The organism is Serratia sp. PF-27 (assembly GCF_030053255.1).
Lineage (GTDB): Bacteria > Pseudomonadota > Gammaproteobacteria > Enterobacterales > Enterobacteriaceae > Serratia > Serratia bockelmannii.
On the sequence record NZ_JASGBT010000015.1, the window covers coordinates 53,795 to 110,064 of the forward strand.

The window sequence follows — 56,270 nt, forward strand, 5'->3', positions numbered from 1 at the left end:
AGCGTGCTGCCGCAGCGCGGGCAAAAGGCGCGGCTGGAATAGGGGGAAGAGCGGTAGAGCGTGGGCATGCCGCCCGGGCCGTTCCACTCGACGGCCTGACGCGGAAATTCGACCCAGCAGAGCGTCGGTGCACCGGAGTGGCGCCGGCAAAATTCGCAGGAACAGCTGTGTGGGTTACCGGGCAGGCCGTGCACCTGAAAGCGAATATGTCCGCACAGGCAGCCGCCGCTATAGCCTGGATTTTCCATGAGTTCTCCGTCATAAACGCGGGAATGGCGATGAAAATCACTATAGCGGCATCGCGAAAAAATAACAGGCCCGCCGGTGGCTTACCAGAGTAACGGCGCCGGCTCGCGGCCGTTTTCGGCGTAGTACAGCGACGGCAGGAACTGTGCCAGATAGCTGAACTCGTTGTAGCAGTGGCGCATCAGGTTAAACCCGATGTCGTCCGAGAGTTCGTCGTGGGCGTTGGCGCAGGCTTTACCCAACAGAAAACGGCTGCGCAGTACGCACCCGTAGGGCGTATCGCGCGCCAGATGCAGCATCTCGCCGTCGCAGGGATCGCCGTTGTCATCCAACGCCACCTGGTCGCCGAAGCCGATGCGCGCGCACACGGCGGCGGAGAGCGCCTGCGCGTCACGCGCCTGGCGCAGCGGCTGCGGCGCGAAGAAGTCCTCGGCGGCGTGGAATTTGAGGCGCGCCGCGACCGGCGGCAGCTCCGCCAGCCATTCGACCGCTTCGATGCTGGCGCCGACGTAGCTTTCCCCTTTTTTCCAATGGCGGTCCCAGCCGCGATGTTCGACGTGATCGTGTGGGTGCCACCAGTTGATGTGCTGCGTGTTCTCAAAGAAGGTGAACCACCAGTCCAGCATGCGCCCCTTGCAGCCGTGCAGATCGGTACGGACCGCGACGGTAAGCAGGCCGTCGGCGCTGCGGCTCAGCCCCATCTCCAGCCGCAGTGGTTCAGGCTTGAGCAACTCGTTGATATCGTTAACGCCCCAGGGCGCCAGCAGGGAAGGATGTGTCATAATGGGTTCCTGTTTTATTTTGGAAACGAATTGTGTTTCCAAAATAAAACTATGCCGGTATGCTGAGTCTGTCAATGCTTGTGAGGAATAAATATGGCGAACCCGAATGAAGAACCGCCGCGCGCTCGCGGCCGGCCGGCCACGCCGGAAACGGCGCTGCGCGCCGCGCTGGCGCAAGCGACGCTGGCGTTGCTGCTCGACGGCGGCTATGCCGCAGCAACGGTGGACGCGGTGGCGAAACGCGCCGGGGTGGCTAAAAAAACCCTGTATCGCTTTGCGGCCAATCGCGACGAACTGGTCGCGCAGGCGGTGAGCGGCTGGACCGAGGCGTTTCAGCCGGCCTTCGCCCAGGATGCCGGGCGGTGGGAGGCGGTGGCGCCGCTGTTGGAAAAGGGGCTGAAGGCCATCGCGCAGCAGGTATTGAGCGCCGAGGCGGTAGGGATGTTTCGGCTGCTGCAAAGCGAGTTTCCGGGGCGCGAGGCGCTGCTGGACAGCTATCAGCGCAACGGCATTCAGCGCGGCCGGGCTACGGTGGCGGACTGGCTGCAGCGCCAGCAGCAGTGCGGCTGGCTGCGTGCGCGCGACTGGGCGCAAACCAGCGACCTGCTGTTGGCGATGACCATCGCCGAACCGCTACGGCAGATGACGCTGGGACTGTTGCCGCCGGGCAGCGCGATCGACGAGCGCATCGCGGCGGCGGTGGCGCTGGTGATGCCGGGTTTGCTGGCGGAAGCGTGAATACAAAAAAGGGCCGACGAATCGGCCCTTGAACAACAGGATGCAAAACGTCTGCGTTACAGCTTCGGCCCAGCGTTCACCAGCTTTTCGCCCGCCGGGGTGACGGTATATTTGGCGAAGTTATCGATAAAGCGCTGCGCCAGATCCTGCGCTTTCTCCTGCCACAGCGATTCGTCGGCGTAGGTTTTGCGCGGATCGAGGATCGACGGATCGACGCCCGGCAGCGCTGTCGGCACTGCCAGCCCGAAGATCGGCAGCGTGAAGGTGTCGGCCTGTTCAATGTCGCCATTCAAAATGGCGTCGATGATGCCGCGCGTATCTTTGATCGAGATACGCTTGCCGCTGCCGTTCCAGCCGGTGTTGACCAGGTAAGCCTGGGCGCCGGCGGCCTCCATGCGTTTCACCAGCACTTCGGCGTACTGCGTCGGGTGCAGCGTCAGGAACGCGGCGCCGAAGCAGGCGGAGAAGGTCGGCGTCGGGGCGGTGATGCCGCGCTCGGTGCCGGCCAGCTTGGCGGTGAAGCCGGACAGGAAGTGGTACTGGGTTTGCTCAGGCGTCAGGCGCGATACCGGCGGCAGTACGCCGAAGGCGTCGGCGGTCAGGAAGATGATCTTGCGCGCATGGCCGGCTTTGGACACCGGTTTGACGATGTTCTCGATGTGATAAATCGGATAGGAGACGCGGGTGTTCTCGGTTTTGCTGGCATCGTCGAAGTCGATGCTGCCGTCGGCCAGCACGGTGACGTTTTCCAGCAGCGCATCGCGGCGGATCGCCTGATAGATTTCCGGCTCCGCCTGCGGCGACAGCTTGATGGTCTTGGCGTAGCAGCCGCCTTCGAAGTTGAACACGCCGTCGTCGTCCCAGCCGTGCTCGTCATCGCCGATAAGCTGGCGTTTCGGATCGGTGGAGAGGGTGGTTTTGCCGGTGCCGGACAGCCCGAAGAACACCGCCACGTCGCCTTGCTCGCCGACGTTGGCCGAGCAGTGCATCGAGGCGATGCCCTTCAGCGGCAGCAGGTAGTTCATGATCGAGAACAGGCCTTTTTTCATTTCGCCGCCGTACCAGGTGCCGCCGATCAGCTGCATGCGCTCGGTCAGGTTGAAAGCGACGAAGTTTTCCGAGTGCAGCCCTTGCTGCTGCCAGTCCGGGTTGGTGCATTTGGCGCCGTTCATTACCACGAAGTCCGGCTCAAAGTCCGCCAGCTCGGCGTCGCTTGGGCGGATAAACATGTTTTTCACGAAATGCGCCTGCCAGGCCACCTCGGTGATGAAGCGCACCTTCAGGCGCGTATCGGCGTTGGCGCCGCAGAACGCGTCCACCACGAACAGACGCTTGCCGGAGAGCTGGTTGCCCACCAGCGTCTTCAGATGCTGCCAGACTTCCGGCGACAGCGGCTGGTTGTCGTTCTTGCCGGTGCCGTTGTCGGACCACCAGACGGTGTCGCGCGTGGTGGTGTCGCGCACGATGTATTTGTCCTTCGGCGAACGGCCGGTAAATTCGCCGGTCGCGACGTTGACCGCACCCAGTTGGGTGAGGGTGCCGCGTTCCAGCGGCGGCAGGTCGGCGCGGGTCTCTTCGGCGAACAGCAATTCGTAGCTGGGGTTATAGACGATATCGGCGGCCTGATGGATGCCGTAGCGAGCGAGAGTTTGTGGGGTAACAGCGCGTGAAGACATATTCTACTTCCTTATGAGTCATATTATGCCTCTTTCCCGAGCGGTGCCGCGCGCAGGATTAAGGTTCGGATCAAGCTGACCGGATTCAGCTACTGCGTTTCCGGTTCTTTATTAATAAAACAGGGGGATTTTTCGCCCTCCTATAGCATAGCAGCGAATTTAAACCTGCTTACTTTAATTACAAAATGCTGACGATAATTAATTAAAACCAACCTTGGCGGAGGGTCACAATATTGAATTCCGTCGGTGTAATTTAGTTTTGCATTTTTATTTTTTATCATATCTTCAGGGCTGTCTACTGTTTTATTTCTTATTAGAAAAAGCGAAATCCACAATAGGATTTTTCGTAATCATTTGTTTTTGCTTGGCAATGGCGGGATGTTGCGCCAGGTGAATCTAACCGTACTGTACGCTTGTCAGCAGGGTGAATAATGAAACAGATAAATGCAGAACTGGCCTGTGATAAAAATACGGCATCGTCCGAATCCTCAGGATTAATTAATCAACTTCGTCAAATAGATATCGGCGCGGTACCGATCGCGTTGTTTATCACGATTTGCGCCATCGTGGCGATTTCCGCCTATGCCAACTTCCTGCCGAAAAATATGATCGGCGGCCTGGCAGTGATAATGACGCTGGGCTTTGCGCTGGCTCAGTTGGGAAAAAGCATTCCCGTGCTGCGCGATATCGGCGGGCCGGCCATTCTGTGTTTGATGGTGCCTTCGGTGCTGGTCTATTTCAATGTCTTCCAGCCCAACGTTATGGGCACCGTCCATCTGCTGATGAAAGACGCCAACCTGCTTTATTTCGTCATCGCCAGTCTGGTGGTCGGCAGCATTCTCGGCATGAACCGGGTGATCCTGATCCAGGGGATGATTCGCATGTTCGTGCCGCTGGTGGTGGGTACGATCACGGCGGTGATCACCGGGCTGCTGGTGGGCAAGCTGTTCGGCTTTACCTTCTATCACACCTTCTTCTTCATCATCGTGCCAATCATCGGTGGCGGCATCGGCGAGGGGATTTTACCGCTGTCGCTGGCCTATTCGGCGATCCTGGGCTCGACGCCGGACGTCTACGTCGCGCAGCTGGCGCCGGCGGCGGTGCTGGGTAACATCTTCGCCATCGTGACCGCCGGGGTGTTGGCGCGTATCGGCATGCAGCGCAAGGCGCTGAGCGGCGACGGCATGCTGATCCGTTCGGCGCAGGAGAACGCGATGTTCGCCATCAAGGAGCAAAGCGGCAACGTCGATTTCCAACTGATGGGCGGCGGGCTGCTGGTGATCTGCGCCTTCTTTATCGTCGGCGGTCTGTTCGAACACATCGTGCATATTCCCGGCCCGGTGCTGATGATCCTGTTCGCGGTGCTGTGCAAGTACTGCCGGGTGATCCCGGCCTCGATGGAAACCGGCGCGCACAGTTTCTACAAGTTCGTCTCCACGGCGCTGGTGTGGCCGCTGATGATCGGTCTGGGCATGCTGTACGTGCCGCTGGAAAGCGTGGTGGCAGTGTTCTCGGTCGGTTATGTGGTGGTCTGCGGCTCGGTGGTGCTGTCGATGGGGCTGGTCAGTTTCCTGATTGCGCCTTACCTGAAGATGTTCCCGGTGGAGGCGGCAATCGTCACCTGTTGTCACAGTGGCCTGGGCGGCACCGGCGATGTGGCGATCCTGTCGGCGTCGAACCGTATGGGGCTGATGCCATTCGCCCAAATCGCCACGCGCATTGGCGGCGCTTCCACGGTCATTGGCGCGACGCTGCTGCTCGGTTGGTTAGTCTGAGTCCAGAGTTTCTTATGGATAACCGGGGTTGGATTGCCCCGGTTTTTTTATGCGTTTTTTCCGCTCATCGTGATAATGCGGATGATTATCTTGAAAATCATTCGTATGGCGCAAATGCATAGTCGGACTTTATCTGAGAAAATTCTGTACTCGACGAAAATGTGTCTATTCTTTTCTCTTAAGGGATTATCGTTCTCATTCAGAGTGCCGAGGGAAGGCGCCACCGCATTACCGATATCCCCGTATTGATTCAACACCGGGCCGCTGCCGTTCAGGCAATCCGCCAGTTGGGGCATCCCCCCGATTGAATTGACGAATATGGAGATAAGGTTATGTCATCAAGCAATGCTTCCGTTAAGGCCGAAGGCGTATTAGCCCTGTTGGGCGCTTATAAACCCGATGAAGACGACACCATTACCGTGCTTCATCCGTCGAAAACGTTCGAAAACGCCGGCCTGGAGCTGGTGCGCGGCGATCGCAGTTGGCACGACAAGGGCGTGACCGACACGCCGGTCTCTCTGACCTACAGCTTCTGGGAAAAGGCGCCGGGCAACATGTCGAGCATGGGCATCAGCGGCTTCAGCAGCTTTAACGCCGAACAGCGCGAGCAGGCTAAACTGTCGCTGCAGTCATGGTCAGACGTGGCTAACATCACCTTCACCGAAACCAGCAACACCGCCGCTGCCAACATCAAATTCGGCCTGTTCGACTACAGCTCGCGCGGCTCCTATGCCTTTGCGTATAACCCGGATTCATCGCCTTCGGTTGCCGGGCAAACCTGGTATAACGCCAAGAACCACACCTTCGTCAACAACCAGATCCATGAAAACGAGTACGGCCGCCAGACCTTCACCCATGAAATCGGCCATGCGCTGGGGTTGCAGCACCCGGGCGACTATAACGCCGCGCCGGGCGTCAGCATCACCTACGCTAAAGACGCGACCTACTTCGAAGACAGCCGTGCCCACAGCCTAATGAGCTATTTCAGCGAAAGCAACACCGGGCAGGACTTTAAAGGCGCGTACTCTTCTGGGCCGTTGCTCAACGACATCACGGCGATCCAGCATTTCTACGGCGCCAACATGAACACCCGCACCGGCGACACGGTTTACGGATTCAATTCCAACACCGATCGCGACTTCCTCACCGCCACCGGCGCGCAGGACAAGATAATTTTCACCGCCTGGGATGCCGGCGGCAACGACACCTTCGACTTCTCCGGCTTCGGTCAAAATCAGCGCATCAACCTGAATGAAAAGGCGTTCTCGGACGTTGGTGGCCTGAAAGGCAATGTGTCTATCGCCGCAGGCGTGACGATTGAAAATGCCATCGGCGGGTCGGGTAACGATGTGCTGGTCGGGAACGCCGCCGATAACGTGCTCAAGGGCGGCGCGGGCGATGACGTGCTGTACGGCGGCAAAGGGGCGGATCAGCTGTGGGGCGGTGCCGGCAAGGACACCTTCGTCTACTTTGCGGCGGATGAGTCGACGGCGGCGGCGCCGGATTGGATCCGCGACTTCGTGCGCGGCGAGGACAAGATCGATCTGACGTTGTTCAACACCGGCAGCGCCGACGGCATCCGCTTCGTCGATCAGTTCAGCGGCAAGGCGGGCGAGGCGAAGCTGAGCTACGATGAGCAAAATCACGTCAGCGATGTGGCGATCAACCTGGGCGGCGCCTTTGACGGCAACGACTTCCTGGTGAAAGTGGTGGGGCAGCCGCTGGATGCCGGCGATTTCGTGTTGGCGTAATGCAGGCAACAAAAATAGGGCGTTTTGGGCAAAAACCCGACAATTCCTATTAATTACGTCATATTAGCGTGACATAGTAGCGCGCAGAAGGCCGGGCTTGCATACCTCGGGCTTCTGTCGAATCGCCAACCTTTTCGGTTGGCGATTCATTTTCCGCCTTTCAGCATGTTGATGGCGGCACCGAGTAGGATGCGCCGTTCGATATCGTTGCTGTCCGCCAACTGCCGCGCCAGATGTTTTTCCAGCGTTTCCACCGACAGCGCTTCACCGCGATGGCGCAGCTGCATCACGCCGTCGCCGATCAGGCGTGCGACCTCATCCCATACGGGTTTAATCTCCTGTTCCGAGAACGTCATGGTCTACACCTCGGTGGGTTGATTTTTGCCCAATGTAACAGCTGAACTGCGGCTTCGCTACCCGCCGCCTAAAACAGGAAGCATAAAAAACAAGCCATCAGTATTTCTTCTGGTTTTTACGCTCAATACTGACGGTGTCGAAAAGCAGGAGAAAACATCATGAACTGGGTCGAAACCTTGGCGGAGTACTACCGCCTGAGCCGCACGGGTGAAACGCAGCATTGGCTGTGTCGCCGCTGGTTGCTTCAGGGGGAGGCGCGTTTGGCCTATTTGCAGGAGTTGCTGGAGCCGACCGCGCCACGGCGGCGATGAACAGGGCGCCGGCGTTCGGCCGGTGTCGTCTCGCGGCATTAACCGAAGGCGATCGCCGCCCAACGCAACAGCAGCAACGCCAGGCAGATCAGCAGCAGCACCACGACCATTTTACTGAGCTTGTTGCCCATGCGTTTTGTTGCCACGTTGCGCCCCTTTTAGCTGAAATACCACCCGCCGGCGAGGGTGATGAGGACAAGCGTCACTAACGCGACGCCGTTGAGTAAATCGCTGAAGGTATCGTCAGCATCGATGTCATTTTGCTGCATGTTACCGCCTGGCGGTCGCCATTGGGTGAATAATGTTCACAGTATGCGCCCGGCAGCGCGGCAGGCACAGCGAAGAAAGGTAAAAACGCGTAAAAGTGGCGCTGGCAAAACGCGCAGTCGCGCTTGGGACGGATGCAGACGGCCGGCAATACGTTGTACTATCCTGTCTGCATTGATGCATTTTTCCTAAAGGTATAATCATGGCGACGGCAATTCCACAGAAATACGAGCACCTTGAGCGCTGGGCGTTCGGCGATACCGAGCAGCAGGCCGATGAAGTCGTGCAATTGATCCTCAATGGCACCAAAACGGCCACCTGTTCTAACCTGGACGGCGAAGGGATCCCACAGGCCGGCGATCTGTTCCTGGTGGTGGACGGCAAGGGTGAGCCGGTTTGCGCAGTCGAGTTGACCGCGGTGGAAATGAAAACTTACGATCAGGTTGATGAAGCGCACGCCTTTGCCGAAGGCGAGGGCGATCGCTCGCTGGCGCACTGGCGCAAAGAGCTGCAGCGCTTCTTCGAAGAGTATGACCTGTTCTCGCCGGACATGACGCTGGTGCTGATGAATTTCAAAGTCGTCGACAAATTTTAATCTTATGCGCGCCGTTCCCTACGAGTGCCAGTGGGCGAGCCCGGAGCTGGCCGCCGATCTGATCGCCGGCCGCGCGACGCTGGCGCAAGACGAAAATTGGGCGCGCAGCGGCGCCCGCGATCGGGCAGAGTACGTCGAGTGGGCCAACCACGTGTGCGGCATGGCCTGCCTGAAAATGGTGCTGGGCCACCGCGACGGCGAAGCGCCGCCGCTGCTGGAGCTGGCGCGCCGCAGCCTGCCCTACGGCGCCTATGTACGCGAAGGTGAGCGGATAAAGGGGCTGATTTATGCGCCGTTCGTCGAGTATGTGCGCGAGCAGTTCGCGCTGCAAGCGGAGGTGAAGGTGGGGCTAGAGGCCGCCGAGGTGCCGGCGCTGCTTCATGAATGCCGCTACTTTATCGCCTCGGTGCATCCCTCCATTCGCCGGCCGGAGAGTACGCCGCCGCAGCGGGGCGGGCATCTGGTGCTGATCACCGCCGCCGATGCGCAAAGCGTGATCTTCCACAATCCTTCGGGCGACAGCCCGGCGACGCGCGAGCGGGTGCACCTGCCGCTCAGCCGCTTCGCCCCTTTCTTTGCCGGCCGCGGCATCGCCATCGCATAAAAAAACGCGCTGTTTCCGATGAAAACAGCGCGTCGTCAGCAGTTCTGATGCATTTTCATGCCAGCCGCATCACCCAGGCGTCCGCTTGCCGATCGTAGTGTTGCTTGTACAGCAGCGACTGTTTGCCGTCGAGGATGGCCGGGATGCTGGTATGTTCATCCCAGCCGTCCAGCTGCATGCACAGATCCGGATCGGACTTGCAGGGAATGCTCAGGGTGCCGGTGCGGTCGGCGCCGGCGTGAAGATGCGCGTCATCGACCTCGAAGCTGCCAATTTTTACGACGGTTTTGCTCATGGGAACTCCTTGCTCAATGGTGTGGTAGGAGGTTAGACCAGTTTGGCCATTGGTAAGAGCATAGCCAAATGAGCAAAAAATGCCACATAAAAATTACATTTTGGAAACAATTTCCACGCCGGCAAAACACAACGCCTAGTACTCCACCACAAAACTGAGCGTGTCCTGATAGCTGCCGACCGCCACTTCCGTCTGCGCCGCATTGACCGCCGCCTTATACGGGATGCTTTGCGCCAGGCCGGTGCCGGCGCCGCTCTGTTTGTTGGTGCTATCCCAAACGGTCGTCGTATTAGGCAAGTAAATCTGGTACTGCATGAAATTGCTGGTACCGCTTTTCATGCGTCGCCAACCGGAGACCGGGTTATTGCCGTTGGTGAAATAGGTGTTGTATCCCTCGGTTTTGGTGCAGGTCAGGGTGATGCTCTGATTGACAGGATTGAACTGCCCGACCAACGCCATGCTGCCGAAGTTGACGTTGGGCGCGGTGCCGATCAGGCAGTCTTTGGTGATGGTGACGCTGACGCTGACCGTGCTGGGTTTGTCGACGCCGTCCCACCAAACGCACAGGCCGAGCACGCCCAGGCCGCAAATATGGTAATTCCAGATCAGGTTGATGCTGTCGGTATAGGTGCCTGCGCGCACGTTGGCGCCGGCGGTGGTTTTGATATACAGCGGAAAGTTGACGTTGGAGGAAATCAGGATCAGCGACAGCAGGTTTAGCGAGCTGTAGTCGATGGTTTGGCCGATGCTGTAAGGATATTGGTAGTTGGCGTCGGGGTAGATCAGATAAGCGATTTTATCGCCGGAACCGTCGGTGTTGGCAACCGCCATATTGTTGGTGGTGGAGGCGATCTTGACCGTGACGGTGTTTTGCGTGAGCAAATTGAGGCCGAGGCCGGTGCAGTTGAGGCCGGCGGTGCCCTGGGCGTTGATCTGCCCATTGTAGACCACGAAAGAGCTGCTCCCCGGTAAGGTGACGGTGCCGTTGGTGGTGGCGCAGTCGGCGAATGCGCGCTGACAGAGCAGCAGCGAAAGGGTTAACAATAAGGCTTTCAATCCCCGAAACATAGTGACTCTCCGTCGTTGAATTAGCGGCAGACAACCGGGCCGACGCGCTGGATGCCCTGAGGCTTCGCCAGGCTGAATTCCGCCTGGCACGGCGGGCCGCCGTCGGCCGGGATCACGCTCAGGCGATTGTGTTGTTGCACCGGGTCGATATAGGTCATGCCATCCCAACCGACATAGCTTTGCTGATGGCCGCCAACCACCGCCACCTGGCTGCCGTTGGCCAGCGGTTTGCCTTGCTCGTCAACCAGTTCGACGTCGGCGGCGGAGATGGGTTGGATGGGGAACTCGACCAGAAAACCGCTGTGATCGCGAATGGCGACGGTTTTTTCCACCGTCGGCAGCGCGACGTCGGCGGGCAGGCTGAGCGGATCAATCTGGAATTTCGCATGGTAGTAAGAGGTGACGGTCGGCACCAGTAAATAGCCCTGGGCATCGGTCTTGCCGATCGGCTGGTTCTCATAGCTCACCGGAATGTCGGCGTATCCTTGCGTGGACACCAGCGCAAAGGCATCGTTGATGGTGTTGGTGGCGTACACGCCGCCGTTCATCGCCACCAGCGAACCGCTGATTTCTCCCCAGTGGTTGGTTTCATCACGGGTACCGTATACGCCCGCTCGGGCTTCGAGCCTGCGGGTGCGCCAGGTCAGAACCGCCTGGCGGTAATCGCCGCCGCTCGGGTTATTGGCGTAGGCCAGATTCCAACCGAAACCGCCATCAGTCGGCGCGGCGCGGCTGTAGCTGACGCGTTCGCTCCAGCGGTTGTTGTTGTCGCGCGCGGCGCTGAAGCTGGCGGTACCCCAACTGTCGAACGGAATGGAGAGCTGCAGTTGGGCACTGTAACCGCTGCTGCCGATTTCCCGGTTCAGCGAGGCGTACAGGCTGCTGTTGCGCCAAAGTGACACACTGTAGGACAGGTTCATCAGGCGAGTTCGTTGGGCGATGGCGTCGCGTACGTCAAAATAACCGGCGCCGAGGCTGCCGAGCCGGCCCAGGCTGACGCTGCCGGTCAATTGATCGGTGCGGCGGCTCAGACGGTAGTCGCTTTTATACACGGAAATGTCGCCAAAATCGGCGCTGCGCAGGATACGTTGCGCGTTGAGGCTGAAGCGTGAGTTGCTGTAGGTGTAGCCAAAACTGCTCTGATCGCCGTGGTTGCCGGTGTAGCGATAGACGGGCTGGGGATCCGGCTGTTGCAACGGCCTGCCGGTCAGCGGGTCATAATACGTGGGGGATTGTATCGGCCGGCCACCGTTAAACGCTTCGTCGCCGGCCTGGCTGACGCTGTAGGACGCGTTGAAAACCCCCCATTGTCCGACGCGAATGTCGGCGCCGCCGCCGCCGACCGCCAATTCGGCTGCGCCTTCGGCGCGTCCTTCCAGGGTTAACCAATCAGTGACGCCGTAACGTAAACTGGCGCTGCCTACCCATTGCCCGTAATCGGCAGAATTCAACCCGTAGTTGCGCCGCAGCAAACCGGTGGAAACGCTGAAATCGCTCATGCCGGTCTGCAGCAGGTTGCTGGCCACGTAGAACGGCACCGTGGTGCTGACCTGACGGCCGAGGGCGTCGGTGGTGACGACCGTGGCCTGACCCGCGCCGTTAATGTAGGGCACGCTGTTGAGGGTAAACGGCCCGGGATTGATGTTGGTGGTGCTGTTTTTATAGCTGTTGATGTATAAATCGACGCTGCTGGGCAATGCCGCCTGGCCGGAAAACTGCGGTAGCGGATAGGTGATAAGATCCGGGCGTACCGCGAAATTGCGCGCCAATTGCAAGCCGCCGATGCGCACGGCGCTGCTCCAGGGGAGCGAGCCGGTGGTTAAGTCACCGGCGATCACACTCAGCATCCGCTGGTCATCGTTGAAGCGCCAGTAGCTGTCGTATCGAATATAGCGGCCGCCATCGTCGTTTGGCCCGCCGTTAAACCCGCTGCGGTAGATGCCGGTGTTGGCGATGACGCCGAAACCGTCGAACAGCCGCTGTTCGCTCCACGCCGACAGGTAGCCTGGTCGGCCATTGCCGTTGCTTTGGCTGGCATAGATGTCGTAGTTAAACAGCAAACCCAGGCTGCTTTGCGCCGGCAAGCGTTGCAGCGGTGAATGGGCGCCGATGGTTTGCTGCGGCAACCAGTCGTTGGGCACGTTGATCAGCAACTGCTGGCTCTCGCCGCTGTAGCTGACATCCACCTTCTCCAGCCGATCGACGGCGATGTCTTTCGCCTGTTTATCCGCTACCGGCAGCCCGGCGTCGAGCAGTTGCTGGGGCGTCATGTAGTAATGACCGCCGCGATAGTTGACTGGCACGACGTTGCCGGTTTGGCGCCCGTTGACGACCGGCTCCAGATACAGCGTGGTGTCCGGCATGCTGATGGCGCTGGGCGGTGGGGGCAGATCGTCGCCGAACGCAAACGGCAGCCAGCCGCCGGCCGCCATGCTCAGCATGGCAAACGCCAGCGGCTTGAGGTTGAAACGCCGCGTCGATAGCCTCTCTATCGGCTGCACCTGGGCCTCAATAAGACGGAATGGCTACGGGCTGTTTGTTGTCATTGACCGTGGCCATCAGCTTGCCGCTGCTGAAACCGCCGGCGGGCGGCAAAGCGAAGCGCATCTGTGAACCGGGCAGCACGTATCCCATCAGGCCGGGATTTAGGCTGCGCCCTTGCAGCGTCACTTTCGAGATTCGGGCATGCACTGCGCCTTGATTTCGCACCTCCAGCCAGCGTTCGCTGCTTTGCTGCTGTAAACGATAGCTGAGCTTGGGTTGGCTGGCGGTCGCGTAATCGCGCGGTTTTTCACTGTCCTGTTTGGTCCAAATCCCCTTGCCGCTGACGAACAGCGGCACCGAGTAGCGCATCTGGAATTTCAGCCCCATCTCTGCACCGCCGGGGGCGGCATCCGATGATTGTTCTTTCACCGGCACTTCATCGACCAAAATGCGATAGGCGCGCTCCTGTCCCGCCGCCGGCGCCGACTGTTTGATCAGGCGTATCAGCTGGCGTTTGCCTGGCGCGATCGACGCCACCGGCGGACTGGCGATCACGTCGCTTTGGTTGCTGTAATCGTCTTTGCCGGCGGTTTGCTTCCAACCCAACACGCGAATTTGCATATAGACCGGTTTGCTGTCGCGATTTTCAAGCCACAGCGCGGTGGCCTGTTGTTGATCTTCAATCACCGGATCGATCGGCCAAATGAGAATGGAAGCCGCGGCCAGGGCGTGCTGTTGGCTTGCCAGGAGCAAGGCTGCCGTTAACGGCAGACGGAAGGGTATGCGCATAACTCAATCCTTATTGCAAAAAAACTTAATAAGTGACCGTCAACAAGACCGTATCGCTGTAAACGCCACTGGTGGGCAGGGTACTGGTCGAAAACAGACGGGCGTAAACCTTGATTTCTTGCGTGCTACCGGTGGCGGCGACGGTCTGCGCCGCGCCGCCGTTAGCGCCATCGCCCCAAAGGGTGGCGTAGTTGCTGTCTTGATAAAGTTGATACAGCAGCGTTTCCGACGTGACGGCGTTTTGTAATTTTCTGCCGCCGGCGATGGATCCGGTCACGTGATTGCCGACGCCGAGGGCCAGCGTGACGCTCAGCCCCGGGTTGCAGCGAAACAGCACCGAACCGGCGCCGCTGCTGGAGACGACGCTGACTGCGTTGCTCAGTGAGGACAACTGGCCGAAGTTCAGGGTGCCGAAGGTGGTCACGTCACTGACGCCGCTGCCCAATACGCAGCCTTTAACCACGGTTGCATTGACGGTGAACGGCTGGCTTTTGGTCAAGTCGTTGACGCCGGTATCGCTTTGGGCCGGGGAAAGCGGCAGGCAGAACAGCAAACCGCAAATTGAAGCGCGCATCGTCATTACCAATTGATCGTGACCTGTACCGTATCGGTGTAGCTGCCTGTCGGAGGTGTGGATTGCGCCGGAATCATGCCATAGACCGGCAGCCAGTTGTCCGAACCGTTGGCGGTTTGTGACACGCCCGTCAGATTATCCCAAATGGTGCTGTGGGCGGCGTTGGTATACAGGTTGTAATTCACCCGTTGGCCGGCCGCGCTTTGCAGGTAGCGGGCAGCGGTATTGCCGCTTTGCCCGCCGCCAAGCAGAACGCTGTAGCTGGTGCCGTTGGTGCATTTCACCCGAATGGCGCCGGCGTTTTGTTGCCCGGCGACGCTGGTTGCGGTGCTGAGAAAATACAGCGTGCCGAAATTCAGCGTGCCGAAGCTGACATTGCCGCCTGAGCTGCTGCCGGCCTCACAGGCGCTGAGCAAGGTCGCGCTGACGCCGAGGGTCGCGGTTTTACTGTCGGCCTGCGCCAACAGGCTGCACGCCCATAATCCGCAGCAGCAAAGCGCGCGCCGCACCGTTACCAGGTGACCGTCATCGTGACGGTGTCGTTATAGGTGTCTGCCGCCGGGGTAGAACCGGCCGCCGGGACGCGGCCATACACGATCAGCGGAACGGCGGCGCCGGTGCCGGTGCCGGTCCGCGCGTTGGCGCCGCTGCCCCAGGCGGTGGTGCGTGCGGCATCCTGGTACAGGTTATAGCTGATGAAGGCACCTGCCGTGCTGGCCATGCGGCGTTGGGTGCCTGAAGTGACATGGAGCCCGTTGTCCAGCGCCACCGTGTAGTCTGTGCCGGTAGTGCAGGTCAATGACAGCGTACCGGCCCCCCCTGCGCCGGTGGCGCTGGCGTCGATGATGTTGGCCAGTGAAGAGTAAGTACCGAAGCTGATGGAGCCGAAGTCGTTGACGGAACCGCTGCTGCTGCCGCCCCCCACGACGCAACCGGCGCCGATGGTCAGCGTCACGCCTAACGTGCCTTGAATGGTGCCTGCTGCGTTAGCCGCGCCGTTGGCGCACAGCAGGGTTGCTACCGAGGTCAATGCCATCAGAGTTTTTTTCATCTTATATTCCTTGCCGTATGAGAGAAAGCCCGCAAAGACGCCACCCAGAGGTGAGTTGAACGTATTCATTTAGCTGCACTTTAATTAATAGAATAAGAATCGGGAATTGTCTTGATGAAAACGAGAAACTTTTTATTCTCATTCCCCCGGTTGACGGGGCTTGTAGGCGAGGTATACCGATAAAGTGAAATGATTAGAATAATAACGAACGGCGATGGGAATATTATTAGCGTTATTTTATTGCCGGGGAATTTCATTCCCCGGCGCGGTATCGTTTACAGGTGGAAATCCAGCGCGCCGTCGCGCACCAGTTCGCGCGGCAGGTTATTCTTTATGCGGCTGCCGATGCGTTTGGCGATGCCCAGCGGTTGCCCCTGATAGGTGACGATGCACTCGTCGCCCGCCGGCGGCTGCTCAGGGTAGAGATCGCGGCCGTGATACCACTCCTGGGCCAGCGCGGCGTCCAGCTCGAAATGCTGTTTGCCGCCGGCACCCGCGAGGGCGATCGCCGCTTCGTGCTGCCAACGGAAACCTTTCGGGAAGCGCTCCGCCAGCTTGAGGCCGATACGCGAGAAGCGCACTTTGCCAAACAGCGGCTCCAGCTCGGCCGGGAAGAGCCAGATTTCCTTGTCGCGCTCCCACAGTCGGCTGTCATCGCCCCAGGTTAAGCCGGATGCGGCGGCGGCTTGGGCGACCAGCGCCGCCTCTTTGCCGGATAGCGGGCTGAACGGGAATTTACCGACTTTATAGGTCGGCTTCGCCAACGGCGCCACGGCGTGTTTTTTACGCAGGCGGGCGACGAAAAACCCTTCGCTGTCGTAAATCTGCGGGAAGACGTGCAGGAAGCCTTCGGCGGTCAACGCCTTGTCGGCGCCGGGGAACAGCTCACCCAGCGGCTCGACGCTGACTGCGTCGCCATAGGTATCCAGCAGCCAGCGCACCACCTGCTGATTTTCCTGCGCATTGAGCGTGCAGGTGGAATAAACCATCACGCCGCTCGGTGCCAGCGCATGAAACGCGCTGTCGATCAGCTCGCGCTGGGTGGCGGCGATCTCGGCGACGCTGTCCGGCGACCAGTTGCTCATGGCGTCCGGATCCTTGCGCACCACACCTTCGCCGGAACAGGGGGCGTCGAGCAGAATGGCGTCGAAACTCTCCGGCAATGCAGCGCCGAACACCCGGCCATCGAAGTGGGTCAGCGCGGTGTTCTTCACGCCGCAGCGGCTGATATTGGCGTGCAGCACTTTCACCCGGCTGGCGGAGTATTCGTTGGCGACGATGCCGCCCTGGTTGCCCATCAACGCGGCGATCTGGGTGGTTTTGGAGCCCGGCGCCGCCGCCACGTCCAGCACTCGAGTAGGCGCCGCGTCGCCCGAGAACAGCGCGCTGACCGGCAACATCGAGCTGGCCTCCTGAATATAGAACAGACCGCTCAGGTGTTCGGCGGCGCTGCCTAATCGCAGCTCTTCATCGTCGCGCTCGATCCAGAACCCTTCCGCGCACCAGGGAATGGGCTCCAAACGCCAGTCGTAATCCTGCACCAGCGCCAGGAAGTCGGCGACGCTGATTTTCAGCGTGTTGACGCGCAGACTGCGGCGCAGGGGGCGCTGGCAAGCGGCGATAAAATCGTCCATCGCCAGCTCGGCGGGCATGATGGCGCGGGTGGCGTCGAGGAAAGCGGGGGGCAGAAAAAGGGCGGTGGATTTGGCCACGGGGCGAACTCTCAGGGTGCAATAAAGACAAGGGCGAGAGTTTATCACAAAGCGGAAAAAAACAGGGCCCGGCATTGCCGGGCCCTGAGGAAAACGCGAAAGTTAATCGCGCGGAATGGCGGTGCCCCAGGTTTTCCAGTCCTTCGGCTCTTCCGGATTCAGCAGGAAGTGCTTGTTCGGCGTGGCTTTCGGCGCCAGCGGAATAGTCGGCGGGGTGGCGAAGGCGATACCGCCGCGAATGAACTGCTGGAAGGTGCCGCTCTTGATCACGCCGCCGGTCAGGCCGAACTGCAGGTTGTAACCCGACGCCAACCAGAACACGCTGTTGTTGCGCACCAGATGCTGGTACTTCTTGCTGATGCGCAGCGCAACGTGCACCCGGTCGGACATGGCGCCAAGGTAGAAACCGGTGATGGTGCCGACCTCTACGCCGCGGAACAGCACCGGCGTGCCGATCTGCAGCGAGCCGGTTTCGGCGGCGTCGAGCACGACGCTCAGGCCGTCGAGATAGCGCGAGTCGGTGATGCTGGCCTGCTGCAGTTCGAAAGTGCGCAGCTCGCGGCCGCGCCCCGGCTCCACGTTGATATAAGGCTGGAGCAGGGTATCGAGGTTGCTGACGCCGGCGGCGGAGATCTCCGGCGACACGATCGAGAAGCGGCTGCCGAGGCGCGCGAAGGTCTGCACGTATTCCGGATACAGCACCGCTTTAGCCAACACTTCGTTGCGCTCCGGCGCCAGCTGCAGCGACTCCACCTGGCCGACGTCGATGCCGAGGTAACGCAGCGGCATGCCCGCCGACAGCTTGCTGGCGTCGTAGGTTTTCAGCGTGATTTGGCTGCCCACCGCGCGAGCGGCGGTTTCGCTGGCGTAGAGCACGCGGTTGGCGCCTTTGTTCAGCGTCACGCCCTGCAGGTTGTCGAAGCTGATGGCGCCTTTCAGCGCGCGGTTGAGCGGGGAGGCCTGCACCGTCAGGCCGCTGCCGTTGAGCTGCACTTTGGCGCCGCCTTCGGCCCAGAAGATGCTTTCGCGAGTCAGCAACTTGCGGTATTCCGGGCTGATGTAGACGTCCACCTCAAACTCGTTGGCCTTCGGCCGGACGTTGACGATCTCGCCCACCTGGAATTTGCGGTACAGCACCACCGAGCCGGCCTGCACGTCCGGCAGGCTGGTGGCGCTGAGGGTCAGGGTGGTAGAAGGGGCGTTGCCGACGATGCCTTCCTCGGCTTTTTCGCTGTTGGCGTACAGCGGGTACTGGCCGCCTGGTTCCCCTTTGCTGCCGGGGATAATGCGCACGCCGCCGTCCACCCATTCCTGGGCGCTGGCGCCGAGCACTTCCATACCGTCAATGCCCAGCTTGACGTCGAGACGGCTGTTGACCACGAATTTGCTGTCTTTATGCAGCAGGCCGCGGTACTGCGCGTCGATGGCGGCGGTGAACACCACGCCGCCGGCGGTCAAGGTGCGGCTCAGGATTTGGCCGACTTTCACGCCGTGCACCACCAGCGGCTGCCCGACGTCAATGCCGTAGCTTTGCGGCGCATTCAGCGTGACGGTCAGCACACCCGGCTGTTGCAACAGCGTTTCGCTGCTGTCCAGCACGTTGAAGCGCTGCTGCGGTTCGCCTTCACCCGGCACCAGTTCCAGCGTGGTGCCGGTCAGCAGTTGGCTGAGCTTGGCGTCGTTGAGGCTGATGCGCGGGCTGCGCATCACGATGCGGGTGCCGCTGCGCATCAGATCGACCACCGAAGGATCGATGGTCAGTTCACCGATGACTTTGCTGTCCTGTTGCAACGTCAGCTTGGTCAGGGTGCCGACCTGCAGTCCCTGGTACATCAGCGGCGTGCGGTTTTCACTCAGGCTGTTGCCGCTCGGCAGATCCAGCAAAATATTGACGCCGCGCTGGCTGTGGGCCAGATCCGGATACAGGGTATAGCTTTGATCGCCCTTGGCCTGCTGGCCATCGGCCGGCGAATCGAAGGCGATGGCGCCGTTGACCAGCGCCGCCAGGCTCTCCATTTGCACCGTGGCGCCGGACAGGCTGAAATCGCCCTTGAAGCCGGAGACATTCCAGAAGCGGCTGTTGCTCTTCACCAGGTTGGCGAAGCGGCGGTCGATCAGCACGTCGATGGTCACGCCCTTGTTGCCTTCGCTGATGGTGTAGTCATACACCTTGCCGACCGGGATTTTACGGTAATAGACCAGCGAGCCGCTGTTGAGCGAACCCAGGTCCTCGGCATGCAGGTGAATCATCAGTTCGCCGGTGTTCAGGCGGTACTTCGGCTGGGTATCGAGCGCGGTGAAGTGGGTTTGCTCCTTGCCGCTGCCGGGCATCATGCCGATATAGTTACCGCCGACCAGCGCATCGAGCCCGGATACCCCGGCCAGCGAGGCCTTGGGCGTCACTAGCCAGAACTGGGTGCCTTCGCGCAGCGAGTCTTCCAGATCGCTTTTGATGCTGGCTTCCACCACGATGCTGCGTAAATCTTTGCTCAGGCTGATTTTTTGCACCGTGCCGACATCAACGCCCTGGTAGCGCACCGGCGTGCGGCCGGCGACGATGCCTGCCGCTGATTGGAAATCGATGGTGACGGTGGTGCCGCGCTCCTGGAAATTGTTATAGACCAGCCACCCGGCGATCAGCAGGGCGATGAACGGCAGTAACCAGAACGGTGAAATGCGGCGTTTGTTCTTGACCCGCGCTTCAGTCGGTGTAGTCGGCGTTTCCTGTTGCATGTGCATCCCAAATCAATCGGCTATCGAGCCATTCAACGGCAAGAATAGTCAAAATGACCGCCGAGCCAAAGTAAAACGCGGCCGGTCCCATAGTAAAAGATAACAGTTGATCGCGATTTACCAGCGACATCATCAAGGCGATAACGAACAGATCGAGCATCGACCAACGGCCGATCCAGGTGACCAGGCGCAGCAGACGAATGCGCGTTTTCAGGCTGTGCGAGGTTTTGAAGTGGATGCTCAGCAACAGCATGATCAGCACGATCACCTTGGTGAAGGGCACTAGCACGCTGGCGATGAACACGATAGCGGCGATCGGCACGTTGCCGGAGGTGGCCAATGAGACCACGCCGGAGAAAATGGTGTCTTCCAGCCGCGTGCCGTTGGCGTAAATGATGGAAATCGGCAGCAGGTTGGCCGGTATCAGCAGGATCATCGCGGCGATCAGCGCCGCCCAGGTTTTCTGCAGGCTGTAGGGCTGGCGATGGCACATCGGCACATGGCAACGCGGGCAGCGGCCGCGCGCGTCGGGATAGCCGGTATAGTGGCAGGACAGACAAATGTGCAGCGCCGTCGGCGGGCCTTCCGGCTGTTCCTGCGGATAGTAGCGCTCCCACAGCTGCTCCAGGTTGACGTGGATCAGCGTCAGGATGCTCAGCACCGTGAGCGACAGGTAAGCGATCAGCGCGCTGCCGGGCTGGATGTCGGCGTAATCCTGCACTTTGATCGCCGCCACCGCCATGCCGATCAGATAAATGTCCAGCATTACCCACTCTTTGAGCCGCTCCAGCATCAGCAGCACCGGGCGCAGGTTCATGCCGAGCGCATGGCCGACGCGCAGGTACAGCAGCGACAGCACCAGCGTCAGCGGGGCGCCGAGGGTGCAAAACGCTACCATGCTGGCGGTGAGCGGATCGCCCTGGCGGCTCATCTGCCAGATGCCCTCCAGCAAACTGGCGTCGATGCGCGTGCCGAGCAGACGAATGCTGATCAGCGGTTCGGTGAAGGCGAACGGCATCAGCAGCAGCATGGCGATCGCCATGGCGGTCAGACGCGTCATCGACCAGTCGCGGCCGTTCACCACCTTGGCGTTGCAGCGCGGGCAATAGGCGGCCTGATTGCCGCTGAGCGGCGGCAGCACGAACAGCAGGTCGCACTCGCAGCAGCGCTGGTGACGCGCTTTGGAAAGGGGAGCGGTGATCGCGTGTATTTTCATTTTTGACAAGTAGCTGCCCTTGAGCCCGCCGGAAGTGTCAGCGTAGCTGAAAAATAAACCGGCCGCGTCACCGGCGATCGGGCGCCGGACGGTAAAACGAGGTAAACCGGGATTCTGAGCGGCAAACATACCCCGAGCGACGGGGTTTTGTGAAGCAACAGATGATTAACCTTGTGGCTATACGCATTTAATGCTTATTTTATAGGGCCTAAGCTTTGGGCTTCTGGCCATCTTCACTGTTTCAATGGTTAACACATGACAAAAGAACAATTCTACGCGGAATTAAAACGTGACCTGAGCGCGTTGCTCGGCGGGGAAACCAACTTTATCGCGGCGCTGTCCAACGCCAGCGCGTTGCTCAATGAGCGTCTGGATGACGTGAACTGGGTCGGTTTCTATCTGATGGAGGGCGACCAGCTGGTGCTGGGGCCGTTCCAGGGCAAGATTGCCTGCGTGCGCATTCCGGTGGGCAAGGGCGTGTGCGGCACGGCGGTGGCGGAAAATCGCGTGCAGTGCGTCGGTGACGTGCATGCGTTTCCGGGCCATATCGCCTGCGATGCGGCCAGCAACGCGGAAATCGTGCTGCCGCTGGCGGTTGGCGGCCGAGCGATCGGCGTTTTGGATATCGACAGCACGGTTTATCAACGCTTCGACGAACAGGATGAAGTGGGCCTGAAAGCAGTGGTGGCGGGGCTTTGTGAGCAACTGGAACAGTGTGACAGTGCGAAATATGTGACTGTAGCGGCAAGTTGATCGACGGTTAACGTGGCAATTACCGATGGCGTCATTATAATGACGCCTGTTCATGCCTGTGGCTTGTTGGCAATACCGTTGTAATCAGGAAATTTCATGGAAAATCAACCTAAGTTGAACTCTAGTAAAGAAGTCATTGCTTTTCTTGCCGAGCGTTTTCCGCTCTGCTTTAGCGCCGAAGGCGAAGCTCGTCCGCTGAAAATCGGTATTTTTCAGGATTTGGTAGAGCGCGTGCAGGGGGAAGAAAATCTCAGCAAAACGCAATTGCGTTCTGCCCTGCGCCTATATACCTCAAGCTGGCGTTATCTGTACGGTGTCAAGGTTGGCGCACAGCGCGTCGATCTGGACGGCAATCCGTGCGGTGAACTTGAGCAGCAGCATGTCGATCATGCTCGCCAGCAGCTTGAAGAAGCCAAAGCGCGCGTTCAGGCACAGCGTGCCGAACAAAACGCCAAAAAACGTGAAGCCGCCGGCGAATCCGCCGATGCCGCTCCGCGCCGTCCGCGTCCAGCCGGTAAAAAGCCCGCTGCGCGTCGCGAAGGCGGAGCCGCGCCGGAAAACCGCAAGCCGCGCCCACAAACTCGCCCACAGCCCGCTCGCCAACCTCGTGCAGCCAAAGAGGAAAGCCAGCCGCGTTATGCGCCAGTCACGGATATCTCTAAACTGCAAATTGGCCAGGAAATCAAAGTCAGAGCAGGCAAGAGCGCGATGGATGCTACCGTACTCGAAATCGCTAAAGATGGCGTACGTGTGCAGCTCTCTTCCGGTCTGGCGATGATTGTGCGCGCAGAACACTTGCAGTTCTGATACGGAGGCCAACCCAGGCATGAACAAATTCGTCAGATTAACAGCGATTGCAGGGCTGCTGTGGGCGGGTGTCAGTTACGGCGCGGAAACAGCCAACATCCGCATCGACCAACTGCCCCAACTGCAACAGGAACCCCAGCACGCTACGGTGAGTGAGCGCGTCACCTCGCGCTTCACTCGCTCTCATTACCGCCAGTTCGCCCTCGATGCGGAGTTTTCAGGCAAGATCTTCGATCGCTACCTGAACATGCTGGACTACAACCATAACGTGCTGCTGGCCTCCGACGTGGCGCAGTTCGCCGGCAAACGCAATCAGGTTGGCGAAGAGCTGAAAACCGGCAAGCTGGACACCTTCTACGCGCTGTTCAATCTGGCGCAGAAACGCCGCTTTGAGCGTTACACCTATGCGTTGTCGTTGCTGGACAAGCCGATGAACTTCACCGGCAACGGCACTATCGATCTCGACCGCAGCAAAGCGCCGTGGCCGAAAGACAAGGCCGAGCTGGATAGCCTGTGGGATGCGAAAGTCACGTATGACGAGCTGAACCTCAAGCTGACCGGCAAGACCGACAAAGAAATCCGCGACACGCTGACCAAGCGTTATCAGTTCGCCATCAAGCGCCTGACGCAAAGCAACAGCGAAGACGTCTTCCAGCTGGCGATGAATGCCTTTGCGCATGAAATCGACCCGCACACCAACTATCTGTCTCCGCGCAACACCGAGCAGTTCAACACCGAGATGAGCCTGTCGCTGGAAGGCATCGGCGCGGTGCTGCAGATGGATGACGACTACACCCTGATCAACTCGATGGTGCCGGGCGGACCGGCGGCGAAGAGCAAGGCGATCACCGTAGGCGATCGCATCGTCGGCGTCGGCCAGGCCGGCAAACCGATGGTGGACGTGATCGGTTGGCGTCTGGACGACGTGGTGTCGTTGATCAAAGGGCCGAAGGGCAGCAAGGTGCGCCTGGAAGTCCTGCCGGCCGGCAAGGGCACCAAAACCCGCGTGGTCACCTTGACCCGCGAGCGTATTCGCCTGGAAGACCGCGCGGTGAAAATGACCATCAAGACCGTCGGCAAAGAGAAGGTGGCGGTGTTCGACATCCCTGGCTTCTACGTCGGTCTGACCGATGACGTGAAAGTGCAGCTGCAGAAGATGGCCAAGCAGAACGTCAAGAGCGTGATCATCGATCTGCGCACCAACGGCGGCGGCGCGCTGACTGAAGCGGTGTCGCTGTCCGGCCTGTTCATTCCGAGCGGCCCGGTGGTGCAGGTGCGCGACAACAACGGCAAAGTGCGTGAAGACGCCGACACCGACGGCGTGACCTACTACAAAGGCCCGCTGGTGGTGCTGGTCGATCGCTTCAGCGCCTCCGCCTCCGAGATCTTCGCGGCGGCAATGCAGGATTACGGCCGTGCGCTGATCGTCGGCGAACCGACCTTCGGTAAAGGCACCGTGCAGCAGTACCGTTCGCTGAACCGCATCTACGACCAGATGCTGCGCCCTGAGTGGCCAGCGCTTGGCTCGGTGCAGTACACCATTCAGAAGTTCTACCGCGTCAATGGCGGCAGTACCCAGCGCAAGGGCGTGACGCCGGACATTCTGATGCCGACCGGCGTCGATCCGGCGGAAACCGGCGAAGCGTTTGAAGACAACGCTATGCCGTGGGACAGCATCAACGCGGCGACCTACAGCAAGACAGGCGATATGGCGCCGTTCGAGCCGGAGCTGCTGAAAGATCACCAGCAGCGCATTGCGCAAAATCCAGAGTTCCAGTACATCGCGCAGGATATCGCGCATTACAAGGCGCTGAAGGATAAACGCAACATCGTGTCCCTCAATCTGGCGGTGCGCGAGAAAGAGAACCACGATGACGACGCGACCCGTCTGAAACGCATCAACGAGCGTCTGGAACGTGCGGGCAAGAAGCCGCTGAAATCGCTCGACGATCTGCCGAAGGATTACCAGGAGCCGGATCCGTACCTGGATGAATCCGTGCATATCGCGCTGGACCTGGCTCATCTGGAAAAAGATCAGCCCGCTCAGCAGCCAACGCCGGCCAAATAAGGCCGCGTACGGCAGGATGAAAAACGCACCCTCGGGTGCGTTTTTTTATGGCGACGCGAAAGCCGGCTTCCCAGCAGGGTGAAGGGAGGTGGGCTGATGCATCGCCTGACAAATTTAGGGTAAAAAACCCTACGCCTTACGCAACAATCGTTTACAATTTGCCAAATCCCGGTCGCGTGCCGTTTTTGTAAAGTTTCGTATTTTTAGTAGGTTAATGACGCGCGACTCTTGAAACTGTGACGAATGCCCATACGATCTAGGGTATCTTAGACAGCGTTTTGTTAACATTTATGAGGAAGTAAACAATTTATGATGCGTATAGCTCTGTTCCTGCTCACCAACCTGGCGGTGATGTTGGTTTTCGGGCTGGTGCTCAGCCTGACAGGAATCCAATCCAGTAGCGTTCAGGGCCTGATGATCATGGCCGGTCTGTTCGGCTTCGGCGGCGCTTTCGTGTCGTTGCTGATGTCCAAGTGGATGGCGCTGCGCTCCGTCGGCGGGGAAGTGATTGAACAACCGCGTAACGAAACAGAAAACTGGCTGCTGGAAACGGTACGCCGTCAGTCGCAGCAGGCGGGCATCGCCATGCCGCAGGTCGCTATCTACCACGCGCCGGACATCAACGCCTTCGCTACCGGTGCACGCCGCGACGCCTCGCTGGTCGCCGTCAGCACCGGCCTGCTGCAGAGCATGAGCCGCGACGAAGCGGAAGCAGTCATCGCGCACGAAATCAGCCACGTCGCCAACGGCGATATGGTGACCATGACCCTGATTCAGGGCATTGTGAACACCTTTGTCATCTTCATTTCACGCCTGATCGCGCAGGTCGCCGCCGGTTTCCTCGGCAACCGCGACGGTGATGGCGAAGGGGAAGGCAACGGCAACCCGATGATTTACTTCGCCGTGTCGATGGTGCTGGAACTGGTGTTCGGCATCCTGGCGAGCATCATCACCATGTGGTTCTCGCGTCACCGCGAGTTCTATGCCGACGCAGGCTCTGCCAAACTGGTAGGCCGCGAGAAGATGATCGCCGCCTTGCAGCGCCTGAAAACCAGCTACGAACCGCAGGAAGCGGGCAGCATGATGGCGTTCTGCATCAACGGCAAATCCAAGTCGTTCAGCGAGCTGTTCATGTCGCACCCGCCGCTCGACAAGCGTATCGAAGCGCTGCGTTCCGGCCAGTACCTGAAGTAATCGGCTGAATGAAAGGAAAAACCCCGGCTTGCCGGGGTTTTTTTATGGCATGCCTGAACCGCTTTTTCAGCGGCGGCGGATTCAGCAATGAAATTCGGCGATGAATGGGGTAAAGCGCTTTACCAAAGTTTGCGGGCGTAAATGCCCTGCAGCAGCGCCCGAAGTCCCTGAATCCCACCTGCAAACAGCGTCTTTCGGCCTCTCAGCCTGGGCTGGCGCGGTGCCAGATCACCCGGTGAGAGGGCAAGCCGCATCGGGCCCGGTCACGACCGCCTGTTTGGCTTTGGAAGCGCATGTTATATGCTTTGGCACAATGACATTTGTCCCTGAGGCCCTATGAAAATCAACCACCTTCCCTTACTCAACGGTGATGAGGTGTCGGCGCGCCTGGCCGCATTGGCTGGCGGTGTCGCCGATGCGGTTGCGGAATTGTTGAACCGGCATGATGACGATGATGAACCGCCGGCTATTCGCTGGCATTCAGGCGATCTGCGCCAGCCGGCGTTTTTCCCCGACGAGCACGACGGCCACGATTACGATTACCTGATCGTGGACGGCGATGTGCTCGTGGAGGGATGCCTGGCGGTGTCACCGCAGCGAGAGGACGGCGGCATTGTCGTGCTGGGGCGGCTGCAGGCGGATACGCTGATTTGCTGGGGCGGACTGGTCGTGCGTGACGATGTCCGCATACGCCATGCCTATTGCAGCTCAGGAAACGACGGCGCGTTCGTGGTAGGGGGAGACCTGACCGCGCTCACCCTGGTAGAAACGGGGGAGTTTATCCATGTCCATGGCGACCTCGACGCGCGATGTCTCGCTTCGTTGCAGAACTTCGTTCAGGTTGACGGAGAGACGCGCTGTGACTGTCGAATCGACAGCGCGCAGTCCGAAGATCTGATAAAGCGCATGTTCACCCCCGGCCTACTGAAAGCCTTCGAGGGGATGGATCACGACGGCCAACGCATTGTTGGCTGGTATCCGGATGACGACGCCTATTTAGCCTGTTTACGACAAGGCCGAAGCCCCTTGAGGCACGGAGACTGACGCCTGGCCTGCAATGCTCACGGCATTGCATCCGACGCGGCCCGGCTCAGGCCGGCCGTCAGTGCTGGCCCCGTCGGTTTTACAATCGATGGGAGCCCGGCTCGTTTATGCCCGCTATTTCACCTCGCGGCTCGGCTGCGCCGCTTGCGCCGTCGATTGGGTGATGCGCAGGCTGCTGACGGCCGCCGCCAGGGTGGCGAACACCCCAGCCAGGATCAGTGAAGCGTGGGTGCCGGATGTGGGGAACAGGTTGAACATCAGCGCCACCAGCGCAGCCCCCGAGGTTTGCCCCAGCAGGCGCGCGGTGCCCAGCATGCCGCTGGCGCCGCCGCTGCGGTTGCGCGGCGCGGCGGAGATGATGGTGTGGTTGTTGGGCGACTGGAACAGGCCGAAACCGGCGCCGCACAGTATCATGCGCCAGATGATGTCCATATTCGACGGCGCCGCCGGCAGCAGCGCCAGAGAGAACAGTCCGAGCGCGAACACCGCCAGCCCAATGCAGCCCAGCAGGCCGGCGTGCACGCGCTCCACCAGCCGGCCGGCGATCGGCGCCATCACCACGATCGCCAGCGGCCACGGCGTCAGCAGTAGCCCGGTCGCCACCTCGTCGCGGCCCAATGCACTTTGCAGGAAGAACGGCAACGACACCATCGCCAGCATTTGCGCGGCGAACGAACAGATTGAGGTGCCCATCGACAGGGCGAAGATCGGGATGCGCAGCAGGTCGACGGGCAGCAGAGGGAATTCCTGGCGTAACTGACGGCGCACGAACACCGCGCCAATCGCCAGCAGCGCGGCGATCTCGCTGAAGATCAGCGTCAGGCTCTGGCCCTGGGCGAAGCCGCTGATGGCGGTGATCAGCAGGCCGAAGGTCAGCGCGTTCAGCACGGCGCTGGTGGGATCGAAACGGCGGTTATCGCTTTTTTGGCCGTTGGCCGGCAGGAATTTCATCCCCAGCAGCAGCGCGACGATGCCGATCGGCAGGTTGATGGCGAACAGCCATTGCCAGGATGCGACCGACAGGATCGCCGCCGCCACCGTCGGCCCGGCCGCCGAGGAGCAGGCGACGATCAGCGAGTTGATGCCCATGCCGCGGCCGAGAAAACGCTGCGGGTAGATGATGCGGATCAGCGCGGTGTTGACGCTCATGATAGCGGCGGCGCCAAAGCCTTGCAGCACGCGGGCGATGGTCAGCGTGAGCAGCGAGTCGGACAGGGCGCAGAACAGTGAGGTGATGCTGAACACCAGCAACCCGGCCTGGTAGATACGGCGGTAGCCGACCAGATCGCCGAGCGACGCCAGCGACAGCAGAGAGACGGTGATCGCCAACTGATAGGCGTTGACCACCCAAATGGAACTGGCCGGGCTGGCGTTGAGATCGCGAGCGATGGTGGGCAGCGCCACGTTGGCTATCGCGCCGTCGAGCACGGATACGGTAATGCCGAGGGCGATGGCGAGGATCGCCCCATAGCGTTGCGGGACGGGGAGGCCGTCGGAACAAGGACGCATGTTGGTCTCAGCGGTATTTATTCAGGGGAGTATTATCATGCTAATCATATTCGCCTGTGATTGCATGCCCCTTGTCCGCTTAATTGTAAACGGCGGTGAGCGGGCCAACGGTTATCCATTTGGCTTCAATTGCTTAGCGCTCAGCTGCGTTGCGCGCTGCGATCTGTTCCGATTATACTGAAACCCTTGTTTAAATTTCCTGAAACAAAACCGTTAAGTAGGGTATGCACCATGGCTAACGCAGATTCAGACAAGCAACCGGATGCCGTCTCATCCGTGATGAAAGTGTTCGGCATTTTGCAGGCGCTCGGCGATGAGCGCGAGATTGGCATTACCGAACTGTCCCAGCGGGTGATGATGTCTAAAAGCACTGTCTACCGTTTTCTGCAGACCATGAAAGCGCTGGGCTACGTTTCACAGGAGGGCGAGACGGAAAAGTATGCGCTGACGCTCAAGCTGTTCGAGCTGGGCGCCAAATCGTTGCAGAACGTCGATCTGATCCGCAGCGCCGACGTGCAGATGCGCGAATTGTCGAATCTTACCCGCGAGACCATCCACCTCGGCGCTCTGGACGAAGATGGCATCGTCTACATCCACAAGATCGACGCGATGTATAACCTGCGTATGTATTCGCGCATCGGTCGCCGCAACCCGCTGCACAGCACCGCCATCGGTAAAGTGCTGCTGGCCTGGCGCGAGCGGGATGAGGTGGCGCAGATCCTGTCGCAGATTGAGTTTACCCGCAGCACCGAACATACGTTGGCCAGCGCCGCCGAACTGTTGCCGGTGCTGGATCGGGTTCGAGCGCAGGGATACGGCGAAGATGCCGAAGAGCAAGAAGCGGGGATCCGCTGCATCGCGGTACCGGTCTTTGACAGGTTCGGGGTAGCGATCGCCGGGCTGAGCATCTCTTTCCCGACGCTGCGCTTTTCCGAAGCGGCGCGGGAGGAGTATGTGGCGTTGCTGCACGTCGCCGCCCGACGCATTTCCGAACAGCAGGGCTATCACGACTACCCGTTCTGACCCTTCGCTTCGAAGAACAAGGCGCCGCCATGGCAGCGCCTTGTTGCTATTTTGCGCCCGGCGTCAGCCGCTGAGCAATCCGCTCCAGTACTAACATCAGCAACAGCGTGGCCGCCACCAGGATCATGGTCAGCGTCGCGCCGTTGGCGATGCTGCCGCGATCGGTCAGGCTAAAAACGGTGACCGGCAGCGTCGCCCAACTCGGCGGGTAGATCATCATGGTCGCGCCCAGCTCCCCCATCGACAGCGACAGGCTGAGCGCGAAGGCGGAGATCATATAGGGGGCGATCATCGGCAGGGTGACGTGGCGCAGGCGAAACAGCGGCGACGCGCCCAGGCTGGCGGCGACGTTCTCGTAGTCGCCAGGTAGCCGGATCAACCCGGCCATCACGTTGCCGAAGGTAAAGGCGGAAATCAGCACGAAGTGAGCGGCGGGCACGATCAGGAAGGTGCCGTTCATCTGCAGCGGCCCCTGGCTGAACGCCACCAGCATCCCCAAACCGATAGAGACCGAAGGCACCGCGCTGGGAATGAAAAACAGCGTGCCCAGCAGCTGTCGGCCGCGTTCAGGCACGTGGCGCAGCGCCAACGCCGCCCAGGTACCGCACAGCAGCGCGAACAGGCTGGCGCTGAAACCGATAGCCAGGCTGGCGACCAGCGCGTCCCAGGAGGCGCCGCTGAACGCTTGGCGGAAGTGGTTGAGGGTGAAACCGCTCGGCAGCACGCCGTTCCACTGCTCACTGAGGCTGGACATCAGGATCACCGCCAGCGGCAGGCAGAAGAACAGGGCGAACAGCGTGATCGTCAACGTGCAGGTCAGGGTGCGTCCGGTGCGGGACCAAATCAACATTGTCAGTTCCTCAGCCCGGCGCGCGCCGCGGCGTAGCGGTAAAGGGAGAACAGCCCGAGCGATAGCGCGATATTCACGACGGCGATCGTGCAGGCGACGGCGTAATCCGACTCCAGAATCGCTTTGGAGTAGACCATCATCGGCAGCGTGGTGACGCCCTTGGCGCCGATAAACAGCACGATGCCGAACTCATTGGTGGTCAACAACAGGCACAGGCTGCCGCCGGCCAGCAAGGCCGGCAGCGCGGCCGGCAAAATCACCTGGCGCACCACGCGCCCCGGCCGGGCGCCGAGAATGCTGGCGGCCTCGAGCTGGCTGCGATCGATCTGCGACAATGCCGCCATCAGCGGGCGCATCACCAGCGGCGTAAACACGGTGATTTCCGCCAGGATCACCCCCCAGATGGAGTAAAGAAAGTCTACCGGCGGCAGGGTGAAACCGAAGGTCGCCATCAGCGTGCCGTTCAGCAGGCCGGCGGAGCCGTAGATAAAGGTGAAGGCCAGCGTGATCAGGAAGGTCGGCATGGCGATAAAGGTATCGATCACCCGGGCGATCGGTCGGCTGCCGGGGAACGGCGTGAACACCAGCAGCAGCGACAGCAGGGTGCCGAGCACCAGGCAGCCCAGCGTCGCCAGTAGCGCAATCTGCAGCGTGTTGAGCAGGGCGCCGACAAAGCGTCGGGATTCGAACACCTGCTGCAGCGCGGCGGCGCTGAACAGCCCCTGCTCGTCGGTAAATGCCTGTTTGACGATCAGCGCCAACGGGTAGAAAAACAGCGTCGCCAGCACCAGCAGCGGCAGCAGGATCCACAGGCGGCGTGGGAAACGCAGCCGCAGGGCCGGGCGAATAAGCGTAGAGTCGATCATGTCAGTCCTCGATCAGTACCGCATCGTCGGGGGCGAAATAGAGCGGCACGCGTTCGCCGATCTGCGGCATCCGGCTGCGATGGGTGGTGACCACGCGCAGAGGATGGCCTTGAACGTCGAACTGCAGGTGCGTCAGTTCCCCCTGCCAGTGAATATCGCGCAGCGTGCCGATGAGGCTGTTGCTGCGCTGGGCGTCGGCATCGAGCGCAATATGCTGCGGCCGGATGCACAGCAGCTTGTCGAAGCCGCGTTGTGCGCCGTAGGTGAAACAGCCGATCACTTTGCCGGCGCAGCTGACGGTGGTCATGCCTTGCCCGGTAGTGGTCTCCAGCGCGGTGGCTGGCAGCAGGTTGGCGCGGCCGAGGAACTCGGCGGCGAAGCGGTTCGTGGGATGATGGTAAAGCGCGCGGGTCTCGCCGTGGGCGATCAGGTGGCCGTCGCGCATGATGCCGATCTTGTCCGCCAGCGTCAGCGCTTCGCCCTGATCGTGGGTGACGTACAGGATGGTCAGCTCTGGGAGCTCGCGGTGCAGGCGGGCGATCTCTTCCACCATGCTGTGGCGAATTTGCGCGTCCAACGCCGACAGCGGCTCATCCAGTAACAGCACTTTGGGGCGCACCGCGATGGCGCGAGCGATTGCCACCCGCTGCTGCTGGCCGCCGGAAAGCTGGCTGGGATAGCGCTTGGCGTAGGCGGACATGCCGACGATGGCCAGCGCTTCTTCGACGCGCTCGGCGGTGAGGCCGCGCGGCTTGCCTTGCGCGCGCAGGCCGAACGCCACATTGTCTTCGACGCGCATATGCGGAAACAGCGCGTAGTTCTGTACCACCATGCCCAGGCCGCGCTCATAAGGCGGCACGTCGGTGACATCGACGTCACCGATGGCAATACGCCCGGCGGACGGCTGCACGAATCCGGCAATGGCCCGCAGCACGGTGGTTTTGCCCGAGCCTGAGGGGCCGATCAGCGCCAGCACTTCGCCGGGGGCGATGGTGAGCGTCAGGGGTTTCAGCACCTCGGTGCCGCGATACGACACGCTGACGCGGTCGAGCTGAATGCCCGACGGCCCGGCGATGTCCTGGCTGCGATCCCGCGCCTCGGCGCGGGAAGAGAGGGTAGAAGGCATCGTCAGCGTCATTCGGTCACCTGGTGCCAGCGGGAGATATCGGCGGACAGGCTGCTTACCACCTGATTCCAGTCCGGCGCCCAGATGTCCACGCCTTTCAGCGCCGCCTGCGACTGCTTGAAGTTATCGTCGGTCGGGGTGACGTCCTTACGCACCGGCATACCGTAGGAAATGGCGCTGACGCTGCTTTGCGCTTCTTTGCTCAGCAGGAAGTCGATCAGCTTTTTGCCGTTGGCGCTTTGCGGCGCGCCTTGCACCAGGCCGACATAGTAAGGCAGCACCAGCGTGCTGCGCTTGCCGTCCGGCCCGGCCGGCCAGAACACCTTCACGTTCGGGTTGCTGCGCATCTGCGCTAGGTTCATCTGCAGATCGCCGTTGGCCACCAGCAGCTCCCCTTTATTGACCAGCGCGGTCAGCTTGCCGGTGGAGGCCGAAGGGCCGACGTTGTTGCTTTGCAGCTTGCCGAGGTAGTCGAAACCGGCGTCTTTGCTGCCGAAGCTGTGGAACGCCTGCAGCATCACCGCGGTACCGTCACCCGCCTGGCCCGGCGTGGAGTACTGCAGCTTGTTGCGGAACTGCGCGTCCAACAGCTGTTGGTAGCTGGCGGGCGCCTGCGGCAGCAGTTTGGCGTTATAGATGAAGCTCAGGTAGTTGTTCACCAGCGGCACGAACTGCGGCTGGGCGTTGGCGATCTGCGCCGCATCCTGCGGGGTGAAGTCCTGCAGCAGTTTTTCCGCGGCGGCGCGCTGGATGAACGGTGGCAGCGTCACCAGCACGTCGGCCTGCGGGTTGCTGCGCTCTTTCGACAGCCGCTCGACGATGGCGCCGGAACCGCCTTCGACGTACTGCACCTTGACCCCGGTTGCCTGAGTGAAGGCGTCAAACTGGGTTTGATACCAGCTGTGATCGCCGTCGTGCAGGCCATCGGCGGAGTAGACGGTCACCACCGCATCGGCGGCCCAGGCCGGCGCGGAGCCGAGTGCGATGGCGGTCATCACGACCAGACGAGAAAGTTTCATAGCTTCAGCCTCACTGTTGCGGGTTAATGCGAAACTGGTATACACCAGATATGCGGCCAAGCTAATCGGCGAATATGACAAACAAATGAAAGCGGAAAAATATATTTACCGGCAACGGGGATTGGGCGTGGGAGAGAAAAGGGGGCGGCAGGCGCAGCCCCGATATTCAGGAGATTAAAGCGTATCGACCTCGATGCGCAGGCTGTCGTGGCGCCAGTATTCGATATCGAAATCGAGAATGCGGCCGTGCTGATCGTAATTCAAGCGGCGCAGCAATAAGGCGGGCAGGCCGACCATGGCGCCGAGCGCGTTGGCGGCGCGGTAAGGCAGGGCGGTCGGGTAGAACGACAGGTGCATGTTGCTGTAAATCAAATCGTAATGCTGCTGATAAACCTCGGTCAAGCTGCCGTTGAGATCGTGGCGGAGCAGTTCCGGCACCCGCTGCGGCAGGCAGTGGTTCTCGCAATAGCAGATGGCGCGGCCGTCGGCATAGCGAACGCGGCGCAGCAGATACACCTGATCGAACGGCTCGAGCGCCAGCGGCTGCATCACGTCGAGCGGCACCGTGGTTTTTTCGCCGGACAGCAGCGCGGTACGCGGCGTGCGCCCTTGCTCCTGGCAGAGGCGGTGGAAGTTGGTGTTCTGCGTCGGATCCAGCCACAGCCGTTCCGGCGTGACGAACCAGCCGCGGCGATCGGCGCGGTAGATGGCGCCGGTGGCTTCCAGCTGCGCCAGGCTCTCGCGAATGGTAACGCGGGTGGTAGAGAAGATGGCGCACAGCTCGCGCTCCGAAGGCAGCTTGTCGCCCGCCTGCAGCGCGCCGCGGGTGATGCGCGCCTGAAGCTGATCCTTGATCTGCAGGTAATGGGGCATATCGCCCTGATGTTCTTTCATTTCATCTCGCTATGGCATCGGCCCGACATTCCGGCACGCGCTTATTATACATAGCCAGATGAATTTTTTGTTTCACCGCGCTTTGTCGTTTGACCGGGGAAGGAATTTGCCGCCACAATGCCCGCAATCTGGTATAGACCAAATAGGTGAATGACATGTCCGATCGTAACTACCTGCTGTTGACCCCCGGTCCGCTGACCACATCGAAAACGGTGAAAGAGGCGATGCTGTATGACAGCTGCACCTGGGATGAAGATTACAACCTGGGCGTGGTGCAGCGCATCCGCCAACGGTTGGTGGCGCTGGCGACGCCGTCCGCCGGTTACACCGCGGTGCTGCTGCAGGGCAGCGGCAGTTTTGCGGTGGAAGGCGTGTTGGGCACGGTCATCGGCCCGCAGGACAAGCTGCTGATCGTCAACAACGGCGCCTATGGGGCGCGAATGATCGAAATGGCGCGGCTAATGGATATTGACCACCACGCTTTCGACTGCGGCGAGGTCAATGAGCCGGACGTGGCGGCGATGGAGGCGGTGCTGAAAAGCGATGCGCGCATCAGCCATATCGCCATGGTGCACTGTGAAACCACCACCGGCATGCTCAACCCGCTGCAGAAGGTCGCCGGTCTGGCGGCGCGCAACGGTAAAACCTTTATCGTTGACGCCATGAGCAGCTTCGGCGGCATTCCGTTGGATGTGGACGCGCTGGGCATCGATTTTCTGATCAGCTCCGCCAACAAATGCATTCAGGGCGTGCCGGGCTTCGCTTTCGTCATCGCCCGCCGCAGCGAGCTGGAGAAATGCGCCGGCCGTTCGCGCTCGCTGTCGCTGGATCTGTATGCCCAGTGGCGCTGTATGGAAGACCAGGCCGGCAAATGGCGCTTTACGTCGCCGACCCACACCGTGCTGGCCTTCGCGCAGGCGCTGAAAGAGCTGGAACACGAGGGCGGTATTGCCGCGCGCCACCACCGCTATCAGACCAATCAGCGTCGGCTGGTGGCGGGCATGCGTGAACTGGGCTTTGAGACCCTGCTGGACGATGCGCTGCACTCGCCGATCATCACCGCGTTCTATTCGCCGAAGGCCGACACTTACCGCTTCGCCGAGTTTTATCAGCGCCTGAAGCAGCAAGGCTTCGTGATTTATCCCGGCAAAGTGTCGCAGAGCGACTGTTTCCGCATCGGCAACATCGGGGAAATTTATCCGCAGGATATCGAACGCTTGCTGGCGGCCGTCGGGCAGGCGATGTACTGGAATCAATAAGGATTGACCATGAAACAGATCAACGCAGTGATCCTCGACTGGGCCGGCACCACGGTGGACTTCGGCTCCTTTGCGCCAACGCAGATTTTTGTCGAGGCGTTCAAGCAAACCTTCGATATCGACATCAGCCTGGCGGAGGCGCGCATTCCGATGGGGCTCGGCAAATGGCAGCACATCGAGGCGCTGGGCAAACTGCCGGCGGTCGACGCGCGCTGGCGGCAGAAGCTGGGCCGCTCGATGAGCCACCAGGATATCGACGCGCTGTATCAGGCGTTTATGCCGCTGCAAATCGCCAAAGTGATCGACTTTGCCGATCCCATCGAGGGCGTGCCGCAGGTGATTGCCGGGCTGCGCGAACAGGGCATCAAAATCGGTTCCTGCTCCGGTTATCCGCGCGCGGTGATGGAGGTGCTGGCGCCGGCCGCCGCGCAGCGCGGCTATGCGCCGGATTATTGGGTCGCCACCGACGATCTTGCGGCCGGCGGCCGACCGGGGCCGTGGATGGCGTTGCAGAACGTCATCGCGCTGGGCATCGATGCGGTGACGCACTGCGTGAAGGTCGATGACGCGGTGCCGGGCATTGCCGAAGGGCTGAACGCCGGGATGTGGAGCGTCGGGCTGGCGCTGTCCGGCAACGAGTTCGGCGCTACCTGGTCGGAGTACCGTCAAATGGCGGCAGGGGAAATAGAGCAGCGCCGCACGGCGGCCGCCGATAAGCTGTACGCGGCGGGCGCGCATTATGTGATAGACACGCTGGCGCAATTACCGGATGTGATCGCCGATATCAACCGGCGGCTGGCGAACGGCGAGCGGCCGTAACGACCGAACGCGGGGCATAAAAAAACCGGGGATAATCCCCGGTTTTTTCGATCTGAGAGGGCGTTAGCTGTGAGCCAATTCGACTTCGTCTTCGCTGTCCATCACGGCTTTGTCGGTTTGCTTCATCAGCTGGCTGGTGATGGTGCCTGCCGCCATGGAGCCGTTGACGTTTAGCGCGGTACGGCCCATGTCGATCAGTGGTTCGACCGAGATCAGCAGCGCGACCAGCGTCACCGGCAGGCCCATCGCCGGCAGTACGATCAGCGCGGCGAAGGTGGCGCCGCCGCCCACGCCCGCCACACCGGCGGAGCTGAGGGTGACGATGCCAACCAGGGTGGCGATCCACACCGGATCCAGCGGGTTGATGCCGACGGTCGGCGCAACCATTACCGCCAGCATCGCCGGGTAGAGACCCGCACAGCCGTTCTGGCCGATGGTGGCGCCGAACGACGCCGAGAAGCTGGCGATGGATTCCGGCACGCCCAGACGACGGGTCTGCGCTTCCACGTTCAATGGAATGCTGGCGGCGCTGGAGCGGCTGGTGAAGGCGAAGGTGATCACCGGCCACACCTTGCGGAAGAACTTCATCGGGTTAACGCCGGTGAAGGCCAGCAGCACAGCGTGCACCACGAACATGATGGCCAGGCCGATGTACGAGGCCACCACGAAGCTGCCGAGCTTGACGATGTCGTGAATGTTGGAACCGGCGACCACTTTGGTCATCAGCGCCAGCACGCCGTACGGCGTCAGCTTCATGACCAGACGCACCAGCTTCATCACCCAGGCCTGCAGGGTGTCGATAGCCACCAGCACGCGCTCGCCTTTCGGCTTGTCGTCTTTCAGCAGCTGCAGCGACGCCACGCCGAGGAAGGTGGCGAAAATCACCACGCTAATGATCGACGTCGGGCTGGCGCCGGTCAGATCGGCGAACGGGTTTTTCGGGATGAACGACAGCACCATCTGCGGCACGGTCAGATCGGCCAGTTTACCCACGTAGTTGGTCTGGATCGCCGTCAGGCGCGCGCTTTCCTGCGCGCCCTGCACCAGGCCTTCGGCGGTCAGGCCGAACAGGTTGGTGACCAGCACGCCCACCAGCGCCGAGATCAGCGTAGTGAACAGCAGCGTGCCGATAGTCAGGACGCTGATTTTGCCCAGAGAAGAGGCGTTATGCAGCTTGGCCACCGCGCTCAGGATCGAGGCGAACACCAGCGGCATGACGATCATTTGCAGCAGTTGCACATAGCCGTTGCCGACGATGTTGAACCAGCTGATGGATTCTTTCAGTACCGGGTTGTCGGCGCCGTACACCAGCTGCAGGCCCAGACCGAATACTACGCCGACCACCAGGCCGACCAGCACTTTTTTCGCCAGGCTCCATTGCTTGTGGCGGGTTTGCGCCAGCAGCAAAAGAAGCGCGACAAACACCAGCACGTTAATCACGAGCGGAAGATTCATCCCCAATGTCTCCAATAATCTTTCTTATAAAAACGACTACGCATCACGTATGTCGCGATGTAAATATCGTAACAGTTTGCTGAGTGGCCTACTTATATCCAAATGGAATTTGATATAGCTTTTTGTGTTTTTTTGTTTGTTTTATATACACCAAGATGATGGATTGGGCGTATTTTTGTGATCAGAGTCTGATATTTCTGATTTGCTCGACATAGGATTGCACCGGCAGGGTGAAATCGCCTTGCCAGCAGATGGCAAACGCCACCAGGCACAGACACAGTACGCGCTCCAGCTGGTTGCCTTTTTGCGAGTTGAGCAGGGGCAGGCGAAAACGCCAGCGGCACGGCCACAGCAGCGGCACGCCGGCGGGCGTGAGCATGTCGGCCAGCAGATGGCTGAAGTAACCGATGATCATGGCGTGCATCGCATCGGCCGGGATCGGCCAGCTACGCGGCACGTCCAGCTGAAACAGCGCCATGCCGCCGGCGATCGCCAGCAGGCTGTGGGTGAAACCGCGGTGGCCGAAGGCGCGGGCGATGGGCAGGGCGATCCAGCGCAGGCGCTGGCCCAGTACCGACTTGGGGTGATCGATGTCCGGCAGCAGCGAGGTGAGCAGCGCGGCGGGTATGATGTGCCACCAGTCGCCGGTAGCCAGCTCTGGCGTCACTTCCGCCTTCTTGGCGAAGATCGCGCAAGCGACAGAGAAAATGAGATGTCCTTCCGCGGTCATGCTGTTGCGATTCCGGCTGGTAAACTGTTAATTTATCCAGTATATGGGAAAATTCCCAGTAGTGGAAGCAGTTACCCTGTAACCAATTGTTTATTTTTCCCGGTTTTACAACGGCTTGTTACGGTGCTGCGTAACAAATCATCGATTTTGACTGGCGAGAACAAAAAGCGGGCGATGGGCGATGCATGAAGATGAGAAAAAAGACGGTGGCTTGGCGTGTGGCGGGAGGAAGCGGCGGCCTTGAACCGCGCTGCGTGGCAGTGACAACGCGCCGTGGGCCGTCGCTTTCCCTGCCACCCAGCATAATAACAACAGCATGCCGATTCAATAATAATGAAACGATGTTTCGTTTGTTTTGCGGCACGGATCCCTTTTATGGCGCAGAGCGGAAAGCCAGGGCGCCGGTGGCCGGCGCCGCAGGTCAGGCAAAGTGGGCGGGAGTGAGCTGTTCCAGGGTCTCCAGCTTGTGGTCCGCCAGCGCCCAGCGCGGATCGTGACGGTATTCGGCCGCCGGGATGACGATGGAACGCATGCGTGCGGCCTTGGTGGCGATCATGCCGTTAAAGGAGTCTTCCAGCGTGATGCAGCGCAGCGGATCGCTGCCCAGGCGCTCGGCGGCGATCAGGTAGACCTCAGGGTGTGGTTTGCTGTACGGCAGGTATTCGGCGGAAACCAGCTGATCGAAGTAACCTTCAAGATCGAACATCTTCAGCACCTGCTGTTGCATGTGCAGCGGCGAGGCGGAGGCGAGGCCAATGTTCAGCCCCTGGCTGCGGCACAGCTCCAGCGCCTGCTGAACGCCCGGCAGCAGCGGGCGCGTCTCGTGCACCAGCTCGATGGCGCGCTCGATAATCCGCGCCGACACCTCATCGAGCGAAACCCCTTGCCACGGCATCGCCTGGTACCACATCTTCACCACCAGATCGATGCGCAACCCCAGCGTGTCCGGCAGCTTGTGACGGTCAGACAGATCCAAACCCAGCGCGCCGAAGATATCCAGCTCGGCCTGCAGCCACAGCGGTTCCGAGTCGATCAACAAGCCGTCCATATCAAAAATTGCGGTTTCAATGCGTTGCGAATAAGCCATTAACGGTTAACTCCTGCCGGCGCGGGTGAATGTGCCCGACACTTTATCATCGCCGGTGACGAGACTAAAACCTTTGCCTGCGCGTTTGGCTTTTGCCAAAACGCAGGATATTCCACGCCTCGCGCAATTTTAGCCACCAGCGCTGATATTGACGCTCGGTGACCTGTTGCAACATGCGTGCGTAGTCCAGCACCAAACCCGGCGTCCAGGTCATGCTTTCGCCGCGGCTGCGCAGTACCGCCAGCATCCACAGATTGGGATCGAGCACCAGCAACAGAAAGCGGCGCCACAGATGTTTATCACCCAGCACGCCTTCCAACGCGCTGTCGAGCGCGCCGATGACCGTGGTGGAACAGTTGCGTCGGGTCAGATTGTAGGTGGCGTCTTGCCGATAACGCAGCCAGAATGCGCGCAGCGCCGCCGGGTTATAGCGGTAGAATTGAATTTTCTTGTCCGGTGGGCACCAGGCGGCGATCTCACCCGGCAGGTCGGGCAGGAAACGCCCGTCGACGTTGTTCTGCTCGCCGGCATGCAACAACTGGCGGAAATCCTGAACGGAATGGCTGATGTCGTTGAGCGGGTAGTGACTGATATACACATCCGGCGCGAGCGCCAGGGCGGCATGACCGGTGGATATATTGCCGCCGCCGTCGACCGCCGCGATGTATCGGTCGACGATGTAACGCCGGCGCGGATCTTTAGCCGCACCAATCGGTGTCCAGACGTACACCGTGAGTGGCGCAGTCTCATCCTCCGGGTGCGGTGGCTGCCGCGCGGGGTGCTGATTCAGAGAGAAGCTTGTCAGTCTCCGGGCGATACGCAATAAGGCCCAGCCGGAAAGCACCATCATCACGCCGAGGCAAAAGGGCACCGTCATCCGATGCGGCGCCGGCCAGCCGACAAAAATCATCAACGAAAGCAGGATCTCGCCGCCGCCCGCTAGCGCCACGCCTTTCCATCGACTGTGTTGAATCACCGTGGAGGAGGCGATGCGCACGGCGCCGTCAAGCAGCAGCGCGCTGCCAAACACCACGGTGGCGACGATGTTATCGTCTGCGGGCACGTCCAGCATTAAAAAGGCCATAAACACGAAACCCAATCCCTTCAGCAACACCGGCCTGCTGGCCGAAGAGCCGATCACCAGCGCAGCGGATATCGCCACCAGCCCCTCCAGCGCCAGGATGACCGCCAGCGCATCCAGCGCCAGCACCGACCGGCCATCCTGCAGGATGTCGAACAGCATCAGCGCCCCTGCGGCTATCCACAGCCAACCGAACAGCACCAGCAGGCGGCGCTGGCCGTGCAGCGCCTGCGCGCCCAGCAATAAGATAATCAGTCGAATCATGGCGGCCTCTGTCCGAATGGATAACGTTACCCCTTCAATGATAGTGTGCCGGCGCCGTTAAGTTTTTGATTTCGACGAATTCGGCTAAGCTTGTAGCACAGAGGGAGTGAAGAAAACGGTGGGCGAGTTTCGCCAACAGCAGGTAGACTTAGCCGATTCGGTTACGTCGCTAACAAGGGGAACACATGACGTATCAACAGGCCGGGCGCATCGCCATTTTGAAACGCATTCTCGGATGGGTGGTTTTTATCCCGGCGTTGCTGTCAACGCTGATTTCCGTGCTGGGCTTTGTCTACCAGCACAGTGAAAAAACCAAGGGCATCAACGCAGTGATGCTGGATTTTGTCCACGTGATGGTGGACATGGTGCGTTTCAACACGCCGTTCCTGAACCTTTTCTGGTACAACTCACCGGTGCCTGACGTGGATAAAAGCCTGTTCAGCGGCGCCAATCTGATGTTCATCATCATCTATATTCTGATCTTCGTCGGGCTGGCGCTGCAGGCCTCCGGCGCGCGCATGTCGCGTCAGGTCAAGTTCATCCGCGAAGGGTTGGAAGACCAGATGATCCTGGAGCAGGCCAAGGGCAGCGAAGGGCACACGCGCCAACAGCTTGAGGAGCGCATTACGCTGCCGCACCACACCATCTTCCTGCAATACTTCCCGCTGTACATCCTGCCTATCGTGATTGCGGTGATCGCCTGGTTCGTGATCCGCCTGTTGGGGCAGTTGGCCGGCGCGGCCTGAACCATGATCGGGGCGCCGCACGGCGCCCCGGTACGTTACGACGCCTCGGGCTGCAGCAGCGCCTCCACCGCGCGTTGGGCAGCCACCAAATGCTGGCCGCCGAACAGGTTGCTGCGGTTGAGCAGGTAGTACAGCTGATACAGCGGCTGGCGCTCGATAAATCCGGCCCCCAGCGGCCACACGCTCTGATAGCCGTCGTAGATCTGCGGCGGCAGCTCCGGATGCAGCGGCAGCATCGCCAAGTCGCACTCTCGGTCGCCCCAGTAGCTGGCCGGATCGAACAGGATCGGCCCGTTGGCGGTCATCGCGCAGTTGCCCGGCCACAGGTTGCCATGCAGCAGCGAAGGCTGCGGCTGGTGGTGCTGCAAGCGCAGATACACCCGATCGACAATGTCGTCGATGTCGCCGAAGGTCATGCCTTTTTCCGCCGCCAGCTGCAGCTGCCAGCCGATGCGCTGTTCGGCGAAAAACTCCGACCAGCGGCGCTGCCAGGCGTTGGGTTGCGGGGTAGTGGTCAGATCGCTGTCGAAGTCGAGACCGAACTGCGGTTGCTCGCTCCACTGATGCAGGTGCGCCAACTGCTGGCCCAGACAGTAGGCGCCGTGGGCGTCGAGGGGTTTCAACTGCTGATACTCCAGCAGCAGGAAGCTGTAGTCGCGATCGCTGCCGACGCCATACACTTCCGGTACCCGCACGCTTTTGCTGCGCGCCAGCAACGCCAGCTGATCGGCCTCGGCGGTGAATATCGGCAGTTGCTCACGGGCGTCGCATTTCACGAACACCTCGTTGTCACCGTAACTCACGCGCCACGCCGGGTGAATGTCGCCCCCGGGCAGTTCAATCCTTTCGCGTATCTCTGCGCTGCCAAGATGTTCACTTAACAGACGGCTAACGGCTTGCCACATGGTATTTCCCCCTCTGTGCTGCCTGATAATTCATTAGGTTAGCGTCTTTCCCGTGGTGAAAACACGACGCGGCGCACAGCCGGCGTCAAAGGCGGCGATTTTTTCAGCGACTCGCCAGCTCAAAGTATATACCCTATTGATTAATTTAAGCGCAATACCGATTGCAACTTGATGACAACGGATAAGCCAGCGGAGGAATAGGATGCGGCGGGGCACACCGCCGCATCAGAGGGGCGTTTAACTGCCCATCGGGGCATTTTGGTTACCCTGTAACGGGCGCAGCTTGCTGTACAACAAGGCGACAACGAACAGCACGGCCTGCACGATGACGATACAGGGCCCGGTGGCGCCGTCGATATGGAAGCTGATCAGGGTGCCGAGCACGCAAGAGAACACCGACACCACCGTTGCCACCATCAGCATGCGATCAAACCGGCGGCACAGCATAAAGGCGATGATGCCGGGGGCGATCAGCATGGCGATCACCAGGATCACCCCCACGGCCTGCAGCGAGGCGACGATGGTCATCGCCAGCAGGCAAAGCAGCCCGTAGTGCAGCAGCTTGACCGGCAGGCCAATCACCCGGGCGTGGTGCGGGTCGAAACAGTACAGCATGAAGTCTTTGCGCTTGAGCAACACCACCGCCAGGGTGATGCCGGCAATCAGCAGGGTTTGCTTCAGCTCGCCGTCGGTGATGCCCAGCATGTTGCCGAACAGAATGTGGCTTAGGTGTTGGTCGGTGTCGATGCGCGAGAACAGCACCAGGCCGAAGGCGAACATGCCGGAAAAGACGATGCCCATCACCGTGTCTTCTTTCACCCGGCTGTTCTCTTTCAGGTAGCCGGTGGCCACCGCGCAAAAGATGCCGGAGAGGAAGGCGCCGATCGCCAGCGGGATGCCGACCACGAACGCCACCACGATGCCGGGCAGCACCGCGTGCGAGATGGCGTCGCCCATCAGCGACCAGCCTTTGAGCACCAGATAGCAGGAGAGCACGGCGCACACTACGCCGGTGACGATGGCGGCGACGATCGCCCGCTGCATGAACGGGTAGGCGAAGGGTTCGCTGAGCAGTTGATACAGGGTGTCCATCAGCGGCCTCCGGTTTGCGAATGCGCCACACGGCGCCGGGACGCCAGCAGGCCGTGTTTCGGCGCGAAGAAGAACGCCGCGAGGAACACCAGCGTTTGCAGGGTGACGATCACCCCGCCGGTGGCACCGTCGAGGAAGAAACTCAGGTAGGCGCCGATGCCGCTGGTCAATGCGCCGATGATGATGGCGATGATCACCAGCCGGCTGAAGCGGTCGGTCAGCAGATAGGCGGTGGCGCCCGGCGTGATCACCATGGCGATCACCAAAATGGCGCCGACGGTTTGCAGCGCGGCGACGGTGCAGGCGCTGAGCAGGGTGAAGAACAGGATCTTCAGCTTCAGCGGCGACAGGCCGATCGATACCGCGTGGCTTTCGTCGAAGAACACCGCCAGCAGGTCTTTCCACACCAGACACAGGATAAGCAGCGAAACGCCGATGATGATTTCCACCTGCAGCACGTCTTCGTCGGCGATGCCGAGGATATTGCCGAAGATGATCGACTGTACGTTGACCGAGGTGGGGTTGAGCGACACGATCAGCAGGCCGACGGCGAAGAAGGTGGAGAAGATGAAGCCGATGATGGCGTCTTCGCGCAGGCGGGTGATGTGGCGCACCAGCGTCATCGCCAGCGCCGCCAGCATGCCGGTAAAGAAGGCGCCGGCGGCGTAGGGCAGGCCGAGGGCGTAGGCGCCGGCCACGCCGGGCACCACCGAGTGCGACAGCGCATCGCCCATCAACGACCATCCCTTCAGCATCAGATAGGCGGACAGGAACGCGCAGGCGGCGCCGACGATGGCGCTGACCCAGATGGCTTTCACCATGTAGTTATAACTGAAAGGTTGCAGCAGAAGGTCCAGCATCAGGATTGTTTCTCCCTGGCCTGGCTGTTGGCCGGCGGATCGCTCTTGGTGTGGCCGTAGAACACCGCCGGGCGCTCATCGTCGGTCAATACCGTAACGGTGCGCGGATCGTTGTCGTCGTGCAGATCCGGGCCTGAGAGGTTGATATGGCGCAGCACGCCGCCGAATGCCTGCTCCAGGTTGCTCTGCGTGAAGGTGGTTTCGGTTGGGCCGGCGGCCAGCACCGTGCGGTTGATGAGGATCACCCGATCGCAAAACTCCGGCACGCTGCCGAGGTTGTGGGTGGAGACCAGGATCAGATGCCCCTCGTCGCGCAATGCGCGCAGCAGCTCGATAATGGCATTCTCGGTTTTCACATCCACGCCGGTGAACGGTTCATCCAGCAGCAGCACCGTGCCCTGTTGCGCCAGCGCGCGCGCCAGAAACACGCGCTTTTTCTGGCCACCGGACAGCTCGCCGATCTGCCGACCGCGCAGCTCGCTGAGGCCGACGCGCTCCAGCGCCTTGTCGACCCGCAAACGATCCTCGCGCGACGGAATGCGCAGGAAATTCATCTTGCCGTAGCGGCCCATCATCACCACGTCTTCCACCAGCACCGGGAAGTTCCAGTCGACGTCTTCGGTCTGCGGCACGTAGGCGATCAGATTCTTTTTCAGCGCGTCCGCCACCGGTTTGTCGCTCAGCGACACCCGGCCGGCGGTGGGTCTGACCAGGGCCATGATGCTTTTGAACAACGTCGATTTACCGCTGCCGTTGACGCCGACCAGTGCGCAGATCGAGCCGCCGCTCAGGGTAAAGCTGGCGTTGTGAATGGCGGTGTGTCCGTTGTTGTAGGTCACGGTGACGTCGTCCACGTTCAATTCAGGGCGGACAAACGGTTCATGGGTCATTGATCGAATCCTTTGGCGATGGTTTGCACGGTGGTGTTAAGCAGGTCGATATAGGTCGGCACCGGGCCGTCGCGGGTGGACAGCGAATCCACGTAGAGCACTCCGCCATATTTGGCGCCGGTTTCTTTCGCTACCTGCTTGGCCGGCTTGTCGGAAATGGTGCTTTCGCTGAACACCACCGGAATATGGTGGGCGCGCACCGCGTCGATTACCCGGCGCACCTGCTGCGGCGAACCTTGCTCATCGGCGTTGATCGGCCACAGGTAGACTTCTTTCAGCTGATAGTCCTGCGCCAGGTAGCTGAAAGCGCCTTCGCTGGTCACCAGCCAACGCTGTGCGGTCGGAATGCGCGCCAGGCGTTCGCGCAGTGGGGCGTCCAGTGCGCCGATTTTCTCTGCGTAGGCTTTGGCGTTGCGGTTATAGGTTTCCGCATGTGCCGGATCGTGCTCCACCAGGGCTTTGCGAATGTTCTCGATGTACACCAGCGCGTTGCTTGGCGACATCCAGGCATGCGGGTTCGGGTTGCCGTTATACGGCCCTTCGCGGATCGGCAGCGGGGTGATGCCTTCGGTCACAACCGCCGCCGGCACCTGTTTGATGTTTTCGAAGAAGCGCTGGAACCAACGTTCCAGGTTCATGCCGTTCCACAGGATCAGGTCGGCGTGCTGCGCTTTGACGATGTCGCGTGGGGTCGGTTGATAGTCGTGGATCTCGGCGCCCGGCTTGGTGATGGATTCCACCACGGCGGCGTCACCGGCCACGTTCTGGGCAATGTCCTGAATGATGGTAAAGGTCGTCACCACGCGCAGCTTTTTATCCGCCAGCGCGTGTTGACTGACCAAGGCGGTGCCGAGCAGCAGGCAGGCGAGCGTAAAAGGGCGTAACAGTGCGGCAGCGCGGGAAGGGCGACTGCGACGAAAAGCGCAACTTATCAATGGCATGATGACGTCTCCTGGTTCAAATGAAAATGATTATCAATATCAATTGAAGCGAAGTCAAGCGTCACTTGCCCACCGCCGGCGGGGTATTTCTCCAACTGAAAAAATAATACCGTCCGGGGAGTTATAGCATTTTATGTATCAGTATGTAACCGCTGAAGGTAGTCCTCACAGGCGCATATCGTCACCTCCGGCTGTTTTCCCAATGCCAACTGCCCGAACCCCTGCGCCAGGCGCAGTACATCCTCTTGATCCAGCACGGTTATGAACGCGAAACTGTTGCTGCCGAGCTCATGGTGAACGCCATTTTCGTCTGTCACCGACGTGACAAAACCTTCGCGCGTCAATTGCCCGGTCAGCTTCGCCAGGTCGGTTAATCCCGCTTCCTGATAGCGAAAAGTCACCACAAAGCAGTTTGTTGCAGATTGACTCATAAATCACCTCTTGGTATATGGATAGGTTGAGATTAGCCCAAAAAATTACTGCAGGTGTCCTTACAAGTTGTATATGCTACGCAACTCATTGAAAGGAGTGAGGGATTCTGTGAAAACAAAAATAGGTTGCCTTACGGCAATTTTGCTTTTGTCGGGGTGCGCCAAAGACCCGCAAACGGCAAGCAATATTTCAGGCAGTGGCACAACGCGCGGCGGTTGGTTAAAACCCCCTCCGCAGGCACCGGTAAACCGCACAGGCACCCCGGTTGCTTATAACGATTACATTCGTCAGGCCGCCAGCAACTACGGCGTTGACGAAACGCTGATTAAAGCGATTATTCAGGTGGAGTCCGGGTTTAACCCGAACGTGGTCAGCACCTCGAACGCAGTGGGATTGATGCAGCTTAAGGCTTCTACCGCCGGCCGCGACGCCTATCGCATGAAAGGACGAAACGGGCAACCCAGCTCGCGTGAGCTGAAAGATCCGGCGGTCAATATTGATCTGGGAACGGCCTATATCAATATTCTTCAAAGCCAGCAGCTAGCCGGGATCAACAACCCTCAGACTCTGCGTTATGCCACCATCGTTTCGTACGTGAACGGGGCGGGTGCCATGTTACGCACCTTCTCCTCGGACAAGCGTGTGGCGGTGAATCGCATCAATCAGATGAGTCCGGACGAGTTTTATCAGCACATCCAGAAAAAGCACCCGGCACCGCAGGCGCCGCGCTATTTGTGGAAGGTGACCACCGCCTACCAGGCGATGTCGCAGTAACCCTCTCTTTTGTCGAATCGGCCGCTGAACGCGGCCGATTTTGTTTATGGCGCCGCTTAAGAGCACGACGCACCTCTCATTTTTCGTTATTTCCTCGCCGGTTATCAGAAAAACCGCACAAAAAGTTAAATTTACGTTAGCAGATAAATCTTTACGTTCATTCAATAAGTTACCGGTAACATTTTTGCATTTGCTCGCATTCTGACCTTCAATAAATAGACAAATAAGTAACAAATTATTTTAAAAACCCGTATCGATCGCAAGGTTGCGGTTAAATAGTTGTGACTATCTTTGGATGGAATGTGACATGTCGAATCATAAAACCAACAATTCGCGGCGCGATTTCTTGTTGAAATCGATGACCTTAATTCCTGCGGCGGTAATTGGTGGCAGTGGCGTTGGCGCGCTGACGGCACCGGCACCAGCGGTCGCGGCCCCGAACACTTCAACGCAGAACGATTACCAACCGACCTTTTTCACCCCGGAAGAGTGGGCCTTCATCAGGGCCGCCGTCGCGCGCCTGATCCCGGCCGACGAACGCGGCCCTGGCGCACTGGAAGCCGGCGTGCCGGAGTTTATCGATCGCCAGATGAATACCCCATACGCCACCGGCTCCATCTGGTACATGCAGGGGCCATTCAACCCCGATGTGCCGAAGGAGATGGGTTATCAGCTGCCGCTGGTGCCCAAGCAAATCTACAACCTCGGCATCAGTGACGCCGACGCCTACAGCAAGAAAACCGCCGGCAAGCCCTTCGCCGAACTGGATGGCGCACAGCAAGACGCCATGCTGCAAAAGTTCGAGTCCGGCGAGGCGGAGTTCCAGCAGCTGCCGTCGAAACTGTTCTTCTCCTATCTGTTGCAAAACACCCGCGAAGGTTTCTTCAGCGATCCTATCCATGGCGGCAACAAAGACATGGTGGGCTGGAAGCTGATTAATTTTCCGGGCGCGCGCGCCGATTTTATGGACTGGGTTGAGCGAGGGGAGCGTTATCCCTTCCCGCCCGTCTCGATTCGTGGGGAGAGGGGCTGATCATGGCAACGGTAATGAAAAAAGTAGATGCGGTGATCGTCGGTTTCGGCTGGGTGGGCGCGATCATGGCCAAAGAGCTGACCGAGGCCGGCCTCAACGTGGTGGCGTTGGAGCGTGGCCCGATGCGCGACACCTATCCGGACGGTTCTTATCCGCAGGTGATCGACGAGCTGACCTATAACATCCGCCGCAAACTGTTCCAGGATCTGTCGAAAAGCACCGTCACCATTCGCCACAACAGCAGCCAGACCGCGGTGCCTTACCGCCAGCTGGCGGCGTTCCTGCCGGGCACCGGCGTTGGCGGTGCCGGCCTGCACTGGTCGGGCGTGCATTTTCGCGTCGATCCGATCGAACTGCGCATGCGCAGCCACTATGAAGAGCGCTACGGCAAAAACTTCATTCCGAAGGACATGACCATCCAGGACTTCGGCGTGACCTACGACGAGCTGGAACCGTTCTTCGATAAAGCGGAGAAAGTGTTCGGCACCTCCGGCACCGCCTGGACCATCAAAGGGCAGAAAGTGGCGCAGAAGGGCGGCAACCGCTTTGCGGCGGATCGTTCCAGCGACTTCCCGCTGCCGGCGCAGAAAAATACCTACTCCGCCCAGCTGTTCGAGAAAGCGGCGCTGGAGGTGGGTTATCACCCTTACAACCTGCCGTCCGCCAACACCTCGGACTCTTACACCAACCCGTACGGCGCGCAGATGGGCCCGTGCAACTTCTGCGGTTTCTGCAGCGGCTACGCCTGCTACATGTATTCCAAGGCCTCGCCGAACGTCAACATCTTGCCGGCGCTGCGCATGGAGAAACGTTTCGAGCTGCGCACCAACGCCAACGTGCTGAAGGTCAACCTGACCGACGACAAATCCCGCGCCACCGGCGTGAACTACGTCGATGCGCAGGGCCGCGAGATTGAACAGCCGGCCGATCTGGTGATCCTGGGCGCGTTCCAGTTCCACAACGTGCACCTGATGCTGCTGTCCGGCATCGGCAAGCCTTACGATCCGGTGACCGGCGAAGGCGTGGTCGGGCGCAACTTCGCCTACCAGAACATGACCACCATCAAGGCGTTCTTCGATAAAGACGTGTTCACCAACCCGTTCATCGGCGCCGGCGGCAACGGCGTGGGCGTGGACGACTTCAACGCCGATAACTTCGACCATGCCAAAGAAGGCTTCGTCGGCGGTTCGCCGTTCTGGGTCAACCAGGCTGGCACCAAGCCGATCTCCGGCCTGCCGACGCCTCCGGGCACCCCGGCCTGGGGCAGCAAATGGAAAGCGGCGGTGGCGGATGCCTACACCCACCACGTTTCGATGGACGCCCACGGCGCGCACCAGTCGTACCGCAACAACTATCTGGATCTCGATCCCAACTACAAGAACGTCTTTGGCCAGCCGCTGCTGCGCATGACGTTCGACTGGCAGGAAAACGACATCAAGATGGCGCAGTTCATGTACGACAAGATGGCGCCGATCGCCAAGGCGATGAACCCGAAACTGATCGCCGGCAGCCCGAAAAACGCCAACAGCCACTTCGACACCACCAGCTACCAGACCACCCATATGAACGGCGGCGCGGTAATGGGGGAAGATCCGAAGACCAGCGCGGTCAACCGCTATCTGCAGAGCTGGGACGTGCACAACGTGTTCTCGATCGGCGCATCGGCCTTCCCGCAAGGGCTGGGCTACAACCCGACCGGCACCGTGGCGGCGCTGGCTTACTGGTCTGCCCGCGCCATTCGCGAGCAGTATCTGAAAAACCCAGGCCCATTGGTGCAGGCATAAGGACGGCGAACGATGAAAGCATTTGTACCGGCACTGGTTCTCAGTGCAGTGAGTTTTTCCGTTTGGGCGCAGGACGCCACCGCCAGCAGCGAGCTGATCAAGCGCGGTGAATACCTGGCGCGCGCCGGCGACTGCGTGGCTTGCCACACCGACGGCAAGAGCGGCAAAACCTTCGCCGGCGGTCTGGCGATGGAGACGCCGATCGGCACCATTTACTCCACCAACATCACGCCGGACAAGAAAACCGGCATCGGCGATTACAGCTTCGAGGATTTCGACAACGCGGTGCGTAAGGGCGTAGCCAAAAACGGCAGCACCCTGTACCCGGCGATGCCGTACCCGTCGTTCGCGCTGGTGAAAGAGGACGACATGCGCGCCATGTATGCCTATTTCATGCACGGCGTGCAGCCGGTGGAGCAGGCCAACAAGGACTCCGACATCCCGTGGCCGCTGTCGATGCGCTGGCCGCTGAGCATCTGGCGCGGCATGTTCGCGCCGTCGCCGGCGGATTTCGTCGCTGACGCCAAGGCCGATCCGGTGATTGAGCGCGGCCGCTACCTGGTGGAAGGCCTGGGCCACTGCGGTGCCTGCCATACCCCGCGCAGCATCACCATGCAGGAAAAAGCGCTGAGCAACAGCGAAAGCGACGACTACCTGTCCGGCAGCAACGCGCCGATCGACGGCTGGGTGGCTTCCAGCTTGCGCAGCGACCGTAAGGATGGCCTGGGCAGCTGGAGCGAAGCCGAGCTGACCGAGTTCCTGAAAACCGGCCGTAACGACAAGGCGATCGTGTTTGGCGGCATGAGCGACGTGGTGGAGCACAGCCTGCAATACCTGAGCGACGACGATCTGACCGCCATCGCACGCTACCTGAAATCGCTGCCGCCGAAAGACGGCAAGCAGCAGGCGGCACCGGTCGAAGACAGCGTGGCCAAGGATCTGTGGCGCGGTGACGACAGCAAGCCCGGCGCGGCGCTGTATGTCGATAACTGCGCGGCCTGCCACCGCACCGACGGCGTGGGCTATAAGCGCGCCTTCCCGTCGCTGAAGGGCAACCCGGTGGTGCAGACCGAGGACGCGACCTCGCTGATCCACATCGTGCTGACCGGTAACACCACGCCGGCGGTGCAGGGCGCGGTGTCCAACATCACCATGCCGCCGTTTGGCTGGCGTCTGAACGATCAGCAGGTGGCGGACGTGGTGAACTTCATCCGTACCAGCTGGGGCAACAGCGCCAAACCGGTGAGCGCCTCCGACGTGGCCGACGTGCGTAAAGACCGCTCGATGATCCGCGACGAGAAGGAGATGGGCAGCGCCGAGGTGCCGGACCATCCGGACGCGAAGAAGTAAACCGCTTAAGGGCTCCGCAAGGAGCCCTTAGTTTTTCCTGCCCGTGCCGGTTTTTTCAGCATTTTCTGTTCGCAAATCATCCGTTCAGCCGATAAAACATAGACCCGCAGCGGATTTTTCATTATCCTTTGCCGTCCTTTCATCAGGCGTAAGTATGAAATATCGCTTTAATTCACTGATTACTATTAAAAAATTCGCGGAGAAGGATATCCCGTTAGGCGCAATCGTTGGCGCTGCAGATTAAGGTAGACTGTCTCATGAGTACGATTTCTCCCGATTCAGGCACGCTGACGGCCGCTCAGCCTGCCAAATGGAACAAAACCGACACCGTCTGGATGTTCGGTCTCTATGCCACCGCGGTGGGCGCCGGCACATTGTTCTTGCCGATCAACGCCGGTTTGAACGGCCCGCTGGTGCTGCTGTTGATGGCGCTGTTCGCTTTCCCGTTGACCTATTTGCCGCACCGCGCGCTCAGCCGCTTCGTGCTTTCTGGCTCCAGCCGCGACGGCAATATTCACGATGTGGTGGTGGAACACTTCGGCGTGCTGGCCGGAAAAATCATCATGATGCTGTATCTGATGGCGTTCTTCCCGATCGTGCTGGTGTACAGCATTTCGATCACCAACGCGCTGGACAGCTTCCTGATCCACCAGTTCCACGTGGCGCCGCTGCCGCGTATCTGGCTGAGTCTGGCGGTGGTCGTAGTGCTCAATCTGGTGCTGCTGCGTGGCAAAGACAGCATCGTGGCGGCGATGGGCATGCTGGTGTTCCCGCTGCTGGTGTTCCTGATGGGTATTTCGCTGTACCTGATGCCGAGCTGGAATACCGCCAACTTCGTGCACGGCCTGGCCACCACCCGCTTCGACACGCCGGGGCTGTGGCATTCACTGTGGCTGGCGGTGCCGGTGATGGTGTTTTCCTTCAGCCATGCGCCGATCATCTCCTCCTTCGCCTCGACCCAGAAGAGCCTGTATGGCGACAAGGCGGAGCGCCGCTGCGCGCGCATCATGCGCTACAGCTATGTGCTGATCTGCGTTACCGTGCTGTTTTTCGTGTTCAGCTGCGTGCTGAGCCTGTCCCATGAAGACATGCAGCAGGCGAAAGATCAGAACATCACGGTGCTGACCACGCTGGCCAACAAGTTTTCCAACCCGCTGATCGCCTATCTCGGCCCGGTGATGGCAATGCTGGCAATGGCTAAATCCTATCTCGGCACCTCGCTGGGGGTGACGGAAGGGGCGACCAGCCTGATCGATGGCGTCACGCGCGCGGTCGGCAAGCCGCTCAGCTCGCGCATGACGCACCACATCTCGGCGGTGGCACTGTTCCTGCTCACCTGGGCGGCGACGGTGTGGAACCCCAGCGCGCTGCACATCATCGAAACCATCAGCGGCCCGCTGATTGCGGCGATCCTGTTCATCCTGCCGATGTACGCGGTGCGTGCGGTGCCGGCCATGCGCCAATATCGCGCGGCGAGCAACGTCTTCGTGCTGGTGATGGGCTTGATTGCGCTGTCGGCGCTGATCTACGGCCTGATGTGATCCCCTGGGCGCGCCGGCTCCGGTGCGCCTCTTATCCTTCCTTTACACATCCCTTTGCAATTAATCGCCGGCATGCTGGGCGTTATCTTTGATAATGCAAGCCATTCTCATTAGTATTTCCTGAATATATTCATGACTAAGGAGTCTTTCGTGCACCGTCGAATCACTTTGCCGGCGCTGGTCTGCGCCGCCTTACTCGCCTCTCCGGCGATGGCCACTACCTATCCGTTGACCCTGACCGACACCTCCGGCCAGACGGTCACCCTCCCGCAGGAGCCGAAACGCATCGTGGTGCAGGACGGGCGCGACATTCTCACGCTGGCGCTGCTCGATCGCGCCAACCCGTTCGGCCGGCTGGTGGCCTGGAATAACTTATTGAAGAAAAGCGACGCGGCGACCTGGGATATTTTGCAGAGCAAATGGCCGGCGGCGAAAAACATCATCGATATGGGGTTCAGCGACAAAGGTGAAGTGAATCTGGAGAGCGTGATCGCCAAACGCCCCGACCTGATGATCGCCCAGCTGCGCTCCAAACCGTCGCTGAGCCAAACTGGCGTGCTGGATAAGCTGAAGGCGCTGAACGTACCGGTGCTGTTTATCGACACCATGCTCAAGCCGGTGGAAAACACGCCCAAAAGCGTGACGCTGCTGGGGGAAACCCTCAACCGCGAAAGTGAGGCCAAGCAATATACCGATTATTATCAGCAGCACTATCAGGCCATTCTGGCCAAGACGCAGGCGGTGGAACCCAAGCCGCTGGTGTTCTTTGAAGCCAAGGCCGGCCTGAACGGGCTGGAATCCTGCTGCTTTACCCATGCCCATGTCGGTTGGGGGGCGCTGGTCGAGGCGGTCGGCGCGCGCAACATCGGATCTGCGCTGCTGCCGGGGGCGACCGGCGATGTGGCGCTGGAGAAAGTGATCAGCATGAAGCCGGATGCCTACATCGTTTCCGGCTCACAGTGGGCCAGCAAGACCAACGCCGCAGTGCCGTTCGGCTATGGCGTGACGCAGCAGCAGGTGGATGAGGCTTTCAACCGCATGAAACAGCGCCCGGGGTTCGCGCAGCTGTCGGCGGTGAAGGAAGGGCGGTTCTACGGCATCTACCATAACTTCTACAACCACCCGTACAACATCGTCGGGCTGGAGTATCTGGCGAAGTTTATCTATCCGGCGCAGTTCCCGGATCTGGATCCGGCCAAGACCTACAGCGAGATCCTCAGCCGCTTTACCGAAGTGCCGGAAGGCAAGGGCATTTTGGGCGCGCAGGCGCCGGCGGGGAAATAACGGCAACGGGCGCGATGTCGCGCCCGTTTTGTATGATCAGGCGGTCGGTGTATAGGTGGAGATGATCTCCAGCACGCCGTTGATGATGAACTGTACCCCCATACACACCAGCAGGAACCCCATCAGGCGCGAGATCGCCTCGATGCCGCTTTTCCCCACCAACCGCATGATGGCGCCGGAACTGAGCAGGCAGGCCCACAGGATCACCGCGACCGTCAGGAAGATGGCGACCGGCGCCACGGCCAACACCCAGGGTTCAAAGCCCAGCGAGTTCGCTTTGACGCTCGATGCCGAGCTGATGATCATCGCGATGGTGCCCGGCCCGGCGGTGCTCGGCATGGCCAGCGGCACGAAGGCGATGTTGGCCGACGTCTTGTGGCGCAGCTCGTGCGACTTGCTCTCCACCTCCGGCGCGTCTTCGGGGCTCTGCTGCGGGAACAGCATGCGAAAACCGATGAAGGCGACGATCAGGCCGCCGGCGATGCGCAGGCCGGGGATCGAAATGCCGAAGGTGTTCATCACCACCTGCCCGGCGTAAAACGCCACCGTCATGATGCAGAACACATAAACCGAGGCCATCAGCGACTGCTGATTACGCTCTTCGCGCGTCATATTGCCGGACAACCCGAGCAGCAACGCCACCGTGGTCAGCGGGTTGGCCAGCGGCAACAGCAGCACCAAACCCAGTCCGATGGCCTGGAATAACTGCAAAATACCCGTCATAAAATAGACTCCCTGTGCAACGTTCAAGCCGCCAAACGGCGGCCCATGAGCTGAACAGCCTAGCCTGCCGTACGCCTGGCGGCAATGGGGATAGCTCGTAACGTTAATTAACCGTCGGCCCGGGCGTTCAGCGTCGCCGGCCGGCGAAATTCGTCGGCGGGAGCCTCATCGTCATCGCCGCACTCGCCGGCGAGCTCAGGTTCATCCTCACACCCCAACGGCGCCTCGTTGACCGCAATCGCGCGCGGCACCGAACGTGCGCCAAAATGCACCAGCCCATATAACGTCGCCAATGCCGCGCACGCCACGATGAGGGCTGCGAGTAACCGGTTCATGTTTTGCGCTAAGACCCTGTTCACTGGTGGATAGCGTAAGAATAGTGATGCTAAGACGGTCTGTCAGCGTATCGCCGCTGAGAGTAGACGCACTCTTGATGTTATTATCATTAATTATTTTTAACTGTTTTCACCCTTTAACCGCCTGATTGATGAAGAGAGTCTATAATGGTAAGGCTTTCTGGCATTTCTTTATAACCGAAAACTTAAAAGGAGTTTTACTATGGAAGTGGCAAAAGAATGGGTAGCGGCGAAAAAAATCTCCTGGGGCAGCGTCATCGGCGGCGTGATCACCGTATTGGCTGTTTCACTGCTGCTGTCGACGTTAGGCACCAGTCTTGGATTCTCCATCGTGGATCCGACATCAGACGATCCGATAAACGGCGCCGGTACCACCGTAGTGATTTGGTCCGCTGTTTCAATCATTATTAGTTTGGCCGCCGGCGCTTTTATTGCTGGGCGTTTGGCTGCTAATGACGGACTTATTCATGGCTTCCTGGTCTGGGCTACGTCACTGATTGTGGCGGCGGTACTGGGTGGGATGCTGGTCGGGTCTGCAGTGAAGGCGACCGGCAATGCGCTGGGCGCTATCGCTTCGACCTCCGGCAGCTTGCTCTCCGGCGCCGGTTCAGCGATTGGCAAAGGGGCATCCGGATTGGCGGACGCCGGCGGTAAAGTGTTTGACAAGTTGGGCATTGACACAACCTT

Annotated in this window: 55 protein-coding genes (2 of these 55 running past the window's edge); 22 read left to right on the plus strand and 33 right to left on the minus strand. The window is 60.2% G+C overall.

The features are described from left to right. On the minus strand, positions 1-248 hold the 5' portion of the coding sequence (locus QMZ29_RS05200) for a GFA family protein (protein ID WP_025302571.1). Its footprint begins 139 nt before the window's first position; 248 of the gene's 387 nt are visible here — the first part of the coding sequence; it begins with the start codon at positions 246-248; the stop codon falls past the left edge of the window. An 81-nt stretch (positions 249-329) separates the two neighbouring features. Continuing rightward, positions 330-1,028, minus strand: a complete 699-nt coding sequence (locus QMZ29_RS05205) for a DAPG hydrolase family protein (protein WP_025302572.1) — start codon at positions 1,026-1,028, stop codon at positions 330-332. Between the two features lie 93 nt (positions 1,029-1,121). Between QMZ29_RS05205 and QMZ29_RS05210 the strand changes: the two genes are divergently transcribed. After that, positions 1,122-1,766, plus strand: coding sequence for a TetR/AcrR family transcriptional regulator (locus QMZ29_RS05210; protein WP_049204082.1), 645 nt, complete (start codon positions 1,122-1,124; stop codon positions 1,764-1,766). A gap of 56 nt (positions 1,767-1,822) precedes the next feature. Here the strand turns inward: QMZ29_RS05210 and pckA are convergent, their stop codons facing one another. Next, positions 1,823-3,442: a phosphoenolpyruvate carboxykinase (ATP) gene (pckA, locus tag QMZ29_RS05215; protein WP_261425698.1), complete on the minus strand. Its 1,620-nt coding sequence runs from the start codon at positions 3,440-3,442 to the stop codon at positions 1,823-1,825. Between the two features lie 431 nt (positions 3,443-3,873). On the opposite strand from pckA, the gene QMZ29_RS05220 reads away from it, so the two are divergent. Beyond that, a complete protein-coding gene (locus tag QMZ29_RS05220; protein ID WP_016928018.1) occupies positions 3,874-5,217 on the plus strand; it encodes a 2-hydroxycarboxylate transporter family protein in 1,344 nt (447 codons plus the stop codon). A 332-nt stretch (positions 5,218-5,549) separates the two neighbouring features. Next, a complete protein-coding gene (locus QMZ29_RS05225) occupies positions 5,550-6,968 on the plus strand; it encodes a serralysin family metalloprotease (RefSeq protein ID WP_060432931.1) in 1,419 nt (472 codons plus the stop codon). Between the two features lie 146 nt (positions 6,969-7,114). On the opposite strand, the gene QMZ29_RS05230 is transcribed toward QMZ29_RS05225, so the two are convergent. Next, on the minus strand, positions 7,115-7,324 hold the full coding sequence (locus QMZ29_RS05230) for a hypothetical protein (protein WP_004931526.1): 210 nt from the start codon (positions 7,322-7,324) through the stop codon (positions 7,115-7,117). 159 nt (positions 7,325-7,483) lie between these two features. On the opposite strand from QMZ29_RS05230, the gene QMZ29_RS05235 reads away from it, so the two are divergent. Continuing rightward, entirely contained in the window at positions 7,484-7,636 is a 153-nt protein-coding gene (locus QMZ29_RS05235) for a hypothetical protein (RefSeq protein ID WP_162837925.1), read from the plus strand. Positions 7,637-7,674: 38 nt separating this feature from the next. On the opposite strand, the gene yniD is transcribed toward QMZ29_RS05235, so the two are convergent. Beyond that, on the minus strand, positions 7,675-7,767 hold the full coding sequence (yniD, locus tag QMZ29_RS05240) for a small membrane protein YniD (RefSeq protein ID WP_016928013.1): 93 nt from the start codon (positions 7,765-7,767) through the stop codon (positions 7,675-7,677). Positions 7,768-8,105: 338 nt separating this feature from the next. Between yniD and QMZ29_RS05245 the strand changes: the two genes are divergently transcribed. Together QMZ29_RS05245 and QMZ29_RS05250 are read left to right on the plus strand one after the other, a co-directional pair. Continuing rightward, positions 8,106-8,498, plus strand: a complete 393-nt coding sequence (locus QMZ29_RS05245; protein ID WP_004931522.1) for an ASCH domain-containing protein — start codon at positions 8,106-8,108, stop codon at positions 8,496-8,498. Positions 8,499-8,502: 4 nt separating this feature from the next. Continuing rightward, positions 8,503-9,102, plus strand: a complete 600-nt coding sequence (locus tag QMZ29_RS05250) for a C39 family peptidase (RefSeq protein WP_025302577.1) — start codon at positions 8,503-8,505, stop codon at positions 9,100-9,102. Positions 9,103-9,157: 55 nt separating this feature from the next. Here the strand turns inward: QMZ29_RS05250 and QMZ29_RS05255 are convergent, their stop codons facing one another. The 10 genes from QMZ29_RS05255 to yebS form a co-directional block, all read right to left on the minus strand. Continuing rightward, complete coding sequence (locus QMZ29_RS05255; RefSeq protein ID WP_025302578.1) at positions 9,158-9,397, minus strand: DUF1480 family protein; 240 nt, start codon at positions 9,395-9,397, stop codon at positions 9,158-9,160. Between the two features lie 135 nt (positions 9,398-9,532). Next, positions 9,533-10,465: a Csu type fimbrial protein gene (locus tag QMZ29_RS05260; protein WP_025302579.1), complete on the minus strand. Its 933-nt coding sequence runs from the start codon at positions 10,463-10,465 to the stop codon at positions 9,533-9,535. Positions 10,466-10,485: 20 nt separating this feature from the next. Next, positions 10,486-12,906 (minus strand): fimbria/pilus outer membrane usher protein, encoded by a 2,421-nt coding sequence (locus QMZ29_RS05265; RefSeq protein WP_261425997.1) that lies wholly within the window; start codon positions 12,904-12,906, stop codon positions 10,486-10,488. 67 nt (positions 12,907-12,973) lie between these two features. After that, the gene (locus QMZ29_RS05270) at positions 12,974-13,738 is read right to left on the minus strand and encodes a fimbrial biogenesis chaperone (RefSeq protein ID WP_025302581.1); all 765 of its coding nucleotides are present in this window, start codon (positions 13,736-13,738) and stop codon (positions 12,974-12,976) included. A 25-nt stretch (positions 13,739-13,763) separates the two neighbouring features. Next, the gene (locus QMZ29_RS05275) at positions 13,764-14,312 is read right to left on the minus strand and encodes a Csu type fimbrial protein (RefSeq protein WP_086013591.1); all 549 of its coding nucleotides are present in this window, start codon (positions 14,310-14,312) and stop codon (positions 13,764-13,766) included. A 5-nt stretch (positions 14,313-14,317) separates the two neighbouring features. Further along, entirely contained in the window at positions 14,318-14,821 is a 504-nt protein-coding gene (locus QMZ29_RS05280; protein WP_025302583.1) for a Csu type fimbrial protein, read from the minus strand. A 2-nt stretch (positions 14,822-14,823) separates the two neighbouring features. Beyond that, entirely contained in the window at positions 14,824-15,363 is a 540-nt protein-coding gene (locus tag QMZ29_RS05285) for a Csu type fimbrial protein (RefSeq protein ID WP_016928005.1), read from the minus strand. Positions 15,364-15,638: 275 nt separating this feature from the next. Then, positions 15,639-17,015, minus strand: a complete 1,377-nt coding sequence (gene rsmF / locus QMZ29_RS05290) for a 16S rRNA (cytosine(1407)-C(5))-methyltransferase RsmF (protein WP_269154077.1) — start codon at positions 17,013-17,015, stop codon at positions 15,639-15,641. Positions 17,016-17,177: 162 nt separating this feature from the next. Next, a complete protein-coding gene (locus QMZ29_RS05295; protein ID WP_197769377.1) occupies positions 17,178-19,808 on the minus strand; it encodes a PqiB family protein in 2,631 nt (876 codons plus the stop codon). Next, entirely contained in the window at positions 19,777-21,024 is a 1,248-nt protein-coding gene (gene yebS, locus QMZ29_RS05300) for a membrane integrity lipid transport subunit YebS (protein ID WP_025302586.1), read from the minus strand. The genes QMZ29_RS05295 and yebS overlap by 32 nt, the downstream gene beginning before the upstream one ends. Positions 21,025-21,279: 255 nt before the next feature. Between yebS and msrC the strand changes: the two genes are divergently transcribed. The 5 genes from msrC (at position 21,280) to QMZ29_RS05325 (ending at position 26,890) form a co-directional block, all read left to right on the plus strand. Further along, on the plus strand, positions 21,280-21,777 hold the full coding sequence (msrC, locus tag QMZ29_RS05305) for a free L-methionine (R)-S-oxide reductase MsrC (RefSeq protein WP_261425707.1): 498 nt from the start codon (positions 21,280-21,282) through the stop codon (positions 21,775-21,777). 96 nt (positions 21,778-21,873) lie between these two features. Then, positions 21,874-22,584: an RNA chaperone ProQ gene (proQ, locus tag QMZ29_RS05310; protein ID WP_004931497.1), complete on the plus strand. Its 711-nt coding sequence runs from the start codon at positions 21,874-21,876 to the stop codon at positions 22,582-22,584. Between the two features lie 19 nt (positions 22,585-22,603). Then, entirely contained in the window at positions 22,604-24,652 is a 2,049-nt protein-coding gene (prc, locus tag QMZ29_RS05315) for a carboxy terminal-processing peptidase (protein ID WP_147823414.1), read from the plus strand. Positions 24,653-24,961: 309 nt separating this feature from the next. Then, positions 24,962-25,846: a protease HtpX gene (gene htpX, locus QMZ29_RS05320; protein ID WP_016927998.1), complete on the plus strand. Its 885-nt coding sequence runs from the start codon at positions 24,962-24,964 to the stop codon at positions 25,844-25,846. A gap of 336 nt (positions 25,847-26,182) precedes the next feature. Then, positions 26,183-26,890, plus strand: a complete 708-nt coding sequence (locus QMZ29_RS05325) for a hypothetical protein (protein ID WP_147823415.1) — start codon at positions 26,183-26,185, stop codon at positions 26,888-26,890. Between the two features lie 114 nt (positions 26,891-27,004). On the opposite strand, the gene QMZ29_RS05330 is transcribed toward QMZ29_RS05325, so the two are convergent. Further along, on the minus strand, positions 27,005-28,399 hold the full coding sequence (locus QMZ29_RS05330) for an MFS transporter (RefSeq protein ID WP_025302590.1): 1,395 nt from the start codon (positions 28,397-28,399) through the stop codon (positions 27,005-27,007). Between the two features lie 231 nt (positions 28,400-28,630). Between QMZ29_RS05330 and kdgR the strand changes: the two genes are divergently transcribed. Then, positions 28,631-29,422 (plus strand): DNA-binding transcriptional regulator KdgR, encoded by a 792-nt coding sequence (gene kdgR, locus QMZ29_RS05335; RefSeq protein WP_025302591.1) that lies wholly within the window; start codon positions 28,631-28,633, stop codon positions 29,420-29,422. A gap of 46 nt (positions 29,423-29,468) precedes the next feature. Here kdgR and QMZ29_RS05340 read toward each other — a convergent pair whose 3' ends face one another. The 5 genes from QMZ29_RS05340 to phnR form a co-directional block, all read right to left on the minus strand. Next, positions 29,469-30,272, minus strand: a complete 804-nt coding sequence (locus tag QMZ29_RS05340) for an ABC transporter permease (RefSeq protein WP_261425711.1) — start codon at positions 30,270-30,272, stop codon at positions 29,469-29,471. A gap of 2 nt (positions 30,273-30,274) precedes the next feature. Beyond that, on the minus strand, positions 30,275-31,138 hold the full coding sequence (gene phnU / locus QMZ29_RS05345) for a 2-aminoethylphosphonate ABC transporter permease subunit (RefSeq protein WP_261425712.1): 864 nt from the start codon (positions 31,136-31,138) through the stop codon (positions 30,275-30,277). A gap of 1 nt (position 31,139) precedes the next feature. Next, on the minus strand, positions 31,140-32,270 hold the full coding sequence (gene phnT, locus QMZ29_RS05350; RefSeq protein ID WP_375547451.1) for a 2-aminoethylphosphonate ABC transport system ATP-binding subunit PhnT: 1,131 nt from the start codon (positions 32,268-32,270) through the stop codon (positions 31,140-31,142). Between the two features lie 2 nt (positions 32,271-32,272). Then, entirely contained in the window at positions 32,273-33,283 is a 1,011-nt protein-coding gene (locus QMZ29_RS05355) for a 2-aminoethylphosphonate ABC transporter substrate-binding protein (protein WP_049205185.1), read from the minus strand. A gap of 174 nt (positions 33,284-33,457) precedes the next feature. Next, positions 33,458-34,177: a phosphonate utilization transcriptional regulator PhnR gene (gene phnR, locus QMZ29_RS05360; RefSeq protein ID WP_033633223.1), complete on the minus strand. Its 720-nt coding sequence runs from the start codon at positions 34,175-34,177 to the stop codon at positions 33,458-33,460. A gap of 155 nt (positions 34,178-34,332) precedes the next feature. On the opposite strand from phnR, the gene phnW reads away from it, so the two are divergent. After that, entirely contained in the window at positions 34,333-35,436 is a 1,104-nt protein-coding gene (phnW, locus tag QMZ29_RS05365) for a 2-aminoethylphosphonate--pyruvate transaminase (protein WP_049209394.1), read from the plus strand. 9 nt (positions 35,437-35,445) lie between these two features. Next, the gene (gene phnX / locus QMZ29_RS05370) at positions 35,446-36,255 is read left to right on the plus strand and encodes a phosphonoacetaldehyde hydrolase (protein ID WP_261425713.1); all 810 of its coding nucleotides are present in this window, start codon (positions 35,446-35,448) and stop codon (positions 36,253-36,255) included. A 63-nt stretch (positions 36,256-36,318) separates the two neighbouring features. Here the strand turns inward: phnX and QMZ29_RS05375 are convergent, their stop codons facing one another. The 4 genes from QMZ29_RS05375 to QMZ29_RS05390 form a co-directional block, all read right to left on the minus strand. Then, positions 36,319-37,710, minus strand: a complete 1,392-nt coding sequence (locus tag QMZ29_RS05375) for an L-cystine transporter (RefSeq protein ID WP_025302598.1) — start codon at positions 37,708-37,710, stop codon at positions 36,319-36,321. 181 nt (positions 37,711-37,891) lie between these two features. Beyond that, positions 37,892-38,440, minus strand: coding sequence for a metal-dependent hydrolase (locus tag QMZ29_RS05380; RefSeq protein ID WP_141997901.1), 549 nt, complete (start codon positions 38,438-38,440; stop codon positions 37,892-37,894). A gap of 421 nt (positions 38,441-38,861) precedes the next feature. Next, positions 38,862-39,527, minus strand: a complete 666-nt coding sequence (gene hxpB / locus QMZ29_RS05385; protein ID WP_043143363.1) for a hexitol phosphatase HxpB — start codon at positions 39,525-39,527, stop codon at positions 38,862-38,864. A gap of 64 nt (positions 39,528-39,591) precedes the next feature. Continuing rightward, the gene (locus QMZ29_RS05390; protein ID WP_282980707.1) at positions 39,592-40,872 is read right to left on the minus strand and encodes an HdeD family acid-resistance protein; all 1,281 of its coding nucleotides are present in this window, start codon (positions 40,870-40,872) and stop codon (positions 39,592-39,594) included. A 185-nt stretch (positions 40,873-41,057) separates the two neighbouring features. On the opposite strand from QMZ29_RS05390, the gene QMZ29_RS05395 reads away from it, so the two are divergent. Beyond that, positions 41,058-41,618 carry a YniB family protein gene (locus tag QMZ29_RS05395; RefSeq protein ID WP_033638308.1) on the plus strand — a complete coding sequence of 187 codons (561 nt, stop codon included), beginning with the start codon at positions 41,058-41,060 and terminating at the stop codon, positions 41,616-41,618. A 35-nt stretch (positions 41,619-41,653) separates the two neighbouring features. On the opposite strand, the gene QMZ29_RS05400 is transcribed toward QMZ29_RS05395, so the two are convergent. The 6 genes from QMZ29_RS05400 to ghoS form a co-directional block, all read right to left on the minus strand. Continuing rightward, a complete protein-coding gene (locus QMZ29_RS05400; RefSeq protein WP_049295465.1) occupies positions 41,654-42,523 on the minus strand; it encodes a fructosamine kinase family protein in 870 nt (289 codons plus the stop codon). 237 nt (positions 42,524-42,760) lie between these two features. After that, positions 42,761-43,615 (minus strand): metal ABC transporter permease, encoded by an 855-nt coding sequence (locus QMZ29_RS05405; RefSeq protein ID WP_025302603.1) that lies wholly within the window; start codon positions 43,613-43,615, stop codon positions 42,761-42,763. Beyond that, positions 43,615-44,475 carry an iron/manganese ABC transporter permease subunit YfeC gene (yfeC, locus tag QMZ29_RS05410; RefSeq protein ID WP_015377686.1) on the minus strand — a complete coding sequence of 287 codons (861 nt, stop codon included), beginning with the start codon at positions 44,473-44,475 and terminating at the stop codon, positions 43,615-43,617. The genes QMZ29_RS05405 and yfeC overlap by 1 nt, the downstream gene beginning before the upstream one ends. Next, positions 44,475-45,365, minus strand: coding sequence for a manganese/iron ABC transporter ATP-binding protein (locus QMZ29_RS05415; protein WP_261425717.1), 891 nt, complete (start codon positions 45,363-45,365; stop codon positions 44,475-44,477). Before QMZ29_RS05415 ends, yfeC begins: the two co-directional genes overlap by 1 nt. Beyond that, positions 45,362-46,306, minus strand: a complete 945-nt coding sequence (locus tag QMZ29_RS05420; protein WP_025302605.1) for a metal ABC transporter substrate-binding protein — start codon at positions 46,304-46,306, stop codon at positions 45,362-45,364. Before QMZ29_RS05420 ends, QMZ29_RS05415 begins: the two co-directional genes overlap by 4 nt. 131 nt (positions 46,307-46,437) lie before the next feature. Beyond that, positions 46,438-46,737, minus strand: a complete 300-nt coding sequence (gene ghoS / locus QMZ29_RS05425) for a type V toxin-antitoxin system endoribonuclease antitoxin GhoS (RefSeq protein ID WP_025302606.1) — start codon at positions 46,735-46,737, stop codon at positions 46,438-46,440. 109 nt (positions 46,738-46,846) lie between these two features. Between ghoS and QMZ29_RS05430 the strand changes: the two genes are divergently transcribed. From QMZ29_RS05430 to QMZ29_RS05455, 6 genes are all read left to right on the plus strand, one after another. Next, complete coding sequence (locus QMZ29_RS05430; RefSeq protein WP_025302607.1) at positions 46,847-47,512, plus strand: transglycosylase SLT domain-containing protein; 666 nt, start codon at positions 46,847-46,849, stop codon at positions 47,510-47,512. A gap of 307 nt (positions 47,513-47,819) precedes the next feature. After that, positions 47,820-48,545 (plus strand): gluconate 2-dehydrogenase subunit 3 family protein, encoded by a 726-nt coding sequence (locus QMZ29_RS05435; protein WP_025302608.1) that lies wholly within the window; start codon positions 47,820-47,822, stop codon positions 48,543-48,545. Positions 48,546-48,547: 2 nt separating this feature from the next. After that, on the plus strand, positions 48,548-50,329 hold the full coding sequence (locus QMZ29_RS05440; protein WP_025302609.1) for a GMC family oxidoreductase: 1,782 nt from the start codon (positions 48,548-48,550) through the stop codon (positions 50,327-50,329). 12 nt (positions 50,330-50,341) lie between these two features. Next, positions 50,342-51,679, plus strand: a complete 1,338-nt coding sequence (locus QMZ29_RS05445) for a c-type cytochrome (RefSeq protein WP_197769385.1) — start codon at positions 50,342-50,344, stop codon at positions 51,677-51,679. 257 nt (positions 51,680-51,936) lie between these two features. Continuing rightward, positions 51,937-53,220, plus strand: coding sequence for an SLC5/6 family protein (locus QMZ29_RS05450; protein WP_060433875.1), 1,284 nt, complete (start codon positions 51,937-51,939; stop codon positions 53,218-53,220). A 150-nt stretch (positions 53,221-53,370) separates the two neighbouring features. Beyond that, entirely contained in the window at positions 53,371-54,504 is a 1,134-nt protein-coding gene (locus tag QMZ29_RS05455) for an ABC transporter substrate-binding protein (RefSeq protein ID WP_261425726.1), read from the plus strand. A 36-nt stretch (positions 54,505-54,540) separates the two neighbouring features. On the opposite strand, the gene QMZ29_RS05460 is transcribed toward QMZ29_RS05455, so the two are convergent. Together QMZ29_RS05460 and QMZ29_RS05465 are read right to left on the minus strand one after the other, a co-directional pair. After that, positions 54,541-55,227: a MarC family NAAT transporter gene (locus tag QMZ29_RS05460; protein WP_025302613.1), complete on the minus strand. Its 687-nt coding sequence runs from the start codon at positions 55,225-55,227 to the stop codon at positions 54,541-54,543. 107 nt (positions 55,228-55,334) lie between these two features. Then, positions 55,335-55,562: a hypothetical protein gene (locus QMZ29_RS05465; protein ID WP_025302614.1), complete on the minus strand. Its 228-nt coding sequence runs from the start codon at positions 55,560-55,562 to the stop codon at positions 55,335-55,337. A gap of 223 nt (positions 55,563-55,785) precedes the next feature. Here QMZ29_RS05465 and QMZ29_RS05470 point away from each other — a divergent pair, with 223 nt between their 5' ends. Next, positions 55,786-56,270, plus strand: the 5' end (the start) of a protein-coding gene (locus QMZ29_RS05470) for an AAA family ATPase (RefSeq protein ID WP_164062554.1). 565 nt of this gene lie beyond the right edge of the window; 485 of the gene's 1,050 nt are visible here — the first part of the coding sequence; the start codon lies at positions 55,786-55,788; its stop codon lies beyond the right edge, outside the window.

What these genes read in the sequence shown, in the direction of transcription:
- QMZ29_RS05205 (WP_025302572.1), bottom strand. Translation starts at nt 1,028, where the DNA reads ATGACACATCCTTCCCTGCTGGCGCCCTGGGGCGTTAACGATATCAAC.
- QMZ29_RS05210 (WP_049204082.1), top strand. Translation starts at nt 1,122, where the DNA reads ATGGCGAACCCGAATGAAGAACCGCCGCGCGCTCGCGGCCGGCCGGCC.
- pckA (WP_261425698.1), bottom strand. Translation starts at nt 3,442, where the DNA reads ATGTCTTCACGCGCTGTTACCCCACAAACTCTCGCTCGCTACGGCATC.
- QMZ29_RS05220 (WP_016928018.1), top strand. Translation starts at nt 3,874, where the DNA reads ATGAAACAGATAAATGCAGAACTGGCCTGTGATAAAAATACGGCATCG.
- QMZ29_RS05225 (WP_060432931.1), top strand. Translation starts at nt 5,550, where the DNA reads ATGTCATCAAGCAATGCTTCCGTTAAGGCCGAAGGCGTATTAGCCCTG.
- QMZ29_RS05230 (WP_004931526.1), bottom strand. Translation starts at nt 7,324, where the DNA reads ATGACGTTCTCGGAACAGGAGATTAAACCCGTATGGGATGAGGTCGCA.
- QMZ29_RS05235 (WP_162837925.1), top strand. Translation starts at nt 7,484, where the DNA reads ATGAACTGGGTCGAAACCTTGGCGGAGTACTACCGCCTGAGCCGCACG.
- yniD (WP_016928013.1), bottom strand. Translation starts at nt 7,767, where the DNA reads ATGGGCAACAAGCTCAGTAAAATGGTCGTGGTGCTGCTGCTGATCTGC.
- QMZ29_RS05245 (WP_004931522.1), top strand. Translation starts at nt 8,106, where the DNA reads ATGGCGACGGCAATTCCACAGAAATACGAGCACCTTGAGCGCTGGGCG.
- QMZ29_RS05250 (WP_025302577.1), top strand. Translation starts at nt 8,503, where the DNA reads ATGCGCGCCGTTCCCTACGAGTGCCAGTGGGCGAGCCCGGAGCTGGCC.
- QMZ29_RS05255 (WP_025302578.1), bottom strand. Translation starts at nt 9,397, where the DNA reads ATGAGCAAAACCGTCGTAAAAATTGGCAGCTTCGAGGTCGATGACGCG.
- QMZ29_RS05260 (WP_025302579.1), bottom strand. Translation starts at nt 10,465, where the DNA reads ATGTTTCGGGGATTGAAAGCCTTATTGTTAACCCTTTCGCTGCTGCTC.
- QMZ29_RS05265 (WP_261425997.1), bottom strand. Translation starts at nt 12,906, where the DNA reads ATGCTGAGCATGGCGGCCGGCGGCTGGCTGCCGTTTGCGTTCGGCGAC.
- QMZ29_RS05270 (WP_025302581.1), bottom strand. Translation starts at nt 13,738, where the DNA reads ATGCGCATACCCTTCCGTCTGCCGTTAACGGCAGCCTTGCTCCTGGCA.
- QMZ29_RS05275 (WP_086013591.1), bottom strand. Translation starts at nt 14,312, where the DNA reads ATGCGCGCTTCAATTTGCGGTTTGCTGTTCTGCCTGCCGCTTTCCCCG.
- QMZ29_RS05285 (WP_016928005.1), bottom strand. Translation starts at nt 15,363, where the DNA reads ATGAAAAAAACTCTGATGGCATTGACCTCGGTAGCAACCCTGCTGTGC.
- rsmF (WP_269154077.1), bottom strand. Translation starts at nt 17,015, where the DNA reads ATGCCCGCCGAGCTGGCGATGGACGATTTTATCGCCGCTTGCCAGCGC.
- QMZ29_RS05295 (WP_197769377.1), bottom strand. Translation starts at nt 19,808, where the DNA reads ATGCAACAGGAAACGCCGACTACACCGACTGAAGCGCGGGTCAAGAAC.
- yebS (WP_025302586.1), bottom strand. Translation starts at nt 21,024, where the DNA reads ATGAAAATACACGCGATCACCGCTCCCCTTTCCAAAGCGCGTCACCAG.
- msrC (WP_261425707.1), top strand. Translation starts at nt 21,280, where the DNA reads ATGACAAAAGAACAATTCTACGCGGAATTAAAACGTGACCTGAGCGCG.
- proQ (WP_004931497.1), top strand. Translation starts at nt 21,874, where the DNA reads ATGGAAAATCAACCTAAGTTGAACTCTAGTAAAGAAGTCATTGCTTTT.
- prc (WP_147823414.1), top strand. Translation starts at nt 22,604, where the DNA reads ATGAACAAATTCGTCAGATTAACAGCGATTGCAGGGCTGCTGTGGGCG.
- htpX (WP_016927998.1), top strand. Translation starts at nt 24,962, where the DNA reads ATGATGCGTATAGCTCTGTTCCTGCTCACCAACCTGGCGGTGATGTTG.
- QMZ29_RS05325 (WP_147823415.1), top strand. Translation starts at nt 26,183, where the DNA reads ATGAAAATCAACCACCTTCCCTTACTCAACGGTGATGAGGTGTCGGCG.
- QMZ29_RS05330 (WP_025302590.1), bottom strand. Translation starts at nt 28,399, where the DNA reads ATGCGTCCTTGTTCCGACGGCCTCCCCGTCCCGCAACGCTATGGGGCG.
- kdgR (WP_025302591.1), top strand. Translation starts at nt 28,631, where the DNA reads ATGGCTAACGCAGATTCAGACAAGCAACCGGATGCCGTCTCATCCGTG.
- QMZ29_RS05340 (WP_261425711.1), bottom strand. Translation starts at nt 30,272, where the DNA reads ATGTTGATTTGGTCCCGCACCGGACGCACCCTGACCTGCACGTTGACG.
- phnU (WP_261425712.1), bottom strand. Translation starts at nt 31,138, where the DNA reads ATGATCGACTCTACGCTTATTCGCCCGGCCCTGCGGCTGCGTTTCCCA.
- QMZ29_RS05355 (WP_049205185.1), bottom strand. Translation starts at nt 33,283, where the DNA reads ATGAAACTTTCTCGTCTGGTCGTGATGACCGCCATCGCACTCGGCTCC.
- phnR (WP_033633223.1), bottom strand. Translation starts at nt 34,177, where the DNA reads ATGAAAGAACATCAGGGCGATATGCCCCATTACCTGCAGATCAAGGAT.
- phnW (WP_049209394.1), top strand. Translation starts at nt 34,333, where the DNA reads ATGTCCGATCGTAACTACCTGCTGTTGACCCCCGGTCCGCTGACCACA.
- phnX (WP_261425713.1), top strand. Translation starts at nt 35,446, where the DNA reads ATGAAACAGATCAACGCAGTGATCCTCGACTGGGCCGGCACCACGGTG.
- QMZ29_RS05375 (WP_025302598.1), bottom strand. Translation starts at nt 37,710, where the DNA reads ATGAATCTTCCGCTCGTGATTAACGTGCTGGTGTTTGTCGCGCTTCTT.
- QMZ29_RS05380 (WP_141997901.1), bottom strand. Translation starts at nt 38,440, where the DNA reads ATGACCGCGGAAGGACATCTCATTTTCTCTGTCGCTTGCGCGATCTTC.
- hxpB (WP_043143363.1), bottom strand. Translation starts at nt 39,527, where the DNA reads ATGGCTTATTCGCAACGCATTGAAACCGCAATTTTTGATATGGACGGC.
- QMZ29_RS05390 (WP_282980707.1), bottom strand. Translation starts at nt 40,872, where the DNA reads ATGATTCGACTGATTATCTTATTGCTGGGCGCGCAGGCGCTGCACGGC.
- QMZ29_RS05395 (WP_033638308.1), top strand. Translation starts at nt 41,058, where the DNA reads ATGACGTATCAACAGGCCGGGCGCATCGCCATTTTGAAACGCATTCTC.
- QMZ29_RS05400 (WP_049295465.1), bottom strand. Translation starts at nt 42,523, where the DNA reads ATGTGGCAAGCCGTTAGCCGTCTGTTAAGTGAACATCTTGGCAGCGCA.
- QMZ29_RS05405 (WP_025302603.1), bottom strand. Translation starts at nt 43,615, where the DNA reads ATGGACACCCTGTATCAACTGCTCAGCGAACCCTTCGCCTACCCGTTC.
- yfeC (WP_015377686.1), bottom strand. Translation starts at nt 44,475, where the DNA reads ATGCTGGACCTTCTGCTGCAACCTTTCAGTTATAACTACATGGTGAAA.
- QMZ29_RS05415 (WP_261425717.1), bottom strand. Translation starts at nt 45,365, where the DNA reads ATGACCCATGAACCGTTTGTCCGCCCTGAATTGAACGTGGACGACGTC.
- QMZ29_RS05420 (WP_025302605.1), bottom strand. Translation starts at nt 46,306, where the DNA reads ATGCCATTGATAAGTTGCGCTTTTCGTCGCAGTCGCCCTTCCCGCGCT.
- ghoS (WP_025302606.1), bottom strand. Translation starts at nt 46,737, where the DNA reads ATGAGTCAATCTGCAACAAACTGCTTTGTGGTGACTTTTCGCTATCAG.
- QMZ29_RS05435 (WP_025302608.1), top strand. Translation starts at nt 47,820, where the DNA reads ATGTCGAATCATAAAACCAACAATTCGCGGCGCGATTTCTTGTTGAAA.
- QMZ29_RS05440 (WP_025302609.1), top strand. Translation starts at nt 48,548, where the DNA reads ATGGCAACGGTAATGAAAAAAGTAGATGCGGTGATCGTCGGTTTCGGC.
- QMZ29_RS05445 (WP_197769385.1), top strand. Translation starts at nt 50,342, where the DNA reads ATGAAAGCATTTGTACCGGCACTGGTTCTCAGTGCAGTGAGTTTTTCC.
- QMZ29_RS05450 (WP_060433875.1), top strand. Translation starts at nt 51,937, where the DNA reads ATGAGTACGATTTCTCCCGATTCAGGCACGCTGACGGCCGCTCAGCCT.
- QMZ29_RS05460 (WP_025302613.1), bottom strand. Translation starts at nt 55,227, where the DNA reads ATGACGGGTATTTTGCAGTTATTCCAGGCCATCGGACTGGGTTTGGTG.
- QMZ29_RS05465 (WP_025302614.1), bottom strand. Translation starts at nt 55,562, where the DNA reads ATGAACCGGTTACTCGCAGCCCTCATCGTGGCGTGCGCGGCATTGGCG.